Raw genomic sequence first — 57,671 nt, forward strand, 5'->3', positions numbered from 1 at the left:
ATCTTGGCGTAGATCCGCGCGACGTGGTTGCGCACGGTGTTGCCGGTGACATCGAGCGTCCGCGCGATCGTCTTGTCGTCGTAACCGCGGCAGATCAGGGCAAGCACCTCGCGTTCGCGTGCCGTCAGGTCGTCGAGACCGGGGCCGGCGAGCGCGGGTTCGGGCGCCCGCAACCGGGCCAGCTTGTCCATGATCGAGCGGCTGAACCAGCTCGTATCCTTCATCACCGCCTCGATCGCTTCGACCAGTTCGAGCTCGGTCGCCTTGCGCTGGGTGATGTCCTGAAACGCCCACAGGACGCACGCATCGTCGCCCAGCCGGATCGCCTCGGTCGAGACGATGCAGTCGATCGGGGTCCCGTCCTTGGCGAGAATGCGCGCCTCGTGGCCGCGCAAGTCGTGGCCGCCATCGATCGCTTGCTCGATCCGCTCCCGCATCGCGCCGCTTTCCCACAGCTCGACCTCGCCGAGCGGACGGCCGATAATCTCGCTTTGCCCATAGCCGGTCAGGGCGGTGAAGCTGGCGTTGATCTCGCATAGCACATGGCCGTCGCGCGCGCCGATCGCCATCGGCACCGGCGCCATCTGGAAGGTGCGGGTGAAGCGCTCCTCGCTATGGCGCAGCGCATCCTGCGCCCGCCGGCGAGGCTCGAGATCGGCGAAGGTGAACAGCATGCAGGGCTGATCGCCCATGTCGATCGGCTGGCCGGCGACGATCACGAGCTTGGTGCCACCATCGACGAGTTCGAGTTCGGCCTCCATCTGCGGGATCGTCCGCCCCTCGGACAGGCGCTCCTTGGCCAGATCGCGCCGCTCGGCCTTGCGCAGGACGTCGACGTCGTAGACGGTCTTGCACAGCACCTGGTCGCGCTGATGGCCGGTCATTTCGAGGAACCCCTGGTTGACCTTGACGAAGCGAAGGTCGCTCAGCCGACAGATCACCGCCGGGGCGGGATTGGCGTTGAACGACTGCTCGAAGCGATCCTCGGCCTCAAACCGCTCCGACACGTCCTGAATGACGAGCACCAGGCATGCCGGCTCGGCATCGTCGGCATCGTTGAGCACCAGACTGCGCACCTGATGGACCCAGCGCGGGCTGTCTTCCCCGGCGACGGTCACCTCGACCACGACTTCCGAAAAACGGTCGCCCGCGACGACGCGCTCGATCGGATAGGCATCGGCCGCGACGCGGTGATTGTTGCGATAGCGCAGCTGGAACCGGTTGCGATAGTCGTCGACCGTAGCGCCGAGCTGCGCGATCTCGGTCACGCCGTGCATCGCCAAGGCAGCGTCGTTCGCCCAAAGCAGGCTCTGGTCGGGATCGATCAGGATCACGCCCTCGTCGAGACCGACGATGATCTGGCGCAGATGCCGCAGATCCGCCGTCTCGCGGAGAGATTTGAACGCTGCCTCGGCCATGACGAACTCAGGCGCGACGTCCGTGGACGAACCACGCCAGACCATATCCGGCGAGCGCTGCGGCGATCGCCCACACGACCGGCTGATCCTGCACGGTCTGTACCGCGACCTTACCGCCGCGCTGTGCGCTGTCGGCAACCCGCTCGCCTGCGGCCTTCAGCCGATCGCGCGCTTCGTCGGCGAGCTCGGGCGCGCTATCGATCGCGTCGCCGATGATCGACTTGGCGCGACCATACGTGTGCTGCGCGCCGCCCGCGACCTGATCGACGACACCGTCGACCTTCCACGTGCGGCTGTCGGCGACGTCGCCAATCGCTTTCTCGATCTTGCCGCCAACATAGCGGGTACCGCCCTGAAATTCGTCCTTGTTCATGATCGTTTCCTTATTGCACTGGAGGGGATCCTAAACTCCGCCCGGGATGGGCAAAGCGGAAGGCAGCCGTCAGAGTGTCTGGGCGCACATCGCACAAAGGGTCATCGTCGGCTCCGTCCGACCGGCCAGGAGATAGGGCCGGTTTGGGCGCATTAACCGCCAGCCGCTGCTTCGGTTCCTAGTCTTTTTGCCGAAATCCATGGTCGGAACCTACCATGCCGACCCGAGCCGCCCGCTCAGAGTAGAGCTTCGCGAGGCGCAGATGGATCCCGCGCGGCCCGGGTTCGCTCGCCTTTGCCGAGAGGTGATGATGCGCGTCGGCACGGCGCAACAGATACTCACGTTCCCCAGGGCCAAATCGCTGGACGGGGTCGGAATGCAGAGGATTTGTCATACCGGGTCGCTATCAGTGCGACGGAGCGCGCGATATCGTGCGGAACTACCCATCGATGGGTAGATTTGTCGTGGTCCCCGGGCCGCGAGCGACATCTGTGCCGGCCAGCATGGCGCTGCGCCAGCCGGCCAAACGGCCACTCGCGAGCAATGGCCTATTTCCGGCGAGCGCGCCACACGGCGTTGAGCCCCGCCACGGCGTCGTACGGAATCGCCGCAAATTCCCGCGCCCACATCTTGGCCTGCAATCGCTTCGGGCCGCGCGCGACCATCCGGACCGGGCGGGTCCCGAAACCCATGAACCGGAACAGCATTCGCACGCGCGGCTGATGATAGGCATCGGTGCTAGTCTGCACCTTGGCGTAACCGTGTGCGCGGGCATAGGAAGCAGCGGCCTGGACCGTCTGCAGCGTATCGCCGCTGGCCTCGTCGAGAATCAGTCGCTCCGCGGAAACCGCGCCTTCCAGCATGTCTGCCATGACGCGCGCCTCCGAGGGCGGATGGGCACCGATCCCGCCGGACAGGAACAGGTCGACGCTCGGATCGCCTTGCGCGAACGCCGCCGCATAGCCGACGCGGCGCGCCAAGGCCGGACTGGCGCTTCCGTCGGGGCGTACGGCCGCACCGAATATCACGACGAGCGTGCGCCCCCTGGCTGCAGATCTGGTCATGCCGGTCGGTTAGCCATAACGGTCATCTTGGGGAAGCGCCGATGTCAGTCGCGCGCCATCGCCTCTTCGTTCGGCGAGAAACCCGAGCGCGTGGCACGGGCACCGTCGGGCACCATCGTCGTGAAATAGGCGACGCCCTTCCCGCTGACCGGATCGACCCACAGCCCGGAGCGTAGCCCATAGGCTTCGCCGGCATGCCCGATACGCGGCACCGCGTCGCCGAACGGATCGTCGCGGCAACCGGCCTGCGGTGTCGCGAGCGTCTGCATTGCCAAGCCGTACCGACACTAAACCCCTGGTCGGTGTCGCCATTGCTGCCGTCGAAGGTCCATTCGGGACGGGCGAGCAGCGCGATCGATTCCCGCGACAGCAGGCGCACACCGTCGAGGTCCCCGCCGCGGGCGATGAGCCGACCGATCGTCGCAAGATCGCGCATCGAGATCCGCAACCCGCCCTGCGGCGAGAACAGCCCGCCATTCTCGCCCGCTCGCCACGTGGCGAGATCGCATGGCGCGCCCGGATCGACGGCGACGTCGCAATCCGGCCAGCGCCCGCGCAGATCGTCACGCACCGCGACACCCTTTGCATCGCGCAGGACAACGGCATGCCCGACGGCGCGGTCGGAGCAGGTCGTCCAGTTGAAGCAGGCATCGAGCCGGAGCGGCGCCAGCACCAGACGCTGCATCAGCCGATCGAAGCGTTCGCCGGTCGCGCGCTCCATGACCGACGCGATCACCGGAAAGTTGAGGTTGGTATAGTGGAACCAGGTGCCGGGCGAATGCGCCTGATCCCACGCCCGCGGGTCGGCGAGCGTTGCCGACAGGCGGTGTCCCAGCGGCACCACATATCCCGCGTCGTCGCGCAGCGACGAGCGGTGCGACAGCAGCAGCCGCAGCGTGATCGGGGTATCCGGATAGGCCGGATTGCGAACGCGGTACCCCAGCGCAACCGACACGTCGGCGTCGCGGTCGAGCAGGTGCGCCTCGACCAGCCGCATCACCCCGATCGCGGTAACGAGCTTCGAGATCGAGGCAATTCGCACCGGATCCGATACCGTCACCCGCCGGCGGGCGGCGAGATCCGCCATACCCGTGGCGCGAGTCTGGCGAACACCGTCGCGGTCGAACGCGACGCGCACCGAGGTCGGAGCGGGCAGCGTCGAACAGGCCATGAGCGGCACCGCGGCAAGGAGCGGGATGAGCGAGCGAACCATCGCTCCCTTATGCGGCACTGCGGACGGGCTTGCCAGCCTCCGCCGCCTCGGAACGCCCACGCGCTAGTCGGATGAGGCAGGCACCAACGCAGACAGGCTGGCGGCGAGCTCCGCATTACGAAACGGCTTGGTCAGCCGCGCAATGCCGGGGTGGATGGTTTCTGTTTCGGCGTAGGCTGATACTATCAACACCGGTAGGGTGGGACGGTCGGCGCGGAGCGTGCGGGCGAGCTGCGCGCCGCTCATCCCCGGCATCAGATGGTCGGTCACGACCACGTCGGGCGCCAGTCCCTCCTCGATCAGCTGCAGCGCCGCCTCGGCGGTGCTCGCCTCGACCACCGCGTAGCCGAGATCGGTCAGCATGTCGGCGGTGCTCATCCGCACCAGGTCCTCGTCGTCGACCAGCAGCGCGACGCCGGCCGCCGAAACCGCGACCGGTGCTTCGCAAGCCGTGTCGGTGCGATCCATCGCGGCAATGCCGATCGGCAGCCACAACGCGATGGTCGTGCCGGCGCCGGGCGCGCTCTCCATGGCCAGCCCGCCGCCGAGCTGCGCGGCGAGACCATGCACCATCGACAGGCCGAGCCCGGTGCCCTTGCCGATGCCCTTGGTCGAGAAGAACGGCTCGGTCGCGCGGGCCAGCGTCGCCGCGTCCATGCCGGCGCCCGTATCGACCACGCGCAGGCAAACATAGTGCCCCGGCTTGACCCCGGCCGGATGGTCCGCGCGCACGCTCTCGGGCGTTGCCGACAGCGTCAGCGTGCCGCCGTGCGGCATCGCGTCGCGCGCGTTGACCGCGAGGTTGAGCAGCGCCATCTCGAGCTGGTTCGGATCGGCCCTGGCGGGCGGCAAGTCGGCCGAGAGATCGACGCGGAGGTCGATCATCGGGCCGAGCGTCGAACCGAGCAGCGCGACCAAGCCGTCGACCAGCCGGGTAAGATCGACCGCGGTCGGTTGCAGCGGCTGGCGACGCGCAAAGGCGAGCAGCCGCTGGACGAGCGTCTTGGCGCGCTCGGCCGATTGCAGTGCACCGTCGATCAGCCGCCGCTCGCGCTCGGTGCCGACCTGCTTGCGCAGCAGCATGTCGAGCGAGCCGATGATCGGGGTGAGCAGATTGTTGAAATCGTGCGCGACGCCGCCGGTGAGGCTGCCCATCGCCTCCATCTTCTGGCTCTGCAGCAGCGCCTCCTGCGCCATCGCCAGTTCGGCCTCGCGTGCCTTGGCGGGGCTGAGGTCGCGCCCGACGGCGATGAAGTTCACGCCGTCGGGCTCGGGCGCGACGGTCCATTCGATATGCCTCCAGCCACCGTCGCGGGTGCTGATGCGGTTTTCGAAGCGCGTCGGCAGATGCGTCTCGGCCATCCGTCCGATCGCCGCGAGCGTCGGTGCCATGTCGTCGGGATGCATGAAGGTATCATAACCGCGAGCGAGCAGGTCGCGCTCGTGCCACCCGAGCACTTGCGTCCAGGCCGGGCTGACCGCCGACATCATCCCGCTATAATCCGCGCGGGCGAGCATGTCCTGCGACAGCTTCCACAACTGGTCGCGCTCCGCCGCGCGCGCCGCGACCTGCGCCTCGAGCGTCTCGTTGAGCTCGCGCAATTGCGCCTCGCGTGCGCGGAGCGCCTGCTCGCTTCGCAGGCGCTCGGTGGTGTCGGCAAGGAAGCAGATCACCCCGGCGGGTTCGCCGTCGTCCGACAGAACGGGCGAATAATCGAGGTTCATGAACACCTGTTCGGCCCGCCCGTGCCGGTAGAGCGTCAGCTCCTGATCCTTGTACTGCAGCGTCCCGCCGGCGAGACCGACCGTCATCACATGATCGTTAAACTCGGCGACCTCGGGCCAGCCCTCGCGCACGCGCGCGCCGAGCAGCTGGGGATGCCGCAGGCCGGCGAACAGCGAATAGCCATCGTTGTAGAGCATGATGCCGTCGACGCCCCACAGCATCACGATCGGGACCGGCGAGCGCAGCAGGAGCGCGGTCGCGGTTCGCAGGCTCTGCGGCCAGCCCGCGATCGGCCCCAGGTCGGTATCGGCCCAGTCCTTCGCCGCGATCAGCCGACCGCACTCGCCACCGCCGGCCAGGAAGGACGGGATCGCGGCAGCCCCCGGATCATGATCACCATTCTGCGGCATCGTTTACGCTCATCAACCTGCAACCCGTTGCGATCCCGCCAGCCGTCCAGCCGCGTGCGCGCACCGGCGTCGGCAGCACCACTCGGTCCCGAACCGTTTCAAAAACCCCATCCCGGCAATTGGTTGCACGGCGCCCGTAGAAATGCGGGCGACAGAAACGGCGGCGTCAGACATGGCGGCGGGGGCCGAGCTCAGCTCAATAGACCCAGTTTAGCGAGAGCCAGACCTTTTTGGTGTCGGTCGCGAAACGATCGGCGCGATAGTCGGCATATTTGACGAGCGCGGTGTACCGACCCTTCCGGACGCTGACCTGCGCATCCACCTCGTCGCCGTAATGCTGGTCGACGCGATCGCTGTCGAAGCGGTGATAGACCGCGGTCAGCGCGATTGTGTCGAGCCCGGCGACCTGTTTCCAGCCATAGCCGATCGAACCATAGGCATCGCGCAGGCCGTTCGGCGGGGTCACCAGAAACTTGTCAGCCCAGCCGTTGAACTTGTGGAGCGCGGCGAGCGGCGTCTGGAAGCCGGTAGCCGCCCCGCCCCGGTCCGCACCGAGCCCTTCATAGCCCGCCGTCAGCGAAAGCGCCGACACAAGAACCCCGACTTCTCCCGCGTAATAGTCGGCATGATAGCGGTTCGGGCTACGGTGATAGTCGCTCTGCGCCGCGTAGCTCGCGAGGTAGGTGAGCGTCACGGCTTTGCTGAGCGGATAGGCCCCGACGAAGCGCGCGCCATAGGTCTGGTTCGATCCGGCGAAGACCGGCGCCCGATCCTGATCGATCAGATAGGCAAAGCCGCTCAGCGTGCCGAAGCGGGTCGTGTAGCCAAGATTGGCGAGAACAGTGTCGCCGCCGATATGGCCCAGCCGCGCCGGGCCGAAGCGATTGCCGCCGTTGATCCCCCAGATCGTGTTGATCTTGTTAACGAAGCTCACGTCGGCCTTGAGGTTCGCGACCCCCGACCATTCGACGCGGACCGCATCGTAGGTCTGCTCGTTGTTGCGCCATGCCGCCGCGCTGACGAAGCGCTGGTCGTCGAGGTTGATCACCTGGCGGCCGACCGTGACGATCGTGTCGCGCAGGCCGCGATATTGCAGCTGGAGCCGGTTGAGTTCGATCGTCTGCGGGTCGCTGACCATGGGAAAGGCGGTCTTGCCGTTGAGCCCGCTATTGTAGCTCGGATCGATCGCCAGGCTGGCTTCGGATTCGGCGATCAAGGCGAAGTCGCCGCGCTTCGCCTCGATGCCGCTGCGCAGCCGGAGCGTGACGGCATTGGCGTCCTTGGTCAGCGGCGCCTGTTCGACATGTTCGAAGCGCAGTTGCGCGTCGATCAGCGGGGTGAGGACCAGCGGATCGGCAAGCGCGGGCGTCGCCATGAGCCCCCCCAGCAAAGGAAGGGAAATCGAGATCGCGCGCATCGCTGTTTGCTCCGTTGGCGGCCGTACGGTGCCGCACCGGTGGGGGTTGGCGGCCGGGATACCGGCCGAGGCGGCACCGCTAGCCCGGCGGAAATCGAGAATCCAGACGGTGTCCTGCCGCTCGAGCGCCGCACCGCCCCGTCGCGGAATAAGTCGCCTGCCCAGCAGATATCCGATGCAGTCCGCCACGCGGGCGTGTAGGGCTGCGCGCATGATGCTCAAACGCCCCGCACAGCACACCTTCCCCCGCTCGCTTCGCAGCGCCGCACGCTGCGCCATCCTGCTCGCCTGCCTGCCCGTAGCGCCCGCCATGGCGCAGACCGCGCCTGCGATACCGACGCAGACGCTGCCCGCCCCGCCGATCCAGCCGACACCGTCGGCGCCCGTCGTGCTGCCGCAGCTGAGCAGCGCGCAGGCCAGCCTGCTCGCGGCGCTGCTGAGCAAGGACATCGTCGCGCAGGGGCTGAGCGACGTGCCGCCGCCTGCCGCCCCGGACACCGACAGCCTGGTGCGCGCGGCGCTGGATCATGCGCGCGCGGTCCATGCCGGGCGGCTGGCCGAGGCCGATTTCGAGCGCAACTGGGCGATGCGGCCGGTGGCCTACGATCCGCTGCCGTCGTTCCGCGACGCGGTCGCGCAGGATCGCTTGGCCGCGTGGATCGCATCGCTGCCGCCGCCGTATGCCGGCTACGATGCGCTGGTCGTGGGGCTCGCGAAATATCGGACCATTGCCGCGTCCGGCGGCTGGGCACCATTGGCGGCGAGCGCCGACCTCGCGGTCGGCAAGAGCGGCGCGAGCGTCGTGGCGCTGCGCGCGCGGCTGGCGCTCGAGGATTCGCAGGTGGCGACATCGGGCGAACGCTTCGATGCCGATCTGGTCGCGGCGGTGCAGCGCGCGCAGCGTCGCTACGGGCTCAACCCGGCGGGGACCGTCGGCGCGCAGACGCTCGCCGCACTCAACGTGCCGGTCGCCGCGCGGATTCGGCAGATCAAGGCGAATATGGAGCGGTGGCGCTGGCTGCCGCCCGAACTCGCGCGCGACCGCGTCCAGGTGAATATCGCCGCCGCCGTGCTCACGCTGTTCGACGGCGACGTGCCGGTGATGTCGATGAAGGCGGTGACCGGGCGCCCCGGCGACGAGACGCCGATGCTGACCTCGCAGATCCACAGCATCGTGCTCAATCCGCCGTGGAACGTGCCCTCGACGATCGCCACGCGCGAGCTGTGGCCCAAGGAAAAGGCGCATCCCGGCTATTTCGCGCGCAACGGCTTCCGCGTGATCGATACCGGGGACGGCGGCAAGCGGCTCCAGCAGGCGTCGGAGCATAGCGCGCTGGGCAAGTATAAGTTCGATTTCGCCAACCCGTTCTCGGTCTATCTGCACGACACGCCGGCGCAGGCCGGGTTCGCGCGGTTCGACCGGCTGGCGAGCCATGGCTGCGTGCGGCTCGAGAAGCCCGACGCGCTCGCCAAGCGGCTGCTCGACGCGACGCCCGAATGGCCGGCGGAGACGATCGATGCGACCGTGTCCGAAGGCAAGACGGTGCGGGCGAAGCTGGCGCAGCCGGTGGCGGTGTATCTGCTCTACTGGACGGCGTTCGGCAGTGCGAACGGGCAGATGAGCTTTCGCGAGGATCCGTATCATTGGGACGGCACGCTGGCCGACAAGATTGCGGCGCGCTCCGCGCGCCAGGCGCTCGCCGCACGCTGAGGAGACGACAGAATGACCTACAAGCCCAAGCTCGCCGGCGCCGTGGCGCTCCTGATCGCCGGTCTTGGCGGCTGCTCGCCGTCGGCCGAGGCGCCGAAGCACGACGCGACCTATACCGACACCCGGACGCAGCCGAGCGACGACGAGACGCCCGCGGCCAACGCGACCGAGCTTCCCGTCGCGGCGCCGGCGCCCGCCGCCGAGAGCAACGCGACCGCGATCGTGGTCCCCGAGCGGGCACCGCCGCCGGCCCCCGACGAACAGCTGATGGACGACGCGTCGGCGACCGGGATGACCGCGCGCACGTCGCGCGGGGCGCCAGCGGCTGAGCCGAGCTCCTCCGACGAGCCGGTCGAACAGAAATAAGGCCATCCGTCTGCGTTTGTGCGATAGCCGCCAATCGGGCGCGGCTGGGCTCCCGGCGGCCGCGATCGATTCCGGAATTGGCAAGCGATCGGCGCTGCGCTAAAGACATAGCGGAGAGCCCTTGGGGTTCTCGTTGATCGCGCCGGTGCCCCGCAAGGGGCTTGAATGGGAATGCGGTGCGGGGGTTCGCCCCCAAATCCGCGGCTGTCCCTGCAACTGTAAGCGGTGAGCGAAAGCGTCATGCTCCTGGCAACGGGAGCGGCCACTGGAATGCGGCGGTCCTCGGACCGGCGACCTGGGAAGGCGATGCTCGAGCTGCGACCCGCGAGCCAGGAGACCTGCCGGCGATAAGGTCGCTCTTGCCTTGGCCCAGGGGATGGCCGCGGCACGGTTCTCCGTCTGAGCGACGAGCCTATGCGGCTGGGGCTGCATCGGTGCGTGGCTGGGCGGCAAGCGGCGCTCGTCCTTCGTCGCGCGCCGTCCGAATTCGGCCCCTTCCGTTCGTTGCTGTCGCGCCGCGGGGAAGAGCATGTCCGATCTATCGAAGGTTCCCGTCACCATTGTCACCGGCTTCCTGGGGGCCGGCAAGACGACCCTCATCAGCCACCTGATCCGCAATGCGGGCGGGCGCCGGCTCGCGGTGGTGGTCAACGAATTCGGCACGTTGGGCGTCGATGGCGACATATTGAAGGGCTGCGCAATCCCGGATTGCCCGGCCGAAAACATCGTCGAGCTCGCCAACGGCTGCATCTGCTGCACCGTCGCGGACGATTTCATCCCGACCGTCGAGACGCTGCTGGCGATGGACCCGCGGCCCGACCATATCCTGATCGAGACCTCGGGGCTGGCGCTGCCAAAGCCGCTGCTCAAGGCGTTCGACTGGCCCGCGATCCGCTCGCGCATCACGGTCGACGGGGTGATCACGCTGGCCGATGCCGAAGCGGTCGCCGCGGGGCGGTTCGCGCCCGATCTTGCCGCGGTCGACGCGCAGCGCGCCGCCGATCCGAGCATCGACCATGAAACCCCGCTGTCCGAAGTGTTCGAGGATCAGCTCGCCTGCGCCGATCTCGTGCTGCTCACCAAATGCGACCTCGCCGGCCCCGCCGGGATCGCCGCTGCCCGCGCAGTCATCGCCGCCGAGACGCCGCGGCCGCTCCCGGTCGTCGAGCTGGTCGACGGCGTGGTCGATCCGCGCGTCGTGCTCGGGCTCGGCGCGGCGGCGGAGGACGACATCGCCGCCCGCCCCTCGCACCATGATGGCGAGGACGAGCATGAGCATGACGATTTCGACAGCATCGTCCTCGCGTGGGGCGAGATCAGCGAACCGGACGATCTCGCGCGCCGGATCGAGACGCTCGCGGCGGGCGGCGACGTGCTGCGCGTGAAGGGTTATGCCGCGGTCGCGGGCAAGCCGATGCGCTTGCTCGTCCAGGCGGTGGGGTCGCGGGTGCGCGTGCAGTACGACCGGCCATGGCACGGTGACGAAGCGCGCGGCACGCAGCTGGTCGTGATCGCCGAGCGCGACCGGCTCGACCCGCCGACGATCAGGGCGGCGCTGGCGGCCTGATCCGCCATGCACGTCGTCTTCCGCGAAAGCCACGGGCTGGAGGAAAGCGCCACGCCGCGCGATCTGGGGCAGGATGCCGCGGATCTCGTGCTGCTGTCCTTCTCCGACAGCGATCTCGGCGCGTTCGCCGCGGGGTGGCGCGCGGGCGGTACCGCGATGCCGAGCCTGCGGCTCGCCAATCTCGCCGAGCTGACGCATCCGCTGTCGGTCGATACCTATGTCGAGCGCACGCTGGGCGCGGCCAAGGGGATCCTGATCCGGCTGATCGGCGGGACGGCCTATTGGCCTTACGGCGTGCAGCAGGTCGAAGCGCTCGCCCGGCGGCAGGGGATCGCGCTGGCGATCATCCCTGCGGATGGCCGCATGGACGCGCGGCTCGATGCGGCATCGACGGTGCCGGTGTCGACGCTGCGCCGCCTGACGCAGCTGTGCGACATCGGCGGCGCAACCGCGGCGCGCGCGGCGATCGCGCAATTCGCGCTGGCGGCGGGGCTGTACGTCAAGCCCGCTCCGGCAGCGCGCGCGATCGCGGCGGTCGGCGGCTGGCAGCCGGGGGACGGCGTGGTGTGCCCGGCCGCGTTCGCGCTGACGTCGGTGCGGCCACGAATCGTGCTGGTCTTCTACCGATCCTATCTGATGGCTGCGGACCTCGACCCGGTCGCGGCGCTTCATGCGGCGTTCGTGGCGCGCGGCTATGACGTGTTCGCGCTGTTCGCGCCCTCGCTCAAGGACCCTGCGGCGAGCGGGTGGCTGGCACGCTGGGTGTCGGCGCTGGCGCCGGTCGCGATCATCAATGCGACGGCTTTTTCGGCGCGCGATGGCGCGGGGACGACTCCGCTCGACGCCGCCGGGGTCCCCGTGTTCCAGGTCGCACTGGCAACCTCGGACCGTGCCGCCTGGGCCGACGCGGCGCGCGGCCTGTCCCCCGCCGATCTCGCGATGCACGTCGTGTTGCCAGAAGTCGACGGCCGGCTCTTCGCGGGCGTGGCGAGCTTCAAGGACGCCGCCGCGCGCGACTCCGACCTGCAATTCTCCCGCCGCGAACACCGCGCCGAACCCGAGCGGATCGCGGCGATCGCGGAGCGGGTGCACGGCTGGATCGCGCTCGGCGCCAAGCCGGCGGCGGAGCGACGGCTGGCGATCGTGCTGTCGACCTATCCGGGCAAGGCACACCAGGTGGCGCATGCGGTTGGGCTCGATGCGCTGGCCTCGGTCGCGGCGATGCTCGGCGATCTGGCGGAGGCGGGCTATGCGACGGCATTGCCGAAAGCAGCAGATCTGACGGTTGCGTTGGCAGAGCAGACCATCGCCTGGTCCCTGTCCGCTTATCGGGCCGCGCTGGCGATGCTCCCCGCCACGCTGCAGGCCGATGTGACGGCTGCATGGGGCGCGCCCGAAGATGACCCAGCGGCCGTGGACGGCGCCTTCCACTTCGCTGCGGTCGCCGCGGGGGACAGTATCGTCGCGCTCCAGCCGGAACGGGGCAGCGTCGCGGTGCGGGCGGACGAGTATCACGATCTCGCGCGCTGCCCGCGGCACGGCTATGTCGCCTTCTACCTGTGGTTGCGGACGCGGGGCATCGACGCGCTGGTCCATGTCGGCGCGCATGGCACCCTCGAATGGCTGCCGGGCAAGGCGGTCGCGCTGTCCGATGCGTGCTGGCCCGAGGCGCTTACCGGCGCGATGCCGGTGATCTATCCGTTCATCGTCAACGATCCCGGCGAGGCGGCGCAGGCCAAGCGGCGGATCGGCGCGGTCACGATCGGCCATGTCCCGCCGCCGCTGGTCGCGTCGGGCAGCGGTACCGGGCTGGGGCGGCTCGAGGCGCTGCTCGACGAATTCTCCAATGCCGACGGGCTCGATCCGGCGCGCCGCGATCGCCTCCAAAGCGACATCAGCGACGAAGCGATCGCGCTTGGGCTGGGCGACGTACTCGGCCTCGACCAGGCGCGGTCGAGTGCGGAGGCGATCACCCGGATCGACACCTTCGTCTGCGACGTCAAGGACAGCCAATATGGCGACGGACTCCACGTCTTCGGGCGCGGCGCACAGGGCCCGGCGGAACGTGACGGTCTGCTCGCGGCACTCGCCGGACGGCGGGTCGCGCCCGGGCCATCGGGGTCGCCTTGGCGCGGGCGAAACGACGTGCTGCCCACCGGGCGCAACCTCTACACCACCGACCCGCGCGCGGTGCCGTCGCGGTCGGCGCACGCGCAGGGGGTGCGCCTCGCCGACGAACTGATCCGACGCCATCTGCAGGATCATGGCGACTATCCGCGCGGGCTGGTGGTCGACCTGTGGGGCTCGGCGACGATGCGCACCGCGGGCGAGGAGTTCGCCATGGCGCTGCATCTGCTTGGCGCCGAACCGGTGTGGGACCATCAGTCCGATCGCGTCACCGGGGTCGAGATCCTGCCGCTTATGCAGTTCGACCGTCCGCGGATCGACGTGACGGTGCGCGTGTCGGGGCTGTTCCGCGATGCCTTCCCGACGCTGTGCGCAATGTTCGGGCAAACGGTGCGCGCGCTGGCGGCGCGCGACGAGCCGGCGGACCGCAATCCGTTCGTCGGGTCAGCCCCCGGCGCGCGCGTGTTCGGGCCGCGGGCGGGCAGCTATGGCATCGGGCTTGGCGACAGCGCCGACACCTACACGCCCGAGGCACGCCAGGCAGCGGGCGCGGCGTGGCTCGCCGCCTCTTCTCACGCGCTCGACGATGGCAACGCGCGCGCCGACCCGGCGGGGATCGCGGCGCGCGTCGCGGCGGCCGACGCCTTCGTCCACGTCCAGGACCTGCCCGAAACCGACCTGCTGCTCGCCGCCGATTATGCCGCCCACGAGGCCGCCTTTGCTGCGGCGCAGGCGATCACCGGTGGCAGCGCCACGCTGTATCACCTCGACGCGACCGATCCGACCCGCCCACGCGCCCGCCCGCTCGGCGAAGAGATCGCGCGCGTCGTACGCGCCCGCGCCGCGCATCCGGGCTGGGTTGCGGGCATGATGCGGCACGGATTTCGCGGCGCGGCGGAGCTTGCGGCGACGCTCGATCATCTCGGCACGTTCGCGCATCTCGCCGACGTCGTGACGCCCGAGTCGATCGATCTCTATTACGACGCGACGCTCGCGCGCGACGATGTCCACGCGTTCATGGCCGACGCCAATCCGCAGGCGCTGGCGGCGCTGGAGGCGCGGTTCCGTGCGCTCCACGCAGCGGGACTGTGGCCGACGCGGCGCAATTCGATCCTCGCGCAGCTGGGGGCGAGCGCATGAGCGTGGTCCGCGGCTGGTGCCCGACGGCCCACCGTCCGATGGCGGCCGGCGACGGCCTGCTCGTTCGCGTGCGCCCGCGCCTCGCACACATGACGCGCTTGCAGGTGATCGGGCTGGCGGAAGCGGCGGCCGATCACGGCAACGGCGCGATCGACGTCACCAACCGCGCCAACCTGCAAATCCGTGGCGTCCGCGAAGACCGCTGGGCGTCGTTGATCGCGGCCTTGTGCGCGCTCGAGCTCGTCGACACCGATCCGGGGCTCGAGGCGAAGCGCACCATGCTGGTAGCGCCCGACTGGCAGGAGGGCGACGATACGCACCGCATCGCCAGCGACCTCACCGCGCGTCTGTCGGAGCTTCCCGAACTGCCCGGCAAATTCGGGTTCGCCATCGACGCAGGGGCCGCACCGCTGCTCCGGGAAGCACCCGCCGACATCCGCATCGAACGGGATTCGATCGGAGGCCTGATCCTCCGCGCAGATGGACGAACGGGCGGCATGCCGCTGTCGGATGGCGCCGAGGTCGATGCGGTGATTGCGTTGGCACATTGGTTCGTCGCGAGCGGCGGGAGCGCCGCCGGTCGCATGGCGCGCCACATCGCCCCCCTGCCCGCCTGGGCGGATCGCGAAAGTTTCCCGTCTCCGGCGGGTGTCGCGATCGCGACCGGCCCGCACCCGCTCGGCGCGGTGGTCGGCCTCCCGTTCGGGCGGATCGAGGCGGCGGGCCTCGCCCGTCTGGTGGCGGACGGTGGCGGGATCCGCGTCACCCCGTGGCGGCGGCTGATCGTCGAGGGCAGCACCGCCACCGAGCAGCCCGAACCCGCGCTTCTCCACACCGACGCCTGCGTCGGCGCCCCCGCCTGCCCGCAGGCGAGCGTCGCGACGCGCGACCTCGCGCGCTGCCTCGCGCCGCATGTCGAGGGCCAACTACACGTCTCGGGCTGCGCCAAGGGCTGCGCGCGCGCGCGGCCCGCCCACGTGGTGCTCACCGGACGCGACGGCCGCTTCGATCTCGCCATCGCCGCCCGCGCCGGTGACCCACCCGTCCTGTCCGGGCTCGACGCCGCCCAGATCCTCGCCCGTTTCGGAGCCGCCTGATGCCGCATATCTATCAAACCGACGGCGCCGCCATCTACCGCCAGTCGTTCGCGACGATCCGCGCCGAGGCCGACCTCGCACGCTTCACGCCCGAGGAGGAGCCGGTCGCGGTCCGGATGATCCACGCCGCCGGTCTCGTCGAGCTAGCCACGCACATCCGCTTTTCGCCCGACTTCGCCGTGGTCGCCCGGCGGGCGCTCGCGGCCGGCGCACCGATCCTGTGCGATGCGCGGATGGTCACCGAGGGGATCACGCTCGGTCGGCTTCCCGCGGACAATCCGGTCATCTGCACGCTCCATGCGGCGGAAACGCCCGAACTGGCGCGCGCGATGGGCAACACGCGCTCAGCTGCCGCGCTCGAACTGTGGCGGCCGCATCTGGCGGGCGCACTGGTCGCGATCGGCAATGCGCCGACCGCCTTGTTCCACCTGCTCAATATGCTCGAGGACCCCGACTGCCCGCGCCCGGCCGCGATCATCGGCTGCCCGGTCGGTTTCGTCGGCGCGGTCGAGTCCAAGGCGGCGTTGTGGGCGGAACTGCCCGTCCCATGCGTCGTCGTCGAGGGCCGCATGGGCGGCAGCGCGATCACCGTCGCCGCGATCAACGCGCTCGCAAGCCGCGCCGAATGACGTTCCCTCCCTCCCAAGGCACGATCCACGGCGTCGGCCTCGGCCCGGGCGCGCAGGACCTGATGAGCGTCCGCGCCGACCGGCTCGTTCGCGGTGCGCGTCACATCGCCTTCTTCCGCAAGGCGGGCAAGCCGGGCCAGGCGCGGCGGATCGTCGAGGGCATGCTGCGTGCCGATGCGATCGAGTTCGCGATGGAATATCCCGTCACGACCGAGATCCCGGTCGCCGACCCGCGCTACCACGACCGTCTCTGCGGCTTCTATGCTGATTGCACCGACCACCTCGCCGCGCTGTCGGCGGCCGGCGAGGATGTGGTCGTGCTGTGCGAGGGCGACCCGTTCTTCTACGGCTCGTTCATGCATCTCCACAGCCGGCTGGCGGGGATCGCGCCGGTGCGGGTCGTTCCCGGCATCACCGGCATGTCGGGCGCGTGGACCGCGAGCGGCACGCCGATCACATGGGGCGAGGACGTGCTGACCGTCCTCACCGCGACGATAGCCGAGGATGAGCTGACCCGCCGGATCCGCGACACCGATGCGCTGGTGGTGATGAAGATCGGCCGCCACTTCGCCAAGCTGCGCCGCGCAGTCGCCGCCGCCGGGCGCGACGAAGCGGCGTGGCTGGTCGAATATGCCGCGATGCCCGACCAGCGCGTGACACGGCTGTGCGAGGCGGACGGCATCGCGCCCTATTTCTCGATCCTGCTGATCCACGGCCAGGGGCGGCGGCCATGAGCGGCTGGATCGCGATTGCGGGGCTCGGGCCGGGCGATGCGGCGCTGGTGACGCCCGAAGTCACCGCCGCGCTCGACGCGGCGTCAGACGTGATCGGCTACATCCCCTATGTCGCGCGCGTCGCCCCGCGCGTGGGGCTGACGCTCCACGCCAGCGACAACCGCGTCGAACTCGATCGCGCGCGGCATGCGCTGGAGCTGGCGATGGCCGGACACCGCGTCGTCGTGGTATCGTCGGGCGATCCCGGCGTGTTCGCGATGGCGGCGGCGGTGTTCGAGGCGGTCGAGCACGGCCCGCTTGCATGGCGCGAGCTCGACATTCGCGTGCTGCCCGGCATTACCGCGATGCTGGCGGCAGCGGCCCGCGCGGGCGCACCGCTCGGCCACGATTTCTGCGCGATCAACCTGTCGGACAATCTCAAGCCGCAAACCCTGATCGAGCGTCGCATCCGCCTAGCCGCCGAGGCCGATTTCGCGATCGCCTTCTACAACCCGCGCTCCAAGAGCAGGCCCGACGGGTTCGGGCGCGCCTTGGAAATCCTCCGCGACGTCTGCGCCGATGATCGTCCCGTGCTGTTCGCCCGCGCGGTCTCGACGCCAGAGGAGACGCTGCGCGTAGTTCCGCTGCCCGATGCGCGGCCCGAGATGGCCGACATGCGGACGGTCGTCATCGTCGGGTCGAGCACCACGCGGACGATTATCCGCAGCGGCGCGCCGATCCTCTACACCCCGCGGTCGGCGGCATGATCGATCCAGCGCAGCACGTCGGGGACCGCATCCACCCGGGGGCGCTCGGCCAGGATCGGGCGGTCGATCATCAGGACCGGAATCGCCAGCTGGCGGGCGGCGATCAGCTTGGCCTGCGCACCCGTGCCGCCGGCATTCTTGCAGACGACGAGGTCGATCGCATGCTCCCGCATCAGCGCGACATCGCCGGCCACATCGAACGGACCGCGATCGACGACGAGATGGTGGTCGGGCAGTTCCGGGTGGCCGTCGGGCGCATCGACGAAGCGCAGCAGGTAGCGATGCTGCGGTTGCGCCACGAACGCCGCGACGTGCATCCGCCCGAGTGCCAGCATGACCTTGCGGCGCGGGCCCGCGAGCATGGCGACCGCCGCTTCGACACTTTCGACATGACGCCAGTCGTCGCCGGGCTCCGCGCTCCACCCCGGTCGCGTCAGGGCGATCAGCGGCGTACCGGTTGCCGCGGCGGCTTCGACCGCGTTGCCGCTCATCTGTGCCGCGAACGGATGCGTGGCGTCGACCAGATGCGTGACGCTCTCCTTGCGGAGATAGTCGGCCAGCCCCGCCGCGCCGCCGAAGCCGCCGATCCGCGTCGGCACGGGCTGCACCTTCGGATGCGCCACGCGGCCAGCGTAGCTCAGCACGGCACGGTCGCCGCGCACCGCCAGCGCCTGCGCGAGCGCGCTCGCCTCGGTCGTGCCGCCGAGGATCAGGATATTCGGCATGGCGGATGAACTCGGCAAGGCATGGCTGACGATCGTCGGGATCGGCGAGGATGGACCAGCCGGCCTGTCCACCGCAAGCCGCGATGCTCTCGCGAACGCCGAGTGGGTGACCGGGGCTGCCCGCCACCTCGCGCTGCTGCCCGATCTGGCGTGCGAGACCGCGGCGTGGCCGGTGCCATTCGAGGATGGGATCGCGCCGCTTCTGGCGCAGCGCGGACGCCGGGTCGTGATGCTGGTCTCGGGCGATCCGTTCTGGTTCGGCGCAGGCTCGGTCGTGACGCGCCAACTCGAGCCCGGCGAATGGGTCGCGCATCCGGCGCCCTCGACCTTCAGCCTCGCCGCGGCGCGGCTGGGCTGGCCGATCGACACGACCCATTGCGTCGGCCTGCACGCCGCGCCCTTCGCGCGGCTGCGCCCGATCCTCGCCACAAATGTCCGTGCGATCGTGCTGGTGCGCGATGGGGCCGCCGTCGGCACGCTGGCGCGATACCTGTTCGAGCAGGGCTTCGGGTACAGCCCGCTGTGGGTGCTCGAAGCGCTCGGCGGTTCGCGCGAGCGCGTTCGCCAGACCACCGCCGCCGCGATCGATTTCACCGATATCACGCATCCGGTCGCGGTCGGCATTGCCGTCGGAGGCGAGGGTGCGGTCCTCCCCTCAGCCGCAGGCCGCCCCGACAGCTGGTTCGAGCATGACGGGCAGATCACCAAACGCCCGGTCCGCGCGCTCACGCTGTCCGCGCTCGCGCCGAAACCGTTCGAGACCTTGTGGGACATCGGGACGGGCTCGGGATCGATCGCGATCGAGTGGCTGCTCGCGCATTCCACCACCCAGGCGCTGGCGTTCGAGGCCGATCCCACGCGTGCCGAACGCGCGCGCGCCAATGCCGGCGCGCTGGGGGTCGACCGGCTCCGCGTGATCGACGGGCGCGCACCCGACGGGCTGGCCGATCAGCCTATGCCGGAGGCGGTGTTCATCGGTGGCGGACTTTCCGAAGCGCTGCTCGGCTGGCTTTGGACGCATCTGCCGCCCGGCACGCGGATCGTCGCCAATGCGGTGACGCTCGAATCCGAAGGCCTGCTGGCGGCGTGGCATCACGCGAAGGGCGGCGACCTGCTGCGGATTGAATTGTCCGACGCCGCGCCGATCGGCACGCGCCGCGGCTGGCGGTCGCATTATCCGATCGTCCAGTGGAGCGTGGCGCTGTGATCGTCGCGGGCTTCGGCTATCGCGGTGGCACCGCGCTCTCGTCGTGCGAGGCCGCGCTGGCGCTGGCGCAGCACGGGCATCCCCCAGTTACCGCGCTGGCGGCGCCGGACGACAAGATCGCCCTGCTCGCACCGCTGGCCGAACGGCGCGGTCTGGCGCTGCTCGCCATTCCGGCCGACGCGGTGGCCGGCATCGCGACACCAACCACCTCGCCGCCCAGCCTCAAGGCGCGCGGCACCGGCAGCGTTGCCGAAGCCGCCGCGCTCGTGGCCGCCGGCAAAGGCGCCCGGCTGCTCTCGTGCCGCCACATCTCCCCCGATCGCATGGCGACCTGCGCCATCGCCCAAGGACCTTCGACATGACCGTTCACTTCATCGGCGCGGGCCCCGGCGCACCCGATCTGCTCACGCTGCGCGGCCGCGACTTGATCGCCGCGTCGCCGGTGTGCCTGTATGCCGGGTCGCTCATTCCCGCTGCGCTGCTCGACCATTGCCCGCCGGGCGCGCGGATCGTGAACACCGCGCCGCTTTCGCTCGATCAGATCATCGACGAGATCGCAACGGCGCATGCGGCGGGCCACAATATCGCGCGGCTGCATTCGGGCGACCTGTCGATCTGGTCGGCGATGGGCGAGCAGCTCCGGCGGCTCCGCGCGCTCGACATCCCGTTCACCGTCACGCCGGGCGTGCCCGCCTTCGCCGCCGCCGCGGCCACGCTCGAGGCCGAGCTCACCCTCCCCGGCCTGGCGCAATCGGTCGTCCTGACGCGCACTTCCGGCCGCGCCAGCGCGATGCCGAGCGCGGAAACGCTCCCCGCCTTTGCCGCGACCAAGGCGACGCTGGCGATCCACCTTTCGATCCACGCGCTCGACCGCGTCGTCGCCGAGCTGACCCCGGCTTATGGCGACGAATGCCCCGTAGCGATCGTGTGGCGAGCGAGCTGGCCCGACGAGCGCATCGTCCGAGCGACGCTCGCCACGATCGTCGCCGCGGCGGCGGGCGGTCCGGATCGCACCGCGCTGATCCTCGTGGGCCCTGTCCTCGCGGCGGAGGATTTCGGCGAGAGCAGCCTGTACGCCGCCGGCTACGACCGCCGCTTCCGCCCGCAGAGCGCCGCTTCCCCCTTCGCGGAGATTGGCGAATGATCGCGGGGCTGATGATCGCCGCCCCCGCCTCGGGGACCGGCAAGACCACCGTGATGCTCGGCCTGCTGCGCGCGTTCCGCGACAAAGGCCTGCGCGTCCAGCCGTTCAAGAGCGGCCCCGACTATATCGACCCCGCCTTCCACCGCGCTGCGAGCGGACGGCCGTCGTTCAACCTCGACAGCTGGGCGATGGCCGAGCCGATGCTCCACGGCCTCGTCGCGGAGGCACGCGATGCCGATCTGGTGCTGGCGGAGGGGTCGATGGGCCTCTTCGACGGCGTCGCCAAGCCGGGCGCGACCGGCAACGGCGCGAGCGCCGACGTCGCGCGGCGGATGGGCTGGCCGGTTGTGCTGGTGATCGATGTGTCGGGCCAGGCGCAATCAGCCGCCGCCACCGCGCTCGGCTTTTCGCGCTACGACCCTGAGGTGCAGGTCGCGGGCGTGATCCTCAACCGGGTCGCGAGCCCGCGGCACGAACGGCTCGCACGCAGCGGGATGGCGGCGGTGGGGATCCGCGTGTTCGGCGCGCTGCCGCGGCGCGGCGACCTCAAATTGCCCGAACGCCATCTCGGGCTGGTCCAGGCGTCCGAGCATCCCGACCTCGACGCGCGGATCGCCGAATATGCGGTCTTCCTGCGTGAGCATGTCGATCTGGCGGCGATCCGCGCGACGGCGAGCGTCGCCACCGCCGCCGCCCCAGCCGTCCACGCCTTCGCACCGCCCGCGCAGCGGATCGCGCTCGCGCAGGATGCGGCTTTCTCCTTCGCGTATCCGCACATGCTCGCCGGCTGGCGTAGCGCGGGTGCGGAGATCCTGCCTTTCTCGCCGCTCGCCGATGAAGCGCCCGACGCGAGCGCCGACCTCCTGTGGCTGCCCGGCGGCTACCCCGAACTCCATGCCGGACGCCTCGCCGCCGCCGAACGCTTCCGCGCCGCGCTCGTCGAGCATGCCAGCACCCGCCCGGTCCACGGCGAATGCGGCGGCTACATGGCGCTCGGCGAGGGCCTGATCGACGCCGACGGCACACGCCACCGGATGGCGGGGCTGCTGGGGCTCGTCACCAGCTACGAAAAGCGGCGGATGCATCTGGGGTATCGCCATGCGACGCTGCTGGCGCCGATGGCGGGCGCGGCGACCGGCACGATGCTGCGCGGCCACGAATTCCATTACTCGACGATCCTCGAGCAGCCCGACGCCCCGCTCGCTCACGTCGTCGACGCTGAGGGCACGCCCGTGGCCGAGACCGGCTCGTATCGCGGGCGGGTCTCGGGCACCTTCTTCCACCTGATCGCCCCCGCGCAATGAGCGGCCTGGTCTCCTTCGTCGGCTCGGGGCCTGGCGACCCCGAGCTGCTGACGCTCAAAGCCGTCGCACGGTTGCAGGCGGCGGATGTCGTGCTGTTCGACGATCTGTCGTCGGGCCCGATCCTGCAGCACGTCCGCGCCGGCGCCGAACTGGTCGCGGTCGGCAAGCGCGCGGGCCGCCCGTCGCCGTCGCAAGCGCATGTCTCGCAACTGCTGGTCGATCATGCCCTGACCGGAGTCCGCGTGGTTCGGCTGAAATCGGGCGACCCGGCGATCTTCGGGCGGCTCGAGGAGGAGATCGTGGCGCTGCGCACAGCCGGCATCGCGTTCGAGATCATCCCCGGCGTTACCTCGGCCAGCGCCGCGGCCGCCGCCGCGGCTATCCCGCTCACGCGGCGGCTGAGCGCGCGGCGGGTGCAGTTCGTCACCGGACATGACGTCACCGGCGGCCTGCCCGAGGGTCTCAACCTGGCCGCGCTCGCCGATCCCGCCGCGACGACCGTGGTGTTCATGCCCAAGCGGACCTTCGCCGCGCTGGTCGAGATGCTCGTCGCGCACGGTATGGCGCCGGATACGCCCGCCTTGCTCGCCGAGAATGTCAGCTATCCCGACCAGCGGCTGACGCGCTCGACGATCGGCGATCTCGCCCGCGACCTCGGGCCCTCGAACACCGCGCCAGCCCTGATCCTCTATGGCCCGCTGCTCGAGCCATGATCGACCTGCACCTCATCGGCATCGGCACGGGCAATCCCGACCACCTGACGCGTGCGGCAGAGGCGGCGATGAACGCCGCCGACCTGATCCTGCTCCCGCGCAAGCGCGACGCGGCATCGGACCTGATCGATTTGCGCAGGGGTCTCTGCGCCGCCGTGCTGCGCGGCGAAACCCGCGTGGTCGAGTTCGACCTGCCCGAACGCGCGGACAGCGACGCGTATCTCGCCGCGGTCGGCGACTGGCACGACGCGATCGCGGCGTGCTGGGCAACGCAGATCGCGACGCATCTGCCGAGCGGCGGCCGGCTCGCCTTGCTCGTCTGGGGCGACCCGTCGCTCTATGACAGCAGCCTGCGGATCGCCGACCGGCTGCGCGATGGCGGCATGGCGCTCCGCGTCCAGGTCGTGCCCGGTATCACCAGCCTCCAGGCGCTGACCGCGGCGCATGCCATTCCGCTCAACACGCTCGCCGCCCCCGTGCTTGTCACGACCGGACGGCGCCTGCGCGCCGATGGCTGGCCCGCCGTGGCCGACACGCTTGCGGTGATGCTCGACGGCGGGTGCGCGTTCACGACGCTCGACCCACGCGGTGTGACGATCTGGTGGGGTGCATATCTCGGCATGCCGCAGCAGACGCTGGTAACCGGTCCGCTTTCGGAGGTGGCCGCCGCGATCGTCGCCGAGCGGGCACGGCTGCGCGCGGCGCATGGCTGGATCATGGACACGTATCTCCTGCGCCAGTCGGAGCCCGCGACATGACCGCGCCAGACTTCGATCCGGCGTTCGGAGATCAGCTCGAGACGCTGCTGCGCTGGCGGCGCGACGTGCGGCATTTCGGGGCGCGCGCGATCTCAGAGGATGACATGCGTGCGTTGCTCGACAGCGCCGCGCTCGCGCCGTCGGTCGGCAATGCGCAGCCATGGCGCTTCGTCCGGATCCGCTCGGAGGCCTTGCGCACGCAGCTCGCCGATCATGTCGATGCCATGTCGGCGGACGCCGCCCGTGCGATCCCGGACGAAGCGCTGCGCACGCGCTACCAGGCGCTCAAGCTGCACGGCATCCGCGAGGCACCGGAGCTGCTCGCGGTCTTCTGCGACGAGGCACCGGATGCAGGACACGGCCTCGGTCGCGCGACGATGCCCGAGATGCTGCGCTATTCGACCGTCATGGCGATCCACACGCTGTGGCTGGCGGCGCGCGCGCGCAACATCGGGGTCGGCTGGGTCTCGATCCTCGACCCCGCAGTGGTGACCGAACTGCTCGACGTGCCCCCCGGTTGGACGCTGATCGCGTTGCTCAGCCTCGGCTACCCGACCGCGCCGTCCGACACCCCCGAGCTCGAACGGCGCGGCTGGCAAGCCCGCGAACCGATCGCCGACCGGATCCTCGAGCGATGACACACCCTCTCCCCCGCATATTGGAACCGAACCCATGCTGACCCCCGTCGACAGCGGCCTCGCCGTCATCGCGTGCAACACCTGTCGCCTGTCGGCCGACCAACGCGAGGATGCCGACGGCACGCGTGGCGGCGCGCTGCTCGTCGCCGCGCTCGAAGCCGCCAAGGCCAGCGATCCGCGCTATGCCGACGTCGCGATCCAGCAGATGCCGTGCCTGTTCTCCTGCACCGAACATTGCTCGATCCACCTGCGCGCGCCCGGCAAGGTCGGCTATCTGCTCGGCCGCTTCACGCCCGATGCCGAGGCCGCGCAAGCGATCCTCGATTACGCGGTCCACTATGCCGACAGCGAGCACGGCCGGGTGCCGTTCAAGCAGTGGCCGCAGGGAATCAAGGGCCATTTCATCGCGCGCACGCCACCGGAGAATTTCCTTGTCGAAAGCTGATCGCCTGCTCGCCCCAACCGTTCCCACGCTGCGCAAGCGGATCAGCCTGCTCTACGCGCTGTTGATCGGCGCGAACGTCGGCGCGTGGATCTGGGCGCTCGCGCTGTTCCACGCGCAGCCGCTGATGCTCGGCACCGCCCTGCTCGCCTGGGGGCTGGGGCTGCGCCACGCGGTCGACGCGGATCACATCGCGGCGATCGACAATGTCACGCGCAAGCTGATGCAGGACGGACAGCGGCCCATGACGGTCGGTTTCTGGTTCGCGATCGGGCACAGTACGATCATCCTGCTGGCGTCGGTCGCGATCGCCTTCACCGCCTCGGCGCTGTCCGATTTCGCGGCGCTGAAAGCGACCGGCGGGGTGGTTGCGACGATCGTGTCGGCGGCGTTCCTGTTCACGATCGCGGCGATGAACCTGGTGATCCTGCGCTCGGTCTGGCGTACCTTCCAGCATGTCCGCGCTGGCGGCAGCTATGTCGACGAGGATCTCGACATCCTGCTCGGCGGCCGCGGACTGCTGTCGCGGCTGTTCCGTCCGCTGTTCCGCCTGGTCTCGACCAGCTGGCACATGGCGCCGCTTGGCTTCCTGTTCGGACTTGGGTTCGACACCGCGACCGAGGTGGCGATCCTCGGCCTCTCGGCGGCGCAGGCGGCGCACGACTTCGCGCTGGGACCAATCCTGGTGCTCCCGGCCTTGTTCGCGGCGGGGATGGCGCTGATCGATACGACCGACGGCATCCTGATGCTCGGCGCGTATGAGTGGGCGTTCGTCAAGCCGATCCGCAAGCTCTATTACAACATCACGATCACCGCGGTGTCGGCGTTCGTCGCGATCGTGATCGGCGGGATCGAGACGCTTGCGCTGATCGCGGACAAGCTCGGCTTCACCGGTGGGGTCTGGTCGGTCGCGAGCGACCTCGGCGGACGCTTCAACCTGCTGGGGTTCGGCATCATCGGCGTGTTCGCGCTGTGCTGGATCGTGAGCTGGGCGGTCTATCGCTGGAAACGCTTCGACGAGATCGAGGTGCGCCTCGGCGCGTGAAATCTGTCTCGCTGCGCCTGCCGCGTATCGCCTGAACATGGATTTGGTGACAAATACGTCGCAGGTTAAAGCAAAGATCTAGGCGCTTAGGCGGCAAGGCTTGTAATTTGTAGTACAAGCCTTGCGCGACGTGAGATCGGCTGATACGCCTCCTCCCAATCGGACAAAAACCGAACCAATGGGAGGGAAGATCATGAGCCTGTTCACGACGACCGCGTTGGGACGCATTCTCGCCTGCGGCATCGCGGCCACCGCCAGCGCCGGCGCTTTCGCACAGGCCGTGCCGGCTCCACCGAGCGCCCCCGCCCCGACGCTTGCCGAGCAGGCCACGCCGCCCGACACCACCGGCACCGATATTATCGTCACCGCCCAGAAGCGCGCCGAGCGTGTCCAGGACGTGCCGCTCGCCGTACAGGTGCTGACCGGCGACGCACTCCAGGCGCAGGGCGTGCGGCAATTCTCCGACCTCACCAAGGCGGCGCCGTCGCTGATCATCCGACCGGCCGAGCAGCCGGTCAACGCGTCGGTCTCGATCCGCGGGATCGGCACTTTCGCCTTCTCGCCGAGCGTCGAGCCGAGCGTCGCGGTGCAGATCGACGACGTCCCCGTCCAGTTCCTCGCACGCGCCTTCGCCGATCTGTCGGACATCGAGCGGATCGAAGTGCTGCGCGGCCCGCAGAGCACGCTCTACGGCCGCTCGGCGTCGGCCGGCCTGCTCAACATCGTGACCCAAGGTCCGAGCGCGCATCTCACCGGACGCATCGGCGGGCTCATCACGACCGACCGTGAATATAGCGGCAACGCTGCCCTGTCGGGGCCGATCACCGACACGCTCGGCTTCCGCACCAGCGTCAATTACGACAATTTCGCGGGCAACGTCCGCAACCTGTTCAACGGCGAGCGCGTCAACGGCTTCCGCACGCTGTCGACGCGCGGCAAGCTCGTTTGGAACCCGACGCCGAACCTCAACCTGACCGCGCAGATCGGCTATATCGATGGTCACACCACGATCGGTCGTCCGTTCGCCCGCGTCTCGCCCAATGCGCGGCTGCGCGGGGTCGCGGCCTATACGCCGGCGGTGTTCGCGCCGGGCGTGACCTTTACAGACGACAACACCAATGTCGTCAACAACGTGACTTCGGGCACCGATTACAGCGACTTCTCGCAGTCGCTGCGCGCCTCGCTCGACCTCGGCTTCGCTTCGCTCGTGTCGATCACCGCCTGGGATCACTTCAAGCAGTTCGACATTCTCGACCAGGATGAATCGGCGATCGCCGCACTCGACAATCGCCAGTTCGGCACGTTCAACACGCACGCCTTCTCGCAGGAGCTGCGGCTGGTCTCGTCGGGCAAGACGCGGCTGCGCTACACGCTCGGCCTGTTCTACTCGAACCTCAACCTGACGCGCGATTTCACGCGGGGGCCGTTCTTCTCGGTCGCGCGCTGGTATGCGACCAACGGCAACAAGCAGTATGCCGCGTTCGGCCAAGCCGAGTATGAGATAATCGACGGCACCTCGCTGATCGGCGGCATTCGCGCCGGGCATGGCAAGATTGACTATACCTTCCTCGACTATGCCGCGAACAATGCGAAGTTCTCAGGGCAGAACACAGAGGATTATCAGACCTACAAGGTCGGCATCCAGCAGCGCCTCGGCACGGACGTGATGGCGTTCGCCACCTATGCCACCGGGCACAAGGGCCAGGCCTATGACATCGGCACCGGCTTCAACCTAACGCGGCAGAATTCGGGGCCGGTTCGTCCCGAAACCTCGCAGGATTGGCAGCTCGGCGTGAAGTCGCAGTTCCTCGATCGCAAGGTCACGCTCAACGTCACGCTGTTCAACACGACCTTCGACAATTTCCAGGCGCAGGGGATCGAGACGCTGTCCGACGGCACGATCAACTTCCGCCTCGCCAATGTCGGCAAGCTGCGCACGCGGGGCGTCGAGCTCGAGGGTGGCGTGCGCTTCAACCGCGCGTTCAACCTCAGCGGCGGCGTGACCTATGTCGACGCGAAGATCCTCTCCTTCCCGCTGGCGCAATGCTATCCCGGGCAAGTCGTACCGGTTACCTGCTTGCCGAAGGTACCGCCATCGGTTCCCGCGACCCCAACGTTCCAGAACCTGGCGGGCTATCGCCCCGCCCAGGCGCCCGAATGGAAATTGTCGGTCAGCGCCGATTACACGCCGAGCCTGACCCCGACGCTCGATGGCGTGTTCCAGGCGGCATACAACTATCAGAGTTCGTTCAACTTCGGCATCAACAACGATCCCGAAACCCGCCAGAAGGGCTACGGCATCCTCAATCTGTCGTTCGGCATCCGCGGTGCTGATCGCAAGTGGGAGCTGGTCGGCTTCGTCAACAACGTGTTCGACAAGCACTATTTCTTCAACGTCAACAATTCGTACGGTAACCAGGGCAACGCGCAGGCGACGCAGAGCAATTTGCCGCGCGACTTCAACCGCTATGCAGGGGTGCGGGCGAGCCACACCTTCTGAGGCTGTGGGACAAACGAAAGGCCGGGCGCTCCGTTGAGCCCCCGGCCTTTTGTGTTTTCAAGCGGGCCCCAGTCGTCACCCCGGGCTCGCCCCGGGGTCCACCGGGACGCGCGTCCTGCCGGTGAAGCACGCGCGGCACGGTGGGCCCCGGCACAAGGCCGGGGTGACGGTTGGAAGTGCAGCCCCGCCCCAAACCGCTCAGCGTAGCTGGCAGATATCCAGCACGTTCATGTCGTTATAATCCAGATTCTCACCCGCCATCGCCCAGATGAACCCATAAGCGCGCGTCCCGGCGCCCATATGCACCGACCAAGGCGGCGAGATCACCGCTTCCTCGTTCGCCAGCACGATGTGCCGCAGCGCATCCTCTTGCCCCATGTAATGGAACACGCGGTCGTCGGGGCCGAGGTCGAAGTAGAGATAGATTTCCGAACGCCGCTCATGAATGTGCGGCGGCATCGTGTTCCACACGCTGCCGGGCTTGAGCAGCGTCATGCCGAGGCAAAGCGACGCACTCCCGCAGGTATGCGGTAGGAGCAGCTGATAGATCGTCCGGTCATTCGATTCCGCGAGGCTACCGCGCTCGAGCGGCGTGACGTCGGCCATCGCCAGCTTGCGCAACGGGAAGGCGCGGTGCGCGGGCACGCTCAGCAGATAATAGCGCGCGCCTTCGCCGGCGAAGGTCACGTCGGCCGACCCCATCGGCACGTACAATGCCTCGCACCGGTCGAGCGCGAACGCCTGCCCGTCGACGGTCACCACGCCCGGCCCGCCGATATTGACGATCCCGAGCTCGCGCCGCTCGAGCAAGGGATGCCCCGCCGCACTCGCCGGCTCGGTCTGGTGCGGCAGCGCGAGCGTCGCCGCGCCCGGCACCGCGCCACCGATAATGAAGCGCTCGCCATGCGAATAGGTCAGCACGATCTCGCCCGTTCGAAACAGACCGCCGACGCGATAGCGATCGCGCAGCTCGTCGTTCGACGCGCACGCCATCATGTCGGGGTGCGTCGCGTAGTAGGTCTTTTCGAACACTTGGGGTAACTCCGGGGAGGATCAGCGCTTCGACGGCGCGCGGTCGAGCTCGGCGACGGCGGTTGCCGCGAGCAGGAAGGCGCCGACGCCGTAGAATTGCGTGTCGTCGGCCGCCACGCGTTCGGGGCGATCGCTGACCTGCTGGACCCATCCGAGCCGGCCGTCGGGCTGCAGGCTGCGGACCAGCGCGTCCCAGCCCTTACGCACCACCGGCGTATAGGCCGCGCGGTCGAGCAGGCCCGCCTTGACGCCCCACGCCATGCCATAGGTGTAGAAGCCGGTCCCGCTCGACTCCGGCGGCGAGTCCTCGGGCGCGAGCAGCGACGGGGCCCAATAGCCGTCGGGCTTCTGCAGCCCTTTCAGCGTCCCCGCCATTTCGACGAACAGCTTTTCCATCCGCACCCGGTCGGCATCGCGCTTCGGCAGGAGCGGGATGATCCGCGCCATCGCCGCGAACACCCAGCCATTGCCGCGGCTCCAGAACTGCTTGCGCTGGCTCTCGTCGCGCCGCTCGAAGAAGCGGCTGTCGCGGTAGAAGAGGTGCGCCGCGGGATCGAACAGGAAGTCGGTCGTCGCCCAGAACTCACGCAAGGCGTAGTCGCGATAGCGGCGGTCGCCGGTCTGCCGCGACAGCTCGATCATCGCCGGCGGCGCCATGAACAAAGCGTCGCACCAGCAATAGCGCGTCAGGCATTCGGTGCCGTCATAGCCCGACGGCGGCTGGTAGAAAGCCAGCCCGACGCGCGGCGGGTTGGCGACGATATAGTCGAAGCGTGCGCGCGTCGGGGCTATCGCCGCCGCGCCCGCGCCATGCTTTGCCGCCCACAGATAGGATTGGGTGATGACCAGATCGTCGGCATGATAGGGTCGCTTCGCCGGCGTCCAGCCGTTGGCGCGCCCCATCGCGACCACCGCCTGGCCGATCTCTGGTGGGGCACCCGCATCGGCGAGCGCGGTCATCCCCACCCAGAACACCGCTTGCTCCCAGGCGCGCGGATTGCGCGTCTCAGTGGTGATCCGCGAGACATGGCCGGTATCGGTCATGTGCGCGAGCTGCCACTCCGCAAGCTTGGTGGCGAGCGCAACCGCGTCACTCGCCTGGGACGCCGCAGCCGCCTGTGGCGCAGGCGCGGCGAGCAAAGGTGCCGACAGCAGCGCAGTGCTGGCGAGCAGGACGAGCGAGCGAGCGATCATGACGAACCTTCCGGAAGGGGCGTGCCGGCCGGGTCGACAGCGACCCGCGCGAGCGTGGGACTGAGCAAGTGGAGCGCGATCAGCGCGACGAAATAGGCGCCGCCCGCCACCGCGAAGATCGGCGCGTAGCTGCCCGACAGATCGAGCACATAGCCGACGAACTTGGCGATCAGCATCCCGCCGATCGCGCCAGCGGTGCCCCCGATCCCGACGACCGACCCGACCGCCGCGCCCGGGAAGAGATCCGACGGCAAGGTCAGCAGGTTCGCGGAGAAGGCTTGATGCCCCGCCGTCGCCAGCCCGATCAGCAGCACCGCGGTCCACAGCGAATCGATATATTGCACCGTCACGATCGGCAGCACGGCGAAGGCGCAGACGAGCATCGTCAGCTTCCGCGCGGCGTTGACACTGACCCCGGCGCGGATCATCCGCGACGATGCCCAGCCGCCCGCGATGCTCCCCACATCGGACATCACGTAGATGACGATCAACGGCGGGCCGAAGCTCTTGAGATCGAGCCCGTAGCGTTTGCCGAGGAAGTCGGGCAGCCAGAACAGGAACATCCACCAGATCGGGTCGGTGAGGAATTTCGGCACCGCATAGCCCCAGGTCGCGCGGATGCCGAACAGCCGCCGCCACGGCAGCGGCGCGCTCGGCTGCACCGGATCGCTCTGGATCAGCGCGAGTTCGGCGGGCGACAAGCGCGGATGCTCGGTCGGGCGGCGATAGATGGCGAGCCATGCGACCAGCCAGATGACGCTGAACGCGCCGGTCGCGATGAACGCCGCGCGCCAGCCATACGCGAGCGCGATCGCGGGCACGAGCAAAGGGGTGACGATCGCGCCGACATTGGCGCCGGCGTTGAAGATGCCGACCGCAAAGGCGCGCTCGCGCTGCGGAAACCATTCGGCGACGGCCTTGAGCCCCGCCGGGAAATTGCCCGATTCCCCAAGCCCCAGCGCAAAGCGCGCGATCGCGAATTGCGTAACGCCGCCGACGAAGCCGTGGGCGACATGCGCCAGCGTCCAGAAAGTAAAGGCGATCGCATAGCCGACGCGCGCGCCGGCTACGTCGATCATCCGCCCGACGGCGAGGAAGCCGATCGCGTAGGCTGCCTGGAACCAGAAGACGATGTCGGCATATTGGCTCTCGCGCCAGCCGAGATCGGCCTGCAGCAAGGGCTTGAGCACGCCGATCATCTGCCGGTCGACATAGTTGATAGCGGTGGCGGCAAACAGCAGCCCGCAGATCACCCAGCGATACGATCCGGCGCGCCGCGCGGCATCGGTGATCGTGGCTTCGCTGGCGGTCACGACGGGAGTCGCTTCATAGTGCGCGATGGTCGCTCGCCCGATCGGCATAGTCTACGCATTCAGGCCACTCACCTTCCCGGCTGCCCCGTAGTCTGACGCCGGGATCCCGCTACTTGTAGTACAACCGAAAAGCGCTCGTCAATCGCTCGCGGCGCTGTCGTCGACCTTCGGGCGCAGGCTCGTCGTCTCGCTCAACTGCGAGTGGCGGCTGAGGCTTTCCTGCATGTGATGCCGCGCCGCTTCGCGCGCCCGCGCCGAATCCATCCGCACGATCGCATCGAGGATCGCCTCATGCTCGCCCTGCACCTTCGCGGCATACGCGCGATGCGCCGCCTCCGACTGATCGCGCAGATAGAGATTGCGCGGTGGGACCAGGCGCAGGCCCAGAAATTCGATCAGCCGCTCGTAATAATGGTTCTGCGTAGCGCGCGCGATCGAGAGGTGGAAGCCGCTGTCGGCGCGCGCGGCGGCCTCGGGATCGTCGATCACCGCCTCCATCTGCGCAAGCGCATCGCGGATCGCGCCGATGTCGGCGGTGGTGCGCCGCGCCGCCGCGAGCGCCGCCATCTCGGTCTCGAGCGCGAGCCGCATCTCGAGCAATTTGATGACGTCGGTAAGCTCGCTCATCTCGTCGCGCGTCACCTGGAATGCGCGGTATTGCGCGGTTGCGGCGACGAACACGCCCGACCCCTGGCGCGACGTCGTCAGCCCCTGCGCCGACAGCCGCGCGACCGCCTCGCGCACCACTGTGCGGCTGACATTCTCGGCGGCCGAGATTTCGAGCTGGGTAGGGAAGCGCGACCCTGGCGGCATCGCACCGGTGCGGATGCGTTCCTCGAGCTTGGCGAACAACCCATCGGTCAGCGACGCGGAATTTCGGGCCATCGACATTTCCTTCTCAACGGCTCCAATACACCGGAGCGCTAGCTGCTTGTCATACGAATTTGGCAGTTGTAGCATAACTGCTAACATCGAAGAGCGCTGAGCGCTACGGTCAACGGAGAGGCGTCATCGTGCGGTCGGCATTCCCCCTTTTACTTAGCGGTTTCGCGTGTCTCGCGCCAATGGGAGCGGTAGCGCAGAGCGCACCCGTGCCGCCGATCCAGCCGCAAGTGTCGCCCGATCGGCCCGATTGGGAAAATCCCGCCGTCTTCGCCATCGGCAAGGAGCCGCCGCGCGCGACCGGCTTCCCGTTCGAGAGCCGCGAGAAGGCGATCGCCGGGCACCGCACCAAGTCCGATCGCTTCGTGCTGCTGAGCGGGCAATGGTCGTTCGCGCTCTCGCCCAACGCCGATCAGCTGCCGGCGGGGTTCGAGAAGCCCGACTACGACGTTTCGCAGTGGAAGACGATCAAGGTTCCCGCCGACTGGCAGGCCGAGGGCTTCGACCAGGCCCGCTACAACAACATCACCTACCCCTTCCCCGCCAACCGCCCGCTGATTCCGCATGCGACCAACCCGGTCGGGTCGTACCGCCGTGACGTCGTGGTGCCGGCGGGTTGGTCGGAGAGCGACGTGATCCTGCACATCGGTGCGGCTGGGTCGGCCCATTACGTCTGGGTCAACGGCGCGAAAGTCGGCTATTCCGAGGACAGCAAGCTGCCGTCGGAATACGACGTGAGCCGCTACCTCAAGCCCGGCCACAACGTGATCGCGATCCAAGTCTATCGCTGGTCCGACGGCAGCTATCTCGAGGACCAGGATTTCTGGCGCGTCTCGGGGATCGAGCGCGAAGTGTTCCTAATGGCGGCGCCGAAGACGCGGATCCGGGACTTTTTCGTCCATGCCGGGCTCGACGAGCGGTACCGTGATGGCAAGATCGTGGTCGATCTCGCGGTGACGCCCACCAAGGCGGCGACCAGCGCGCGGATCGTGCTGCTCGACGGCGACCGCGTGGTTACCGAGAAGTCGACCGCGATCGCCGCAGGCTCGGCCGAACGCACCGTCTCGATCGCGACGACGATCCCAGAGGTAAAGCGCTGGACCGCCGAGACGCCCAATCTCTACATGCTGCTGGTCGAACTGTACGACGCGAAGGGCGCGATCGTGCAGTCGACCTATAGCCGGATCGGCTTCCGCAGCGTGGCGATCCAGAACGGGCTCGTCACCGTCAACGGCCAGCCGATCACGATCCGCGGCGTCAACCGCCACGAGCATGATCCCGAGACCTTCCACGTCATCTCGCTCGAATCGATGGAGCGCGACATCCAGCTGATGAAGCGCGCCAACATCAACGCGATCCGCACTTCGCATTACCCCAACGACCCACGGCTCTACGAGCTCGCCGACCGCTATGGCCTCTATGTCATGGACGAGGCCGATATCGAGAGCCACGCCTATATGGACTTCGCCAACAAGCATCCCGAGCAGCGCGGGCAATATCAGCTCGGCTTCGATCCGGCGTGGAAGGCTGCGCACGTTACGCGCGTCACCAACATGATCGAGCGCGACAAGAACCATCCCTCGATCATCTTCTGGTCGCTCGGCAACGAGGCCGGGATCGGCCCGAACTTCGCCGCCGCCGCGGCCGCCGCCAAGCAGCGCGATCCTTCGCGGCTCGTCAGCTATCTCGGCTGGGGCACGTGGGACGGGCGGTTCGAGCACCACCCCAACGACTTCGCCGACATCTATGCGCCGATGTACGACACCGCCGCCAAGCTGGTCGACTATGCGACCAACTGGTCGTTCCGCCAGCCACTGATCATGTGCGAATATGCCCACATGATGGGCAATTCGGGCGGCGACCTGAAGGAATATTGGGATGCGATCTATGCGCATCCCGACAAGCTCCAGGGCGGCTTCATCTGGGACTGGGTGGATCAGTCGATGTATCGCACCACCAAGGACGGGCGGCGCTATTGGGGCATGGGCGGCGAATATGGTCCCAATCCCGGCGGCGAATTGGAATTTGGCGATGGCCTGATCCAGTCCGACCGCACGCCGAACCCGCAGCTGTTCGAACTGACCAAGGTCTATGCGCCGATCCAGTTCGAGAGTTTCGACCCCGCCAGCGGCGCGCTGCGCGTCGCAAACCATTATGATTTCGCCAGCCTCGCCGGGCTCGATCTCGGCTGGCAGATGCTCGAGGACGGCGTCGTCGTCGCACGCGGGACGAGGCCCGCGCTCGCCACCGCAGCGCATGGTCACGAGACCACCACGCTCGCTCTGCCCGCGATCGCGCGCAAGCCGGGTGCCGAATATCTGCTCAATGTCGTCGCCCGCGCAAAGGACGCGGGCACCCCCGCGATCGCCGCGGGTCAGGTGATTGGCTGGGAGCAGTTCCCGCTCGGCGCCGCCGTGGCGGTCGCCAAACCTGCCCCCTCGGGCAAGGTCGAGCTCTCGCAGGCAGGCGGGATGGTCACGCTGCGGGCCGCTGGCGCCGAACTGGTGCTCGATCGCAAGACCGGGCTGCTCGTCCGTTACGCGGCGAGCGGCCGCACGCTGCTGCGCGGTGGTACGCCCGATTTCTACCGCGCCTTGACCGACAACGACGTCGGCGTCGGCGTCGAGCGCACCCATGCGGTGTGGAAGACCGCATCGAGCGACCGCACCGTCGAAGCGGTCGAGCAGCACGCCACGGCCGGCGGCGCCGACGTCACGATCCGCTATCGCATCGGCAAGGACGTCGCGCGCTTCGTCACGCGCTACGCGATGGCGGGCGACGGCACGGTGGTGGTCGAGGGCAGCTTCACCCCGCTGCGCACCGACCTCCCCGATCCGCTGCGGATCGGGCTGGCCTATGCCATGCCCGCCAGCTTCGACACGCTCGAATGGTATGGCCGCGGCCCGCACGAAAGCTATTCGGATCGCAAGACCAGCGCGCCGATCGGCTTGTGGCGCGGGGCGATCGCCGAGCAGAATCACGATTACATGCGACCGCAGGAAACCGGCAACAAGGTCGACGTCCGCTGGATGGAGCTGTCGGATCACGCCACCGGCGGCCTGCGCGTCCAGGGCGACACGCCGCTGTCGATGAATGCGCTCGCCTTTCCGTACGACGATCTGTCGCACCGCGCGCCGGGCACGCGCCGCAGCTCGGATATCGTTCCCCATGATGAGGTTTCGCTGATGATCGATGCAGTCCAGTCCGGGATCGGGGGCGACACGCAATGGGACCAGACCGGGCGCCCGCTGCCGCGGTACCGGATCGCGCTCGCACCGCGCAGCTTCAGCTTCCGGCTGAGCCCGTTCAGCGGCGCCGGCACCACGCCGACGCTCGCCCGCCCCGCCTCGGCGACCGGCGTCGCGGCGGTGATTCAGTGAGCGCGCGCCTGCCCTCGCGCCTGCCCTCGTGCCTGCCCTCGTGCCTGCTCGCCGGCGCGCTGCTGCTCCTCGCCGGCGCTGCCGTCGCGCAGGAGGCCGCGACGCCGACGATGCCGCCGATCAGCACCCCGCTGCCGCCTGCGCCCGACCGCGAGCCGCACGCCGCGGTCAAGCTCGCCGACTATCGTTACGACGATCTGTTGTGGGAAAACGATCGCACCGCGCACCGGATCTACGGCCATGCGCTCGAGGCGGCCGAGCCACCGTCGGGATCGGGGATCGATTCGTGGGGCAAGAACGTCATCTGGCCGTTCACCGACCGCCAGCTGCGCAGCGGCGACCAGCATTCGTATCACGGTGAGGGGCTCGATTTCTACAATGTCGGCACCGGCCGCGGCGCCGGCGGGCTCGGCATCTGGCACGACAACAAGCTGTGGACCTCGCGCAATTACACCCGCTACCGCATCCTCAAGAACGGCCCTGACGCCGCCGATTTCGTGGTCGATTACGCGCCGTGGCCGGTCGAGGTCGACCGCCGTGTGTGGGAAACGCGCCGCTTCACGCTGCCGCTCGGCACGCAGTTCACGCGGATGGTCTCGACGCTGTCGTCGGACAAGCCGGGTCCGCTGATCGTGGGCATCGGCATCGGCCGCCACACGATCGGCTCGAGCGACGGCGCGCTGACGGTCGATCGCGCGCACGGCATCCTCTCCTTCTGGAGCACCGAGGATGGCGCGCACGGCCGCATGGCGATCGCGCTGAAGGTCGATCCGGCGATGATCGTCGATGTGAAGAACGACTTCGACAATTACCTCGTCCTGCTCAAGGTCGAGCCGGGCAAGCCGTTCGTCTATTATTCGGGTTCTGCGTGGGACAAGGGCGTCGGCGGCTTCCGCACGCGCGCCGAGTGGGACCGCTACGTCCTATCAGCGCCCGTCGATTTCCGCGTGCCGACCGACCGCCAGGGGAAGACACGATGAAGCGCCGCGATTTCATGGCGGCCGCGCTCGCGACCGGGTTCGTTGCCGACACAATCGTCGGCACCAGCGCGGAGGCTGCGCCCCGCGCGCGCGCCGGAACGTCGGACCGCGCCTATATGGTCGATCTGCTCGCGCGGATGGCGAAGCCCGTGCTCGGCCCGATGGCGGCCGGCGAGCTCCACGCGCGCTTCAAGCCCGAGCTCAGTCCGACCTGGGACGGGCGCGATCCGGGCGTCGCCTATCTCGAATGCTTCGGCCGCCTGATCGCAGGGATCGCGCCGTGGCTGTCGCTCCCCGCCGATACCACGCCCGAGGGCCGCCTGCGCGAGACGCTGCGCCAGCAGGCGGTGGCGAGCTATGCGCATTCGGTCGACCCGCGCAGCCCCGATTGCCTGTTGTGGCACGGCCAGGCACAGGCGCTGGTGGACTCGGCCTATTTCACCAACGCCTTGATGCGCGCGCCGAAACAATTGTGGGAGCCGCTCGACACGACGACCAAGCAGCGCATCGTCGGCGTGATCAAGGGCCTGCGCGACGTCTCGCCGCCCTACACCAACTGGCTGCTGTTTGCGGCGATGAACGAGGCGTTCCTGCTGTCGATCGGCGAGCAATGGGATCCGGTGCGGATCGATCTCGCAATCCGCAAGGTCAACGAATGGTATGTCGGCGATGGCTGGTATGGCGACGGGCCACACTTCCATTTCGACTTTTACGGCGCCTATGTCATCCATCCGATGCTTGTCGAAATCCTGGAAGTGCTCGTCGCGACGGGTGCGAAGTTCAACAGCCTGGCGACCAAGGATCTGCTCGAGCAAGCCTATCGCCGGATGCAGCGGTTCGGCGAGAATCTCGAGCGGATGGTCGGGCCCGACGGCAGCTATCCGCCGATCGGTCGCTCGCTTACCTACCGTACCGCGGTGTTCCAGCCGCTCGGCCTGCTTGCCTGGCGCAATCGCCTGCCCAAGTCTCTGCCGCCGGGCCAGGTGCGCGGCGCGACGTTGGCGGCACAACGCGCGATCTTCCGCTTCCCGAGCAATTTCGATGCGAACGGCTATTTGACGATCGGCTTCACCGGCCACCAGCCCGCGCTTGGGGACTGGTATTCGAACGCCGGCAGCATGTATCTTGCGGCCGAGAGCCTCGTCGCGCTGGGGCTTCCCGCCGATGCAACGTACTGGACCGACGCGGTGCAGCCCTGGACCGCCAAGCGCGCCTTTGCCGGGGAAGCTTTCGCCAAGGATTATTATTCGGACGCCTGAGGCGCCGCGTCAGCGACGTCCCTTCACGCCGAGCATCGTGAGCCCCCCTGCGAGCGTCATCACCGCGAGGCACAAGAGCAAGGGGGTGAAATTGCGCGGCGTCGACAGCCACCACGCGAGCGCCGGTCCGATCAGCATCGGCGCGGTGTTCGACAGGTTGATCAGCCCGAGGTCGCGCCCGCGCCGCCGCGGGTTGGGCAGCAATTGCATCACGAAGCCGATCTGCAGCGTCAGGAAGAGCGAGCACCCGATCGAATAGAGACCGAACCCGACCGCCGCCGCATTCCAGTCGTGCGCACCGGCCATCACCGCGAGGCCTGCCGCGTCGAGCGCCGCCGCGGCGACCAGGAAGGGCTTGCGCCGCCCGATCCGGTCCGACCAGCGACCGAGCAGAATTGCCAGCGGCAGCGGGATGACGTTGGCGAAGAAGATCAGCGTGCCGACCTGGACCGCCACCGCGCCCCGCCCGCCCGGCGCTGCGAACTGCTCCATGTAGAATAAAAGATAGGCGAACAGCATCGTGCCCGCGACCTGGACGAGCAGGCGCGACAGCCAGGCGAGCGCGAGATCGCGCGACGATGCCGCCACCGTCCGTTGTTCGATCGGCTGCACCGCCGGCCGCGCCGTCGTCGCCAGCAACGGGACGAGGCAGACGACGACGATCGCCGCGATCGCTGCCAGCCGGATGCCGAGGTCGGGGGCGGTCCATGCCACCAGCACCGGTCCGATCGCCGCGGCTGCGGGCTGGGCTCCCGCCAGCAGGCCGCTCATCACGCCCTTCTGCCGGTCGAGGCTCTCCTCTGCGAGCAAGGCGACCAGCGGGGCCAGCACCGCATTGAGCGCGACCTGAAAGACCATGATCGCCACGACGAGCAGCCACGGCGAGCCGGCGCTGGCAACGCCCGCGTAGGACAGGACGGTCGCGACCAGCCCCGCCGCGATCCAGCGGCGGCGCCCGATGCCGCGCTCGAGCGCACGATCGCTCAGCCAGCCGAAGAGCACGCCCGAGACGCTGGCCATCACCGCTCCCGTCATCATCGCCGCCGCGAGCATTCCGAATCGCGCGCCGCCGGCCAGCTCTTCGATCCGCAGCGGCAGCAGCAACGTCAGCAGCGGAAGGTAGGCGACGACGCATCCGGCATAGCCGAGCGCGCCGAGCACCGGGACCAGAATGGTCGAGGGCCCGGCCTGGCGGGCGGAGCGGAAGCGGTCTGGAGCGACGGTCATGCCGTGCCTGCTTACGGCCTCCGCCGCGCCGCGGCCACGGATTTGCGCGCTACACGCCGCGGCGCGGTCGATTGTCGTCGGTTCGGCATGTCACGCGGGGCCGCCGCACCGCCCGACACCGCGCCGCTGGATCGCGTTACCGCTTCATGCGCGGCATGCCGAGAAAATCGCGCTTGCCGAGCTTGACCCCCTGCGCGCGCAGGATCGCGTAGGCGGTGGTGGCGTGGAAATAGAAGTTCGGCTGCGAGAAAGAGAGCAGGAAGTTCGCGCCGGTGAAGGGCATGCGGGTCTCGCCGAACACGAAATGGGTGTCGTTATCCGCAAGCTGATCGAACGCGTCGCGATCGATCGCCTTCAGGCTGGCGACCGCCGCCTGGATGACGCCGTGCAGGCCGGCAAAGTCGGTCGGCCATGGCGTCATGTCGGGCGAAAAGCTGCCGGCGCGCACGCCTTCGATCCCGCCGACCGAGTGTGCCGCGCAGGATTTCACCTGATAGCCGAACGGCAGCATGTCGGGCGCGAGGCGCGCGTCGATCAGGTCGGCGTCGACCTTGCCGTGCTCGGTGCAGTAGGCCGCGGCCTTGTCGATCAGCGCATCGATCGCCCCGAGGATCTGCAGGTTGGACGGGACGACAGCATCGTAAAGCGAGAAGGTCATGAAGCAGCTCCTGTTGCGGCGGCGCTCTTATGCCGCGTCGCGGGGCAGCGGTCCACGAAACTTCGGCTGACTTTTGTTGCGCGGGAAGGAGCGCCACGCCGACCGGCCGTGCGTGTTTGTCACCGCGCGGCGGCTGGTCTAGCGTCGCGGCGCAGGGAGGTTCGAACGGTGTGCAATCGCTATCGCATGACGGCCAACCAGGTCGAGCTCGCCGCGCGCTACGGCATCGTCGCGCCCTATGGCCCCGAACCCGAGCGCATCCCGCCGCCCGAGCTCTTTCCCAAGACCGCGTCGTGGATCGTCCGGCATCGCGATGGCGCACGAACGCTCGACGCGATGGCGTGGGGGTTTCCGCATCGGGTTCCCGGCAAGCGGATCGACCCGGCGACGGGGCGGCCCGCGCTGATCAACAAGGAGGTGACCAACGTCCGCAATTACACCTCGCCCTTCTGGCGGTCGGCGCTGGTCGATCCCGATCGCCGATGCCTGGTGCCGTTCACCGCCTTCAGCGAATATGGCCAGATCCGCGGGGCGGATGGCAAGCTGCCGCTGCACTGGTTCGACGTGCCGGATCAGCCGATCGTCAGCTTCGCCGGCGTGTGGCAACCGACCGCGAGCGGACCGGTCTTCGCCTTCCTGACGACCGACCCGAACCCGCTGGTCGCGCCGATCCATCCCAAGGCGATGCCCGTCCTGCTGCTGCCCGACGACGAGGAGCGCTGGCTGACCTGCCCGTTCGAGGCTGCGGTCGCGCTGGCGCAGCCCTACCCCTCGCAGTTGATGCGGGTCGCTTGAAGCCGGCAGTTTGATCGGATCGGCCGCATGCGGTAGCCCCGACCGATGACAGGCAGCGAAACGGATATGGCGGCGATGGAACCGGGCGTGGATCGCCCGCTCGCCGGCCTCAAGGTGGTCGAGCTCGCGCGGATCCTCGCCGGGCCGTGGTGCGGGCAGATCCTCGCCGATCTGGGCGCCGAGGTGATCAAGGTCGAAGCCCCCGGCGGCGACGAGACGCGGCGCTGGGGCCCGCCCTTTATCGACAATCCCGACGGCAGCCGCGACGCCGCCTATTTCCACGCGACCAATCGCGGCAAGCAGTCGGTGGTGCTCGATTTCACCACCGAGCAGGGCCGCGCCGATACGCTCCGGCTGATCGCCGACGCCGATATCGTGATCGAGAATTTCAAGGTCGGCGGGCTCGCCAAATATGGGCTCGACTACGCCTCGCTCAGCGCGACCAATCCGGCGCTGATCTATTGCTCGATCACCGGCTTCGGGCAGGACGGGCCCTATGCCCCGCGCGCCGGCTACGATTTCGTGATCCAGGGGATGAGCGGGATCATGGACCTGACCGGCGATCCGGCAGGCGCACCACAGAAGATCGGCGTCGCCTTCGCCGACATCGCCACCGGCCTCTATGCCGCGATCGCGATCCAGGCCGCGCTGATCCAGCGTGCGAAGACCGGGCTCGGCCAGCAGATCGACATGGCCTTGCTCGACGTGATGACCGGGATGCTCGCCAACCAGGCGCTCAACTATCTCGTCTCGGGCACGGCGCCGCACCGGATCGGCAACGCGCATCCCAACATCGCGCCATACGAGGCCTTCCCGACGCGCGACGGCTGGTTCATCCTCGCGGTCGGATCGGACGACCAGTTCCGCCGCTTCTGCGCGGTCGTCGGGCTCGACGCGCTCTCACAGGATGCCGCCTTTGCCAGCAACGCGCTGCGCGTGGCCAATCGCATCGAACTGAGCGCGGCGATTGCGGCGGCGACGCAACACTTCGACCGCGACGACCTGCTCTTGCGGCTTGCGGCGGCGGTGGTACCGGCCGGTCCGATCAACAGCGTCGACCAGGCCCTGGCCGACCCGCAGCTGCAGCATCGTGCGATCGCCTGCACGATGACGCGCGCCGAGGACGCCGCGACGATCCCCGGCGTGCGCATCCCGATCCGCGCGAGCGCGATGGACCTGACGCCCGGCGCCCCCTCGCCCTTGCTCGATTCCGCCGCGCACCTCCGCAGCCCGACCGATTAGACCGCGACCAGCGCCTCGGCCCGCCCGGCTTCGCCGAAGATCCGCAGGTAGCGCGCGATCTCGCTCGGCTCGCCGGTCGCCTTGGCAGGATTATCGGACAGCTTGACCGCAGGGCGGCCGTTTACGCGCGTCACCTTGCATACAAGCGAGATCGGCTCGAGTCCGGCGGCACCATCGGGGTCGCAGCCGCGGAAATCGTTGGTGAGGTTGGTGCCCCAGCCGAAGCTCGTCCGCACTCGCCCCGCAAAATGGCGATAGGTCGCTTCGATCGTGTCGACGTCCATGCCGTCGGAGAAGATCAGCAGCTTGCTGCGCGGGTCGCGACCCTGCTTTTGCCACCAGGCGATGATCTGCTCGCCCCCCTCGATCGGCGGCGCACTGTCGGGGCGGAAGCCGGTCCAGTCGGCAAGCCAGGCCGGTGCGCCGGCGAGGAAGGCGGTGGTGCCGAACGCATCGGGCAAGGCGATCAGCAAATTGCCGCCATAATGCGCGCTCCACTCCTCCAGCACGCGATACGGCGCGGCGGCGACGGCGGCATCGTGATCAGCGAGCGCAGCGGCGACCATCGGCAGTTCGTGCGCGTTGGTACCGATCGCCTCGAGGTCGCTGTCCATCGCGAGCAGCACGTTGGACGTACCAATGAAGCGGCGTCCGAGCCCCTCCTTGAGCGCCTCGACGCACCAGCGCTGCCACAGGAAGCTGTGCCGCCGCCGCGTCCCGAAATCGGAGATGACGAGATCGGGCAGGTCGCGCAGCCGCTCGACCTTCTGCCACAGCTTGGCCTTGGCGCGGGCATAGACGACGTCGAGCGCGAAGCGCCCGCGATGCTTGAGCGCGGCGCGCGAGCGCAGTTCGTTGAGGATGGTGAGCGCCGGGATCTCCCACATCGTCGTGTGCGTCCATGGCCCGTCGAAATGCAGTTCGTATTGCCCGTCGACGACCGTCAGTTCGTACGGCGGCAGCTGGAACTCGGCGAGCCACGCGATGAAATCCGCCGAGAACATCCGCGCCTTGCCGTAGAAGGTGTTGCCGGCGAGCCAGATCAGCTCCTTCTTGGCGAAGCGCAGCGTGCGCGCATGGTCGAGCTGCGCGCGCAGCGCCGCCTCGTCGACCACTTCGGCCAGCCGCACCGCGTGCGTGCGGTTGATCACCGAAAAGGTCGCCGCGACATCGGGATGCAGGTGCCGGATCATCTGCAGCATCAGCAGCTTGTAGAAATCGGTGTCGAGCAGCGAGCGCACGATCGGATCGAGCCGCCAATTGTGATCGTAGGTGCGTGTCGCGATATCGGTAACGGCCATGGCAGTCCTTCGGGCGTTCGGACGATTGCAATAGGTCGGGCGGCGGGGACTTGCCTATAGGGCAAATCGGTTCAGGAGATTGATCATGCGCAGCATCGTCCTCGTCATCGACACCCAGGCGGATTTCCTGCTGCCCGACGGGGCGCTGGCGGTCGCCGGCGCCGAGGCGCTGGTCGCGCCGATGGCGGCGTGGCTCGGCACGCTGCGGCCCGAGACGACGGCCGGCGTGCTGTTCACCTTCGACACGCATTTTGCCGATACCTATCCGCTTTCGGCCGAGGCGAAAGAGTTTCCGATCCACTGCGTGCGCGAGACGCCGGGCTGGCGCAACCTGCTCGCGCCCGATCTGATCGACCCCGCCATCCCGGTGCACCGGCTGGAAAAGGGCGTCTTTGCGATGTGGGCCGAGCCGGGCCTGCGGATCGAGGATGCGCGCGACCCCGCGCAGCCGACGATCGAGCGCGACGGCTATTTCGCCGATCTGCGTGCGGCCGGGATCAGCGACGCGATCGTCATCGGGGTCGCGGCCGATTATTGCGTCCGCTGGGCGATCGACGGGCTGGTGGAGCGCGGCTTTGCGGTCATGGTGCCGTCCCGACTTACCCGGGGAATCGTCCGCCAGATCGACCAGGTCGTCACCGAGGATTTTGCCGGAGCGCGGGTCGCAGTGGCGGAATAGCCGCTGGGCGGTGAATTGATCTGGCCACCGTCATGCAGCTGTAACTTCACAGGTTTAGCGCCCCGCTCAAGACATCACGGGGCACACATCATGACATTCCGATCGAACGGCGCGCTCCTCGCGGGCGTCGCCGTGGCGAGCCTGCTCGCGCAGGCCCCCGCCATCGCCGCAGCGCAGACGCCACCGCCCGCACAGGCCGCCCCCGAAACCGAAGAACCAGCCGACATCGTCGTCACCGGTACCGCCGCGGGCGAACGCCGCGCGATCGAGGAAAAGCGCCGCTCGAACAATTTCGTCGAGGCGCTCTACGCCAACGACGTCGGCAAATTGCCCGACCAGAACGTCGCCGAAGCCGTCCGCCGCCTCCCCGGCGTCACGGTCGCCAACGATCAGGGCGAAGGCCGCTACGTCGTGATCCGCGGGATCAACCCCAATCTGATCAACGTCACGCTCAACGGCATGACGCTCCCCGCGCCCGAACCCGACGGCCGCCAGGTCAAGCTCGACGACATCCCCTCGGCGCTGATCAACGCGGTGGTCGTCACCAAGTCGCTCACCGCCGACCAGGACGCCAATGCGATCGGCGGCGCGGTCGATATCCGCACGCTCTCGGCGTTCGATCGCAAGGCGCCCTTCTTCCTCGATGCGCGCGCCGCGCTCGGCTGGTCGAAGTTGAACGACGGCCACCCCTATGAGGCCGATGCGCAGATCGGCGGCCGGTTCGGCCCCGAGCAGCAGTTCGGCGCGGTCTTCTCGCTCAACCATTCCGAACGGCCGATTGAATCGGAAAATTTCCAGGGCGCGACCAGCTGGCGCGTGCCGACCGCGGCGAACGGCTTCGTCGTTCCCGACGGGTACGGCCTGCGCGACTACAACCTCACGCGCAAGCGCACCGGCGCCGTGCTCAACCTCGACTGGCGGCCGAGCGACACCACCAAATTGTATCTGCGCGGCACCTATTCGACCTTCGATGACAATGAGGTGCGCGACCAGAACATCATCGACAACCAGTCGGGCTTCGCCAACCAGACCGCGACGAGCGGCACCTTCGTCGGCCGCGGCATCGTCCGCGTGCGGCTGCGCAACGAGAAGGACAATACCAAGGGCGTTACCGGCGGCGGCAGCTTCACGCTCGGCGGCGGCGCCAAGCTCGAGCTCGCGGCGGGCTATACCCGCGCCGAGAAGAGGGATCCGCTGCGCTCCGAATACACTTTCCGCACCGGCGGGTCGGCGCTGCAGGTGCGTTACGACGTGTCCGACACGCCCTATGTCTTCACCCAGACCAACAGCGTCGCGCAGACCGCCTACGGCTTCAACGCGGTCAATTACGACCGGCGCCTCGCGGTCGAGACGCTGGTCCAGGGGCGCGCCGATCTGACCGTGCCGCTGTCGTTCGGGAGCGATTCGAGCCTCAAGCTCGGCGGCAAGTTCCTCGACCGGCACAAGACCAACAATCGCGACTTCACGACCTATACGCTGACGACGGGGCGGACTTTCAACCTCGCCAGCGTCTCCTACCTCGGTGACACCAGCTTCTACGGCAACGACTACACCTTCGGGTCACGGATCAACTATGCGACCGCGCAAGCCTATGTCGCCGCCAATCCCGGCCTGCTCACGCTCAACACGGCGAGCTCGCTCAACAACAGCCTCGCCAACGATTATGACGTGAGCGAGCAGATCGCCGCGGGCTATGCGATGGCGACGCTGACGTTCGACAAGCTGACGCTCGTCCCCGGCGTCCGCGTCGAGCATACGCGCGATCGCAGCAAGGCCAAGCTGATCACCGCCGCCTCGACGCTCGACCAGGGCTACAATGCGTTCGGCGCGAAGGACTATACCGACGTGTTTCCGGGGCTCAACGCGCGCTTCGACGCGACACGCAACCTCGTCGTCCGCGCCGCCGCGACGACTGCGATCGGCCGACCCAATTATCCCGATCTCTCGCCCTACGTCTCGGTCGACCTGACCACCAGCCCGCGCCCGACGGTGACGCTCGGCAACCCCGACATCACGCCGTACAAGGCGATCAACCTCGACGCGGCGATCGAATATTATCTGCCGGGCCAGGGCGTGATCTCGTTCGGCGCCTTCTACAAGAAGATCGACAATCCGATCTATACGCAGACGCAGATCAACACGGCGGGCACCTATGCCGGCCAGACCTTCAGCGCGGTCGACGTGGTCAAACCGCTCAACATCGACGTCGCCTATGTCCGCGGGCTCGAGGCGAACATCCAGACGCGCTTCACCTTCCTGCCCGCGCCGTTCGACGGCCTGGGCGTGGCGGTGAACTATTCGCGCGTGACCGGGCATGGCAGCGGCACGGTGCTCGGCGCGACGCCGCGGACCGGCGACATCCCGCTGTTCCAGCAATCGCGCGACACCGGATCGGCGCAGGTCTTCTACGAGAAATATGGCGTCGCGGTGCGCGCGGCCTATTCGTATCGCTCGGCCTATCTCGACACGCTGGGGGCGACCGCCGCACTCGACCAATATACCGACAAGAACGGCCAGCTCGACGTCAATGTCAGCTATCAGGTCGCGCCGCAGCTGACCTTCTTCGGCAGCGCGTCGAACCTTACCGATGCGCCGTGGCGGCGCTATATCGGAATCAAGACGCATCTGGTCGAGCGCGAGCAATATGGCCCGAGCTTCCGCTGGGGCGCGCAGCTGCACTTCTAGGACTGGCCGAATGACCCGATCGATGCTGCGCGCGCTCGCCGCTTTCCTGCTCGTCAGCGCGACCGGCGCGGGCGCCGCGCCACCGACCGCGCCCGGTGCGCCGCTGCGGGTCGAGCGCGTGGTGATGCTGATGCGCCACGGCATCCGCCCACCGACCAAGGCGCCGGCGATGCCCGACGGCGTCGCTGCCGAGGCGTGGCCGCGCTGGCCGGTCGCGCCGGGCTGGCTGACGCCGCACGGCACCGCGGCGATCGCACGCGTCGCGCGGAGCGACCGCGCCGGCTTCACCGCCGCGGGCTTGCTGCCGGCGAAGGGCTGCGCGCCGACGGGCGCGATCCGCATCGTCGCCGACAGCGACCAGCGCACGATTGCGACCGCGCAGGCCTATGCCGCAGGCGTCGCGCCGGGTTGCACCGTCGCGCTGGTCCACAAGCCGCAGGACGTCGCCGACCCGCTCTTCTCGCCGATCGATGAGGGCGTAGCCACGCTCGACACCGACGCGGCGCGGGCTGCGGTGCTCGACGCCGCGGGGCCGGGCGGCATCGCCGCGCGGGAAGCGAAGCTCGCGCCGGTGCTGGCGCGGCTCGATGCGATCCTGTGCGGCAGCGCGAAGGGTGGCTGCGGGGTCGCGAAGACACCGTCGGGGCTGGCCGCGGCAAAGCCCGGCAAACGCCCCAAGCTGACCGGCGCGCTCGACCTAGGATCGACCGTCGGGCAGATCCTGCTGCTCGAATATGCCGACGGCAAGCCTAAGCGCGACGTCGGCTGGGGCCGCGCCACCGCCGCCGACGTCGCCGCCGCGTCCGAACTGCACGCGGTCGAATTCGAACTGCTCGCGCGCCCGCGCTACATCGCCGCGCGCAACATGGCCGGGCTCGGCCCGCTGCTGCGCGACGCGATCGTCGACGGCACCGCGCCGGCGCTGACGATGGTGTCGGGGCACGACACCAACATCGCCAGCCTGGCGGGCCTGCTCGACCTGCACTGGCAGGTGCCGGGGCTGGCGCGCGACGATCCCTCGCCGGGCGGCGCGATCCTGTTCGAACGCGTCGTCGATCGCTCGGGCGCGCGCTTCGTCCGCGCTTTCTATCGCTCGCAGACGCTCGAGCAGCTGCGCCGCGGTGTGGACGGCCCGATCTATCGCGCCGCGCTGACGATCGGCGGCTGCGGGACTCTGTGCCCGATTGCTCGGTTCGATGCCCTGCTCGGCGAGGCCCTGGCGCGCTGATCGCGGCGGGCCGGCCTTGCGTGGATCGCAGCGCGCGTTAGGCTCTGCGCTTTCGCCGCCAAGGATTTGTACATGCGCCCATTCGTTGTCTCGCTGCTTGCCGCCTCGATCCTGACCAGCGCGGCGCAGGCGGCGGCGCCATCCTCGGCGCAGGCAGCGGCGGACCAGGCGCTCGATCTCGCCAAGAAGGCGATCGCGTTGCGCTCGGTGAAGGGCCCGGGCAACCAGACCCCGCAGGTCGCAGCCCTCTACAAGGCGGCGCTCGTCGCAGGCGGTTTTGCCGATGGCGATGTCGAGATCGTGCCGGTCGAGGATACTGCCTATCTGCTCGGCACGTGGCGCGGCAGCGATCCGGCGCTCAAGCCGCTGGTGATTTCGGGCCATATGGACGTGGTCGAGGCCAAGCCCGCCGACTGGCAGCGCGACCCGTTCACGCCGGTGGTCGAGAATGGCTATCTCTACGGCCGCGGCGCGACCGACATGAAGCTCGACGGGACGATCGCGATCGCCGCGCTGACCGACCTGCGCCGCACCGGCTACAAGCCCAAGCGGACGATCGTCATCGAGTTCTCGGGTGACGAAGAGACGGCGATGAAGACTTCGACGCTGATCGCCGAGCGGCTGAAGAATGCCGAGCTCGTCCTCAACATCGATGGTGGCGGCGGCGTGCTCGACGAGGCAACCGGCAAGCCCAAATATTGGACGTGGAACGGCGCCGAAAAGACCTATGCCGATTTCCGCCTGACCGTCACCAACCCCGGCGGCCACTCGTCGATGCCGCGCCCGGTCAATGCGATCGTGCAGCTGTCGAAGGCGCTCGAAAAGGTCGGCGCCTATCAGTTCAAGCCCGAACTCAGCCCGCTGACGCGCGAGGCGCTCGCCAAGGCGGCACCGTTCGAGGAGCCCGCGATCGGCGCAGCGCTGAAGGCGTTCGTCGCCAACCCGAACGACGCGGCGGCGATCGCGACGCTGACTGCCAACCCCGCGACGGTCGGCAAGATCAGCACGACCTGCGTGCCGACGCTGGTGAGCGGCGGCCACGCCGAGAACGCCCTGCCGCAGCGCGCCACCGCCAACATCAACTGCCGCATCTTCCCCGGCCACAAGCCCGCCGACATCATGGCCGAACTGGGCCGCGCGATCGGCGACCCGGCAGTCAAGCTCGAGGATGTCAGCGAGGGCTCGGTCGCCAACGACGCCTCGCCGATGCGCCCCGATTTCATCGCCGCGATCGATCGCGCGATGGGCCAGGTCTATCCCGGCGTTCCGGTCTTCCCGGCGATGGCCTCGGGCGCGAGCGACAGCATGTGGTTCCGCTATCATCACGTGCCGAGCTATGGCGCGAGCCCGACCTTCATCAAGCCGTCGGAAGATTTCAGCCACGGCCTCAACGAGCGCACGCCGATCTCGACGATCGAGCCGGGGATCCGCTATTATCGGCTGCTGTTCGCCGATCTGTCGAAGTAGGTTTCGAGCTGGCGCTCGGCGAGGCGGCTTGCCTCGTCGGGCGTGAAGGCGCCGGGCGACAGGCACAGTTCGAGCCATAGACCGTCGACCAAAGCGGTGATCGCGATCGCCGCCAACCGCCGCTCGGCGGCGGGCAACTCGCACGCCGCGAGCAGGGCCTCGAGATCGTCGCGATACGCCTGGTAGAGCGCGTCGTGGCGCGCGGCGATGATCGGCTTGGCCGACAGGCTCCAGAAGGCGATCCACGTCGCGAACAGGCCGCGGTCGGCGATCGGCGGGGCGAAGCTGGCGGTGACATAGGCGGCGACGCGGTCGCGCGGATCGTCTCCCGCCGCCTCGACGGCGGCGGCGAGCGCGACATGCACCTGCTGCCCGACCGCGGCATAGGTCTCGGCGACCAGTGCATCGACCCCGGCGAAGTAATGCCCGACCAGCCCCGGCGACACCCCCGCCTCGACCGCGATCGCGCGCACCGAGGCGCCGGTCGCGCCGTCGCGCGCGAGCACGCGCGCGGTCGCGGCGATCAGCGACTGGCGGCGCGCGTCGGGCTCGGCGCGGGAAAAGGCTGGCTTGGCGGTCATCGGCCCCTGTTGCGATTGGCGCATTCTTATTATACGATCGTCCAACAAGCAATCGGAGCCGCCCATGCCCCTCAACGTCGAGCAAGCGGAGCACGATCCCGATGCCGACTGGAGCTTGCCCGGCTGGCTCTACACCGATCCCGAATATCATGCGGTCGAGATGGCGCGGGTGATCCGCCCGTCGTGGCAGATCGTGTGCCACCAGAACGACCTCGCCGAGCCCGGCGCGTTCCACACGCTAGATTATATCGGCGAGAGCATCGTCGTCGTGCGCGGCGAGGATGGCGCGGTGCGCGCTTTCGCCAACGTCTGCCGCCACCGCGCGATGCGGCTGGTCGAGGGGCCGCACGGTTGTGCGCGCAAACTGGTCTGCCCCTATCATGCCTGGACCTACGAGACCGACGGGCGGTTGACGGGCGTGCCGATGCGGCGCGACTATCCGGCGCTGGTGCTCGCCGAGAATGGCCTGGCGCGCGTCGATCTCGAAATCTGGCGCGGCTTCGTGTTTGTCCGGCTCGAGGGCGACGGTCCATCGGTCGCGACAATGATGGCGCCCTACGATGCCGAGATCGCGCCCTACCGCTTCGAGGATATGCAGACGCTCAGCCCGGTCCGGCTGCGCGACCGGGCGGTCAACTGGAAGAATGTCGGCGACAATTATTCGGACAATCTCCACATTCCGGTCGCGCATGACGGCCTGACCCGGCTGTTCGGCAAGAGCTATGCGATCGAGGCGCAGCCGTGGGTCGACAAGATGTCGGGGCGGCTCGTCGATCGCCCCTCGGATAATCCATGGGAGCGGTTCTACCAGGCGCATCTGCCGCCGGTGCCGCATCTGCCCGCCGAGAACCAGCGGCTGTGGCTCTATTTCAAGCTGTGGCCCAACATGGCGTTCGATCTGTATGCCGACCAGATCGACTTCATGCAGTGGCTGCCGACCTCGCCGACCAGTTGCGTGCTGCGCGAGATGGCGTTCGCGCTGCCGGACGCGCGGCGCGAGATGAAGCTGGTGCGCTACGCCAACTGGCGGATCAACCGCGTCGTCAATGCCGAAGATACGTGGCTGATCGACCGCGTCCAGCAGGGGATGGCGTCGCAGAGCTATACGGCCGGGCCGATCGGGACGAGCGAGGTGTGCCTGCGCAGCTTTGCGCGGAAGATACGCGAGCGGATCCCCGAGGCTCGCCACCATCGCGCGCCGGCGCTGGGATGGTCACGCGCTTAACCCTCTCCCGCCTGCGGGAGAGGCAACGGAGACTTGTTCCACATTCTTCATGTGGGCCTAGTCGCAGTCGGTGAGGGCCTTCTTCTGGGTAGCGCATCGTAGAAGAAGAAGACCCTCCCCTACCCCTCCCGCGAAAGCGGGAGGGGGTAAAAGAAAGAAGAATGAGCGAACCAAGGAGGCTGGAGACCGCATGACGAAACGCTACGACGCCCTCATCATCGGCGGTGGCCATAACGGCCTGGTCTGCGCCTTCTATCTGGCGCGCGCCGGCCTCAAGGTCCGCGTGCTCGAGCGGCGTCACGTCGTCGGCGGCGCGGCGGTGACCGAGGAGTTCCACCCCGGCTTCCGCAACTCCACCGCGAGCTACACCGTCAGCCTGCTGCGCCCCAAGGTGATCGCCGACATGAAGCTGCACGATCGTGGCTATCGCATCATCGAGCGGACGATCAGCAACTTCTTCCCCTTTCCCGACACTTATCTCACGCTCGGCGGCGGCACCGCGCGGACGCGAGAGCAGTTCGCGCGCTTTAGCCAGAAGGATGCCGACGCCTATCCCGCCTACGACGCCGCGCTCGAAAAGGTCGCGCAAGTGCTGCGCGATCTCGCGCTGAAGACGCCGCCCAATGCCGGTGGCGGCCTGCAGGCGTTGCTCGCGGGCGCAACGCAGGGCTGGCCGATCGCGAAGATGGACATCGCCGCGCAGCGCGACCTGCTCGACGTCTTCACCAAATCGGCACGCGACTTTCTCGATGGCTGGTTCGAGGACGATCATGTCAAATCGGCTTTCGCGTTCGACGCGGTGGTCGGCAACTACGCCGGCGTGTCGACCCCGGGCAGTGCCTACGTCCTGCTCCACCACGTGTTCGGCGAGGTGAACGGCAAATATGGCGCGTGGGGGCATTCGGTCGGCGGGATGGGCGCGATCACGCAGGCGATGGCGCGCGCGTGCGAGGATGCCGGGGTCGAGATCAGCCTCGAAGCGCCCGTCGCCAAAGTGCTGACCGAAGGCGGCAAGGTCGCCGGCGTGCGGCTGGAAACGGGCGAGGAAATCGCCGCGACCACCGTCGCAGCCAATGTCGGCCCGGCTTTGCTGTACCGCCAGATGGTCGACGCCGCCGACATGCCCGCCGACTTCAAGCGCCGGATCGATGGCTTCAAGACCGGCAGCGGCACCTTCCGCATGAACGTCGCTCTCTCCGAACTGCCCGATTTCAGCGTGCTCCCCGGCAAGGCCAAGGCCGAGCATCACACCGCCGGGATCATCATCGCGCCGGGAATGGACTATATGGACCGGGCCTTCATCGACGCGCAGCAGCATGGCTGGTCGAAGAAGCCGATCGTCGAGATGAAGCTGCCGACGACGGTCGACGACAGCCTCGCCCCGCCGGGGCAGCACATCGCCAGCCTGTTCTGCCAGCAATTCGACCCCAAGGTCGATTGGGACGCGCACCGCGAGGCGGTCGCCGACCTGATCATCGACACGGTCACCGAACATGCCCCCAACTTCAAGGCCTCGGTGATCGCGCGGCAGATCCATTCGCCGCTCGATCTCGAACGCAAGTTCGGGCTGGTCGGCGGCGACATCTTCCACGGGACGATGGGGCTCGACCAATTGTGGGCGGCGCGCCCGATGCTCGGCCACGGCGATTATCGCGGGCCGATCAAGGGGCTCTATATGTGCGGATCGGGCACGCATCCCGGTGGCGGAGTGACCGGTGCGCCGGGGCACAATGCAGCGCACGAGATCCTGCGCGACCGGAGTTTCGTGGGGCGGCTGTTCGGCTGAGAAAGGCTCAACCCCAGCCCCGTTCGTTTCGAGCGAAGTCGAGAAACAGGCAACACGCGGTCCGCAGGGTTTCTCGACTTCGCTCGAAACGAACGGCGGCGAGGGCCTACGATCGAACGGTGCGTCCCCCGAACCGCAGCCAATAGAGCGGCAGCGCGGTCAGCATCAGCCCGACGCTCGCGCCTGCCGCCTCGGCGCCTGCCCCCCACATCGCCCAGCCCGCAAACGCCAGCCCGGCGACCGCGGCGATCGGCGCGATGCGCAGCAGCAGCGCGGTCAGGCACGCCCCGGCGTAGAGCCAGATCGACGCCGCCGCGGTCAGCCGCAGCATGAAGTCGAGCAGCCCGCCGAGCGAGCGGGTCGCGTTCGACAGCACCAGCACGCTCGCGAGCGTCGTTGCGAGCAGCAATACCGGGATCGGCACGTCGCGCGCGCTGGTCCGCCCGATCCAGCGCGGCAGCAGGCCGGAGCGCGCCATGCCGAGCGGCACCTCGCCCTGTAGCAGCGTCCAGCCATTCAGCGCACCAATCGCCGCGATCGCCGCGAAGGCGGCGGTGGCGAGCCCCGCCTGATGTCCCCAGAAGCGCTCGACGAACAGTGCGAACGGCGCCTGCGCGGCGGCGACCTCGGCGCCTGGCAGGGCGAAGATGATCCCGCTGCACACGATGACGTAGAGCACGCCCGTCAACGCCAGCCCGAACAGCGTCGCGCGCACGACATTGCGCGCGGGATCGCGCACCCGCTCCGCCGCGACGCTCGCCGCCTCGAACCCGACGATCGCGAAGAAGGCGAGCGTCAGCGCCGGGGTCAGCTCTCCCCAGGCGAAGGGCGGATGCGGCTCCGCGCGGAAGGCGGCACCGCCGCCGAACGCGAGCGCGGCGAGGATCAGCACGATCGCAGCGAGCGGCAGCAGCTTGAGCGCGGTCGTCGCGACCTGGAACGCCCCGGCCAACCGCGCGCCGCCCAGATTGAGGAGCGTCAGCAGCCAGAGCAGCACCGTCGCCGACAGCGCGAGCGACAGCGACGTCGCCGCGAGCGCGGGCACGAACTGCGCGAGATAGCGGATCGCGGTGAGCGCGATCACTGCGTTGGCTGACCACACGCTGACCCAATAGCTCCACCCGACCAACACGCCGGGCAAGGGGCCGAGCCCCGCCCCGCAGATCGCCACAACGCCGGTCGCCGCCGGCATCGCCGCGGTCAGCTTGGTCAGCACCCAGGCGATCAACAGCGCACCGCCGACCCCGGCACCCCATGCCGCCACGCTCGTCCAGCCATAAGGCGCGAGTTGCGCCGGAAGAACGAAGATGCCCGATCCGACCATCCCGCCGACCACCAGCGCGGTCGCGGTCCAGAAGCCGAACGGGCGTTGCGGTGGCGACTCCATGCTGGTCCCCCGGGACCGGATCGATCCCCTCGCCTATGCAGCACGCGCCGCGGCGCAACGCCATAGTTCCTTTTGCGCGGCACTGCGCTACCACCGCGCGATGATGCAGACGACGAGCAGCGAAGCGAGCGGCGAAACCGGCTGGATGGCGGCGAGCGGGCGCTATCCGGCGCGACTGGTCGAGGCGGCGCTGGCGCTGCACGACAATCGCCTCGGCGCGGCCGAGCCGCTGCTCAAGGCGCACCTCAAGGACGATCCGTTCGACGTCGCCGCGATCCGCATGCTTGCCGAGCTTGCCGGGCGGATCGGACGCTATCGTGATGCCGAGACGCTGCTGCGCCGCGCGGTCGAGCTGTCGCCCGCCTTCACCGCGGCGCGCGCCAATCTCGCGCTGGTGCTGTACCGCCTCAACCGCCCGGCCGAGGCGATCGCCGAACTCGACATCGTCGCCGCGGAGGATCCCGACAACCCCGGCCACGCCAACCTCCAGGCCGCCGCGTTCGGGCGGATCGGCCAGTTCGACGACGCGATCGCGCTGTACGAGCGCGTTCTCGCCGATGCCCCGGCGCAGCCGCGCGTGTGGATGAGCTTTGGCCATATGCTCAAGACGGTGGGGCGGCAGGCCGACGGCGTCGCCGCCTATCGCCGCGCGATCACGCTGCTGCCGACGCTGGGCGAAGCGTGGTGGAGCCTGGCCAACCTCAAGACGGTGCGCTTCACCGCCGACGACATCGCCGCGATGGAGGCCGCGGTCGCGCAGTCGGATATTGCGGACGAAGACAGCTTCCACCTCGATTTCGCGCTGGGCAAGGCATTCGAGGATCTGCGCCAGGCCGAAGCCGCCTTCGCGCATTATGCCGCGGGCAACGCGCGCCGCCGCAGGCACATCCGCTACAGCGCCGACGAAACCACGGGTTTGGTCGATCGCAGCATAGCGCTGGGCACGCCGGATTTCTTCGCCACGCGCGCACAGCAGGGCTGCCCGGCGCCCGACCCGATCTTCATCGTCGGCATGCCGCGCGCCGGATCGACGCTGATCGAGCAGATCCTGGCGAGCCACAGCCAGGTCGAGGGGACCAGCGAGCTCCCCGACATTCCGGCGCTGGCGCGACAGGACGGCGGCTATCCCGAGAGCATGGCAGACTGGTCGCCCGACCGCCTGCGGGCGGCGGGCGAGGCGTATCTCGAGCGCACGCGGATCCAGCGGCGCACCGATCGTCCCTTCTTCATCGACAAATTGCCCAACAATTGGGCGCATGTGCCCTTCATCCACCTGATCCTGCCGAATGCGCGGATCATCGACGCGCGGCGCCATCCGCTCGGCTGCTGCTTTTCCAACTTCAAGCAGCATTTCGCGCGTGGCCAGGGCTTCAGCTACGCGCTCGACGACATGGGCCGCTACTATCGCGACTATGTCCGGCTGATGGATCATGTCGACGCCGTGCTGCCCGGGCGCGTCCACCGCGTGCTGTACGAAGAGATGGTCGACTCGACCGAGGCGACGGTGCGGGCCCTGCTCGACGCCTGCGGGCTGGCGTTCGAACCGGCCTGTCTCACCTTCCACGAAACCGCGCGCGCGGTGCGCACGGCGAGCTCCGAGCAGGTCCGCCAGCCGATCTTCCGCGACGGCACCGATGCGTGGAAACTGTTCGAGCCGTGGCTCGATCCGCTCAAGGCCGCGCTTGGCTCCACTCTCGCGGATTATCCTTACATCCCCGTCACGACGTTGTAATTTCGCCACGGTCTTGTTCGATTGTTACGCCCGCGTTGCAGCGCGCTTGACGGATGCTGCGACCGCGAACACCTTGTTGAAACATAAAGGGGGACGTGGTGATGAAGTCGGTCGGGTATCGAACTGTCGTGCTTGCGCTCTTGTCGTCCGCCGCGCTCGCCGCACCCGCGCTGGCCCAGACCGCGCCGCCCGAGCCCGTCGCCACCCCGAGCGACAATGGCGACATCATCGTCACCGCGACCAAGCGCTCCGAGACGTTGCAGAGCGTGCCGATCAGCGTCCAGGCGCTGTCGACCAAGCGGCTCGACGAACTCAACATCTCGAACTTCGCGCAATATGCGCAGCAATTGCCGTCGGTCTCGTTCCAGGCACTCGGCGGGACGCCGGGCACCAACGTGATCTACATGCGCGGCGTGGCGTCGGGCGGCGACGGCAACCATTCGGGGTCGCTTCCCTCGGTCGGCGTCTATCTCGACGAGCAGCCGGTGACGACGATCGGCGGCAATCTCGACGTCCACATCTACGACATCGCGCGGATCGAGAGCCTGTCGGGGCCGCAGGGCACGCTCTACGGCGCATCGTCGGAAGCGGGCACGATCCGCATCATCACCAACCAGCCCGACCTGACGCACACCTACGGCCGTGCCGACATCGAGGGCAACAAGGTCAGCAAGGGCGGCTATGGCGGCAAGGCGGAGGGGATGATCAACTTCCCGCTTACCCCGTTCGCCGCGTTGCGCGTCGTCGGTTTCTACCAGCGCGACGCGGGCTATATCGACAACGTGCCCGGCACGCGGCAGTTCTGCGGCGGCAGCACCTTCGATGCGGCCGGCAATTGCGTGAAGGACGGCATCACCGTCAACAACGCCGCCTTCGTCAAGAAGGACTATAACGACACCGAGATCGCCGGTGGCCGCGCCGCGCTGAAGGTCGATCTCGACAGCAACTGGACCGTCACGCCGACGGTGATGTACCAGGATACCCGCAGCCACGGCGCCTATGGCTACGACGCCAAGGTCGGCGACCTGCAGGTCCAGCATTTCTACCCCGAATATCGCCGCGACCGCTTCATCCAGGCGGGGCTGACGATCACCGGCAAGATCGGTAATTGGGACCTGACCTATGCCGGCGCCTATCTCGACCGCAAGGCCGCGCAGTCGCAGGATTACACCGACTATGCCGAAGCCTATGACAATCTGTATTCGAAGGCCGGCGGCATAGCGGGCTATTTCTACTTCAAGGACAATGCCGGCAATCCGATCGATTCCCGCCAGCGGATCGTGGCGTCGGACCATTTCAAGAAGATGAGCCAGGAATTGCGCATCGCCAGCCCGTCGGGCGATCGCTTCCGGCTCGTCGCCGGCGCCTTCTATCAGCGCCAGAGCAACGCGATCCACCAGGATTATCAGGTTCCCGGCCTCGCC

At 68.5% G+C, this 57,671-nt stretch carries 47 protein-coding genes and 1 riboswitch (2 of these 48 running past the window's edge); of the genes, 31 read left to right on the forward strand and 16 right to left on the reverse strand.

All coding sequences use genetic code 11. From position 1 onward, the window contains the following. The 6 genes from U1872_RS04510 to U1872_RS04535 all read right to left on the reverse strand — a co-directional run. A protein-coding gene (locus U1872_RS04510; protein ID WP_332791657.1) for a PAS domain S-box protein crosses the window boundary here: on the reverse strand, positions 1 to 1,418 show its 5' portion. 103 nt of this gene lie to the left of the window's left edge; the window shows 1,418 of its 1,521 coding nt (coding positions 1-1,418); the start codon lies at positions 1,416 to 1,418; its stop codon lies off the left edge, out of view. Positions 1,419 to 1,425: 7 nt separating this feature from the next. Next, positions 1,426 to 1,791 (reverse strand): CsbD family protein, encoded by a 366-nt coding sequence (locus U1872_RS04515; RefSeq protein ID WP_332791658.1) that lies wholly within the window; start codon positions 1,789 to 1,791, stop codon positions 1,426 to 1,428. A 548-nt stretch (positions 1,792 to 2,339) separates the two neighbouring features. Beyond that, the gene (locus U1872_RS04520; RefSeq protein ID WP_332791659.1) at positions 2,340 to 2,855 is read right to left on the reverse strand and encodes a YdcF family protein; all 516 of its coding nucleotides are present in this window, start codon (positions 2,853 to 2,855) and stop codon (positions 2,340 to 2,342) included. Positions 2,856 to 2,877: 22 nt separating this feature from the next. Continuing rightward, positions 2,878 to 4,068 carry a serine hydrolase domain-containing protein gene (locus U1872_RS04525; RefSeq protein ID WP_332791660.1) on the reverse strand — a complete coding sequence of 397 codons (1,191 nt, stop codon included), beginning with the start codon at positions 4,066 to 4,068 and terminating at the stop codon, positions 2,878 to 2,880. A 63-nt stretch (positions 4,069 to 4,131) separates the two neighbouring features. Next, positions 4,132 to 6,204: a response regulator gene (locus U1872_RS04530; protein WP_332791661.1), complete on the reverse strand. Its 2,073-nt coding sequence runs from the start codon at positions 6,202 to 6,204 to the stop codon at positions 4,132 to 4,134. Positions 6,205 to 6,400: 196 nt separating this feature from the next. Then, positions 6,401 to 7,579 carry an alginate export family protein gene (locus U1872_RS04535; RefSeq protein ID WP_332791662.1) on the reverse strand — a complete coding sequence of 393 codons (1,179 nt, stop codon included), beginning with the start codon at positions 7,577 to 7,579 and terminating at the stop codon, positions 6,401 to 6,403. 253 nt (positions 7,580 to 7,832) lie between these two features. On the opposite strand from U1872_RS04535, the gene U1872_RS04540 reads away from it, so the two are divergent. The 8 genes from U1872_RS04540 to cobJ all read left to right on the forward strand — a co-directional run bounded on the left by U1872_RS04540 (position 7,833) and on the right by cobJ (position 17,738). Then, on the forward strand, positions 7,833 to 9,332 hold the full coding sequence (locus U1872_RS04540) for a L,D-transpeptidase family protein (protein WP_443025319.1): 1,500 nt from the start codon (positions 7,833 to 7,835) through the stop codon (positions 9,330 to 9,332). 12 nt (positions 9,333 to 9,344) lie between these two features. After that, positions 9,345 to 9,698, forward strand: a complete 354-nt coding sequence (locus U1872_RS04545) for a hypothetical protein (protein ID WP_332791663.1) — start codon at positions 9,345 to 9,347, stop codon at positions 9,696 to 9,698. A 126-nt stretch (positions 9,699 to 9,824) separates the two neighbouring features. Next, positions 9,825 to 10,058: riboswitch (cobalamin riboswitch) on the forward strand. Positions 10,059 to 10,227: 169 nt separating this feature from the next. After that, entirely contained in the window at positions 10,228 to 11,265 is a 1,038-nt protein-coding gene (cobW, locus tag U1872_RS04550) for a cobalamin biosynthesis protein CobW (RefSeq protein WP_332791664.1), read from the forward strand. A 6-nt stretch (positions 11,266 to 11,271) separates the two neighbouring features. Continuing rightward, positions 11,272 to 14,532 (forward strand): cobaltochelatase subunit CobN, encoded by a 3,261-nt coding sequence (gene cobN / locus U1872_RS04555; RefSeq protein ID WP_332791665.1) that lies wholly within the window; start codon positions 11,272 to 11,274, stop codon positions 14,530 to 14,532. Continuing rightward, positions 14,529 to 15,629 carry a ferredoxin-like domain-containing protein gene (locus U1872_RS04560; protein ID WP_332791666.1) on the forward strand — a complete coding sequence of 367 codons (1,101 nt, stop codon included), beginning with the start codon at positions 14,529 to 14,531 and terminating at the stop codon, positions 15,627 to 15,629. Before cobN ends, U1872_RS04560 begins: the two co-directional genes overlap by 4 nt. Beyond that, on the forward strand, positions 15,629 to 16,258 hold the full coding sequence (locus tag U1872_RS04565; protein WP_332791667.1) for a precorrin-8X methylmutase: 630 nt from the start codon (positions 15,629 to 15,631) through the stop codon (positions 16,256 to 16,258). The genes U1872_RS04560 and U1872_RS04565 overlap by 1 nt, the downstream gene beginning before the upstream one ends. Then, positions 16,255 to 16,992: a precorrin-2 C(20)-methyltransferase gene (cobI, locus tag U1872_RS04570; protein ID WP_332791668.1), complete on the forward strand. Its 738-nt coding sequence runs from the start codon at positions 16,255 to 16,257 to the stop codon at positions 16,990 to 16,992. Before U1872_RS04565 ends, cobI begins: the two co-directional genes overlap by 4 nt. Beyond that, a complete protein-coding gene (cobJ, locus tag U1872_RS04575) occupies positions 16,989 to 17,738 on the forward strand; it encodes a precorrin-3B C(17)-methyltransferase (RefSeq protein WP_332791669.1) in 750 nt (249 codons plus the stop codon). Before cobI ends, cobJ begins: the two co-directional genes overlap by 4 nt. Here the strand turns inward: cobJ and U1872_RS04580 are convergent. Then, entirely contained in the window at positions 17,714 to 18,463 is a 750-nt protein-coding gene (locus U1872_RS04580) for a cobalt-precorrin-6A reductase (protein ID WP_332791670.1), read from the reverse strand. The two genes, cobJ and U1872_RS04580, sit on opposite strands and share 25 nt — an antisense overlap. On the opposite strand from U1872_RS04580, the gene cbiE reads away from it, so the two are divergent. From cbiE to U1872_RS04630, 10 genes are all read left to right on the forward strand, one after another. After that, positions 18,462 to 19,670 carry a precorrin-6y C5,15-methyltransferase (decarboxylating) subunit CbiE gene (cbiE, locus tag U1872_RS04585; RefSeq protein WP_332791671.1) on the forward strand — a complete coding sequence of 403 codons (1,209 nt, stop codon included), beginning with the start codon at positions 18,462 to 18,464 and terminating at the stop codon, positions 19,668 to 19,670. The genes U1872_RS04580 and cbiE overlap by 2 nt on opposite strands. Beyond that, positions 19,652 to 20,032: a cobalamin biosynthesis protein gene (locus tag U1872_RS04590; RefSeq protein ID WP_332791672.1), complete on the forward strand. Its 381-nt coding sequence runs from the start codon at positions 19,652 to 19,654 to the stop codon at positions 20,030 to 20,032. The genes cbiE and U1872_RS04590 overlap by 19 nt, the downstream gene beginning before the upstream one ends. Further along, positions 20,029 to 20,814 carry a precorrin-4 C(11)-methyltransferase gene (cobM, locus tag U1872_RS04595; RefSeq protein ID WP_332791673.1) on the forward strand — a complete coding sequence of 262 codons (786 nt, stop codon included), beginning with the start codon at positions 20,029 to 20,031 and terminating at the stop codon, positions 20,812 to 20,814. Before U1872_RS04590 ends, cobM begins: the two co-directional genes overlap by 4 nt. Then, on the forward strand, positions 20,811 to 22,118 hold the full coding sequence (locus U1872_RS04600) for a cobyrinic acid a,c-diamide synthase CobB (protein WP_332791674.1): 1,308 nt from the start codon (positions 20,811 to 20,813) through the stop codon (positions 22,116 to 22,118). Before cobM ends, U1872_RS04600 begins: the two co-directional genes overlap by 4 nt. Next, positions 22,115 to 22,831 carry a uroporphyrinogen-III C-methyltransferase gene (cobA, locus tag U1872_RS04605; RefSeq protein WP_332791675.1) on the forward strand — a complete coding sequence of 239 codons (717 nt, stop codon included), beginning with the start codon at positions 22,115 to 22,117 and terminating at the stop codon, positions 22,829 to 22,831. The genes U1872_RS04600 and cobA overlap by 4 nt, the downstream gene beginning before the upstream one ends. Further along, on the forward strand, positions 22,828 to 23,589 hold the full coding sequence (gene cobF / locus U1872_RS04610; RefSeq protein WP_332791676.1) for a precorrin-6A synthase (deacetylating): 762 nt from the start codon (positions 22,828 to 22,830) through the stop codon (positions 23,587 to 23,589). Before cobA ends, cobF begins: the two co-directional genes overlap by 4 nt. After that, on the forward strand, positions 23,586 to 24,227 hold the full coding sequence (gene bluB, locus U1872_RS04615) for a 5,6-dimethylbenzimidazole synthase (RefSeq protein WP_332791677.1): 642 nt from the start codon (positions 23,586 to 23,588) through the stop codon (positions 24,225 to 24,227). The genes cobF and bluB overlap by 4 nt, the downstream gene beginning before the upstream one ends. A gap of 34 nt (positions 24,228 to 24,261) precedes the next feature. Next, entirely contained in the window at positions 24,262 to 24,672 is a 411-nt protein-coding gene (locus U1872_RS04620) for a DUF1636 domain-containing protein (protein WP_332791678.1), read from the forward strand. Then, the gene (locus U1872_RS04625) at positions 24,659 to 25,714 is read left to right on the forward strand and encodes a HoxN/HupN/NixA family nickel/cobalt transporter (protein WP_443025320.1); all 1,056 of its coding nucleotides are present in this window, start codon (positions 24,659 to 24,661) and stop codon (positions 25,712 to 25,714) included. Before U1872_RS04620 ends, U1872_RS04625 begins: the two co-directional genes overlap by 14 nt. Positions 25,715 to 25,907: 193 nt before the next feature. After that, the gene (locus tag U1872_RS04630; RefSeq protein ID WP_332791679.1) at positions 25,908 to 28,214 is read left to right on the forward strand and encodes a TonB-dependent receptor; all 2,307 of its coding nucleotides are present in this window, start codon (positions 25,908 to 25,910) and stop codon (positions 28,212 to 28,214) included. A gap of 198 nt (positions 28,215 to 28,412) precedes the next feature. On the opposite strand, the gene kduI is transcribed toward U1872_RS04630, so the two are convergent. The 4 genes from kduI to U1872_RS04650 form a co-directional block, all read right to left on the reverse strand. After that, entirely contained in the window at positions 28,413 to 29,246 is an 834-nt protein-coding gene (gene kduI, locus U1872_RS04635) for a 5-dehydro-4-deoxy-D-glucuronate isomerase (RefSeq protein ID WP_332791680.1), read from the reverse strand. Between the two features lie 21 nt (positions 29,247 to 29,267). Continuing rightward, positions 29,268 to 30,440: a glycoside hydrolase family 88/105 protein gene (locus U1872_RS04640; RefSeq protein ID WP_332791681.1), complete on the reverse strand. Its 1,173-nt coding sequence runs from the start codon at positions 30,438 to 30,440 to the stop codon at positions 29,268 to 29,270. Beyond that, the gene (locus U1872_RS04645; RefSeq protein ID WP_332791682.1) at positions 30,437 to 31,801 is read right to left on the reverse strand and encodes an MFS transporter; all 1,365 of its coding nucleotides are present in this window, start codon (positions 31,799 to 31,801) and stop codon (positions 30,437 to 30,439) included. The genes U1872_RS04640 and U1872_RS04645 overlap by 4 nt, the downstream gene beginning before the upstream one ends. Before the next feature lie 90 nt (positions 31,802 to 31,891). Then, positions 31,892 to 32,638 (reverse strand): FadR/GntR family transcriptional regulator, encoded by a 747-nt coding sequence (locus U1872_RS04650; RefSeq protein ID WP_332791683.1) that lies wholly within the window; start codon positions 32,636 to 32,638, stop codon positions 31,892 to 31,894. A gap of 179 nt (positions 32,639 to 32,817) precedes the next feature. Here U1872_RS04650 and U1872_RS04655 point away from each other — a divergent pair, with 179 nt between their 5' ends. From U1872_RS04655 to U1872_RS04665, 3 genes are read left to right on the forward strand one after another with little or no spacing between them, the layout of a single operon-like run. Further along, complete coding sequence (locus U1872_RS04655; RefSeq protein ID WP_332791684.1) at positions 32,818 to 36,015, forward strand: glycoside hydrolase family 2 TIM barrel-domain containing protein; 3,198 nt, start codon at positions 32,818 to 32,820, stop codon at positions 36,013 to 36,015. Next, positions 36,012 to 36,995 carry a DUF4861 family protein gene (locus tag U1872_RS04660; protein WP_332791685.1) on the forward strand — a complete coding sequence of 328 codons (984 nt, stop codon included), beginning with the start codon at positions 36,012 to 36,014 and terminating at the stop codon, positions 36,993 to 36,995. The genes U1872_RS04655 and U1872_RS04660 overlap by 4 nt, the downstream gene beginning before the upstream one ends. Continuing rightward, entirely contained in the window at positions 36,992 to 38,254 is a 1,263-nt protein-coding gene (locus tag U1872_RS04665) for a DUF2264 domain-containing protein (RefSeq protein ID WP_332791686.1), read from the forward strand. Before U1872_RS04660 ends, U1872_RS04665 begins: the two co-directional genes overlap by 4 nt. 9 nt (positions 38,255 to 38,263) lie before the next feature. On the opposite strand, the gene U1872_RS04670 is transcribed toward U1872_RS04665, so the two are convergent. Together U1872_RS04670 and U1872_RS04675 are read right to left on the reverse strand one after the other, a co-directional pair. Beyond that, a complete protein-coding gene (locus U1872_RS04670; RefSeq protein ID WP_332791687.1) occupies positions 38,264 to 39,481 on the reverse strand; it encodes an MFS transporter in 1,218 nt (405 codons plus the stop codon). 136 nt (positions 39,482 to 39,617) lie between these two features. After that, positions 39,618 to 40,139, reverse strand: a complete 522-nt coding sequence (locus tag U1872_RS04675; protein WP_332791688.1) for a DUF1993 domain-containing protein — start codon at positions 40,137 to 40,139, stop codon at positions 39,618 to 39,620. A gap of 168 nt (positions 40,140 to 40,307) precedes the next feature. Between U1872_RS04675 and U1872_RS04680 the strand changes: the two genes are divergently transcribed. Together U1872_RS04680 and U1872_RS04685 are read left to right on the forward strand one after the other, a co-directional pair. Beyond that, complete coding sequence (locus tag U1872_RS04680; RefSeq protein WP_332791689.1) at positions 40,308 to 40,934, forward strand: SOS response-associated peptidase; 627 nt, start codon at positions 40,308 to 40,310, stop codon at positions 40,932 to 40,934. Between the two features lie 75 nt (positions 40,935 to 41,009). Continuing rightward, positions 41,010 to 42,176, forward strand: coding sequence for a CaiB/BaiF CoA transferase family protein (locus tag U1872_RS04685; protein WP_443025333.1), 1,167 nt, complete (start codon positions 41,010 to 41,012; stop codon positions 42,174 to 42,176). On the opposite strand, the gene pncB is transcribed toward U1872_RS04685, so the two are convergent. Further along, entirely contained in the window at positions 42,173 to 43,477 is a 1,305-nt protein-coding gene (gene pncB / locus U1872_RS04690; RefSeq protein WP_332791691.1) for a nicotinate phosphoribosyltransferase, read from the reverse strand. The two genes, U1872_RS04685 and pncB, sit on opposite strands and share 4 nt — an antisense overlap. An 85-nt stretch (positions 43,478 to 43,562) precedes the next feature. On the opposite strand from pncB, the gene U1872_RS04695 reads away from it, so the two are divergent. The 4 genes from U1872_RS04695 to U1872_RS04710 all read left to right on the forward strand — a co-directional run bounded on the left by U1872_RS04695 (position 43,563) and on the right by U1872_RS04710 (position 49,536). Next, positions 43,563 to 44,156, forward strand: coding sequence for a cysteine hydrolase family protein (locus U1872_RS04695; RefSeq protein WP_332791692.1), 594 nt, complete (start codon positions 43,563 to 43,565; stop codon positions 44,154 to 44,156). Positions 44,157 to 44,246: 90 nt separating this feature from the next. Continuing rightward, positions 44,247 to 46,841 carry a TonB-dependent receptor gene (locus U1872_RS04700; RefSeq protein WP_332791693.1) on the forward strand — a complete coding sequence of 865 codons (2,595 nt, stop codon included), beginning with the start codon at positions 44,247 to 44,249 and terminating at the stop codon, positions 46,839 to 46,841. Between the two features lie 10 nt (positions 46,842 to 46,851). After that, complete coding sequence (locus U1872_RS04705; RefSeq protein ID WP_332791694.1) at positions 46,852 to 48,069, forward strand: histidine-type phosphatase; 1,218 nt, start codon at positions 46,852 to 46,854, stop codon at positions 48,067 to 48,069. A gap of 72 nt (positions 48,070 to 48,141) precedes the next feature. Next, positions 48,142 to 49,536 (forward strand): M20/M25/M40 family metallo-hydrolase, encoded by a 1,395-nt coding sequence (locus tag U1872_RS04710; RefSeq protein WP_332791695.1) that lies wholly within the window; start codon positions 48,142 to 48,144, stop codon positions 49,534 to 49,536. Here the strand turns inward: U1872_RS04710 and U1872_RS04715 are convergent. After that, on the reverse strand, positions 49,503 to 50,117 hold the full coding sequence (locus U1872_RS04715) for a TetR family transcriptional regulator C-terminal domain-containing protein (protein ID WP_332791696.1): 615 nt from the start codon (positions 50,115 to 50,117) through the stop codon (positions 49,503 to 49,505). The two genes, U1872_RS04710 and U1872_RS04715, sit on opposite strands and share 34 nt — an antisense overlap. Before the next feature lie 64 nt (positions 50,118 to 50,181). On the opposite strand from U1872_RS04715, the gene U1872_RS04720 reads away from it, so the two are divergent. Further along, positions 50,182 to 51,342: an aromatic ring-hydroxylating oxygenase subunit alpha gene (locus U1872_RS04720; RefSeq protein WP_332791697.1), complete on the forward strand. Its 1,161-nt coding sequence runs from the start codon at positions 50,182 to 50,184 to the stop codon at positions 51,340 to 51,342. Positions 51,343 to 51,532: 190 nt separating this feature from the next. Beyond that, positions 51,533 to 53,128 (forward strand): phytoene desaturase family protein, encoded by a 1,596-nt coding sequence (locus U1872_RS04725; protein ID WP_332791698.1) that lies wholly within the window; start codon positions 51,533 to 51,535, stop codon positions 53,126 to 53,128. A 106-nt stretch (positions 53,129 to 53,234) separates the two neighbouring features. Here the strand turns inward: U1872_RS04725 and U1872_RS04730 are convergent, their stop codons facing one another. After that, positions 53,235 to 54,515, reverse strand: coding sequence for an APC family permease (locus tag U1872_RS04730; RefSeq protein WP_332791699.1), 1,281 nt, complete (start codon positions 54,513 to 54,515; stop codon positions 53,235 to 53,237). A gap of 145 nt (positions 54,516 to 54,660) precedes the next feature. Here U1872_RS04730 and U1872_RS04735 point away from each other — a divergent pair, with 145 nt between their 5' ends. Continuing rightward, a complete protein-coding gene (locus tag U1872_RS04735; protein ID WP_332791831.1) occupies positions 54,661 to 56,247 on the forward strand; it encodes a tetratricopeptide repeat-containing sulfotransferase family protein in 1,587 nt (528 codons plus the stop codon). A 101-nt stretch (positions 56,248 to 56,348) separates the two neighbouring features. After that, positions 56,349 to 57,671, forward strand: the 5' portion of a protein-coding gene (locus U1872_RS04740) for a TonB-dependent receptor (RefSeq protein WP_332791832.1). Its footprint extends 1,245 nt past the window's final position; 1,323 of the gene's 2,568 nt are visible here — the first part of the coding sequence; it begins with the start codon at positions 56,349 to 56,351; the stop codon falls past the right edge of the window.

Origin of the sequence: Parasphingomonas frigoris, from assembly GCF_036663815.1 — a bacterium.
Taxonomy (GTDB): domain Bacteria; phylum Pseudomonadota; class Alphaproteobacteria; order Sphingomonadales; family Sphingomonadaceae; genus Sphingomonas.

Bases quoted from the DNA above. Each gene is read 5' to 3' on its own strand.
- cobA (WP_332791675.1), top strand. From the start codon at position 22,115: ATGAGCGGCCTGGTCTCCTTCGTCGGCTCGGGGCCTGGCGACCCCGAG.
- U1872_RS04600 (WP_332791674.1), top strand. From the start codon at position 20,811: ATGATCGCGGGGCTGATGATCGCCGCCCCCGCCTCGGGGACCGGCAAG.
- U1872_RS04545 (WP_332791663.1), top strand. From the start codon at position 9,345: ATGACCTACAAGCCCAAGCTCGCCGGCGCCGTGGCGCTCCTGATCGCC.
- cobM (WP_332791673.1), top strand. From the start codon at position 20,029: ATGACCGTTCACTTCATCGGCGCGGGCCCCGGCGCACCCGATCTGCTC.
- U1872_RS04695 (WP_332791692.1), top strand. From the start codon at position 43,563: ATGCGCAGCATCGTCCTCGTCATCGACACCCAGGCGGATTTCCTGCTG.
- U1872_RS04730 (WP_332791699.1), bottom strand. From the start codon at position 54,515: ATGGAGTCGCCACCGCAACGCCCGTTCGGCTTCTGGACCGCGACCGCG.
- U1872_RS04700 (WP_332791693.1), top strand. From the start codon at position 44,247: ATGACATTCCGATCGAACGGCGCGCTCCTCGCGGGCGTCGCCGTGGCG.
- U1872_RS04540 (WP_443025319.1), top strand. From the start codon at position 7,833: ATGATGCTCAAACGCCCCGCACAGCACACCTTCCCCCGCTCGCTTCGC.
- U1872_RS04735 (WP_332791831.1), top strand. From the start codon at position 54,661: ATGGCGGCGAGCGGGCGCTATCCGGCGCGACTGGTCGAGGCGGCGCTG.
- U1872_RS04645 (WP_332791682.1), bottom strand. From the start codon at position 31,801: ATGCCGATCGGGCGAGCGACCATCGCGCACTATGAAGCGACTCCCGTC.
- U1872_RS04650 (WP_332791683.1), bottom strand. From the start codon at position 32,638: ATGGCCCGAAATTCCGCGTCGCTGACCGATGGGTTGTTCGCCAAGCTC.
- U1872_RS04565 (WP_332791667.1), top strand. From the start codon at position 15,629: ATGCCGCATATCTATCAAACCGACGGCGCCGCCATCTACCGCCAGTCG.
- U1872_RS04720 (WP_332791697.1), top strand. From the start codon at position 50,182: ATGCCCCTCAACGTCGAGCAAGCGGAGCACGATCCCGATGCCGACTGG.
- cobI (WP_332791668.1), top strand. From the start codon at position 16,255: ATGACGTTCCCTCCCTCCCAAGGCACGATCCACGGCGTCGGCCTCGGC.
- cobN (WP_332791665.1), top strand. From the start codon at position 11,272: ATGCACGTCGTCTTCCGCGAAAGCCACGGGCTGGAGGAAAGCGCCACG.
- U1872_RS04520 (WP_332791659.1), bottom strand. From the start codon at position 2,855: ATGACCAGATCTGCAGCCAGGGGGCGCACGCTCGTCGTGATATTCGGT.
- U1872_RS04710 (WP_332791695.1), top strand. From the start codon at position 48,142: ATGCGCCCATTCGTTGTCTCGCTGCTTGCCGCCTCGATCCTGACCAGC.
- U1872_RS04580 (WP_332791670.1), bottom strand. From the start codon at position 18,463: ATGCCGAATATCCTGATCCTCGGCGGCACGACCGAGGCGAGCGCGCTC.
- U1872_RS04725 (WP_332791698.1), top strand. From the start codon at position 51,533: ATGACGAAACGCTACGACGCCCTCATCATCGGCGGTGGCCATAACGGC.
- cbiE (WP_332791671.1), top strand. From the start codon at position 18,462: ATGGCGGATGAACTCGGCAAGGCATGGCTGACGATCGTCGGGATCGGC.
- U1872_RS04515 (WP_332791658.1), bottom strand. From the start codon at position 1,791: ATGAACAAGGACGAATTTCAGGGCGGTACCCGCTATGTTGGCGGCAAG.
- U1872_RS04715 (WP_332791696.1), bottom strand. From the start codon at position 50,117: ATGACCGCCAAGCCAGCCTTTTCCCGCGCCGAGCCCGACGCGCGCCGC.
- cobJ (WP_332791669.1), top strand. From the start codon at position 16,989: ATGAGCGGCTGGATCGCGATTGCGGGGCTCGGGCCGGGCGATGCGGCG.
- cobF (WP_332791676.1), top strand. From the start codon at position 22,828: ATGATCGACCTGCACCTCATCGGCATCGGCACGGGCAATCCCGACCAC.
- U1872_RS04705 (WP_332791694.1), top strand. From the start codon at position 46,852: ATGACCCGATCGATGCTGCGCGCGCTCGCCGCTTTCCTGCTCGTCAGC.
- bluB (WP_332791677.1), top strand. From the start codon at position 23,586: ATGACCGCGCCAGACTTCGATCCGGCGTTCGGAGATCAGCTCGAGACG.
- U1872_RS04640 (WP_332791681.1), bottom strand. From the start codon at position 30,440: ATGATCGCTCGCTCGCTCGTCCTGCTCGCCAGCACTGCGCTGCTGTCG.
- U1872_RS04530 (WP_332791661.1), bottom strand. From the start codon at position 6,204: ATGCCGCAGAATGGTGATCATGATCCGGGGGCTGCCGCGATCCCGTCC.
- U1872_RS04560 (WP_332791666.1), top strand. From the start codon at position 14,529: ATGAGCGTGGTCCGCGGCTGGTGCCCGACGGCCCACCGTCCGATGGCG.
- U1872_RS04685 (WP_443025333.1), top strand. From the start codon at position 41,010: ATGGAACCGGGCGTGGATCGCCCGCTCGCCGGCCTCAAGGTGGTCGAG.
- U1872_RS04675 (WP_332791688.1), bottom strand. From the start codon at position 40,139: ATGACCTTCTCGCTTTACGATGCTGTCGTCCCGTCCAACCTGCAGATC.
- U1872_RS04670 (WP_332791687.1), bottom strand. From the start codon at position 39,481: ATGACCGTCGCTCCAGACCGCTTCCGCTCCGCCCGCCAGGCCGGGCCC.
- U1872_RS04630 (WP_332791679.1), top strand. From the start codon at position 25,908: ATGAGCCTGTTCACGACGACCGCGTTGGGACGCATTCTCGCCTGCGGC.
- U1872_RS04620 (WP_332791678.1), top strand. From the start codon at position 24,262: ATGCTGACCCCCGTCGACAGCGGCCTCGCCGTCATCGCGTGCAACACC.
- pncB (WP_332791691.1), bottom strand. From the start codon at position 43,477: ATGGCCGTTACCGATATCGCGACACGCACCTACGATCACAATTGGCGG.
- cobW (WP_332791664.1), top strand. From the start codon at position 10,228: ATGTCCGATCTATCGAAGGTTCCCGTCACCATTGTCACCGGCTTCCTG.
- U1872_RS04665 (WP_332791686.1), top strand. From the start codon at position 36,992: ATGAAGCGCCGCGATTTCATGGCGGCCGCGCTCGCGACCGGGTTCGTT.
- U1872_RS04655 (WP_332791684.1), top strand. From the start codon at position 32,818: ATGGGAGCGGTAGCGCAGAGCGCACCCGTGCCGCCGATCCAGCCGCAA.
- U1872_RS04535 (WP_332791662.1), bottom strand. From the start codon at position 7,579: ATGGCGACGCCCGCGCTTGCCGATCCGCTGGTCCTCACCCCGCTGATC.
- U1872_RS04525 (WP_332791660.1), bottom strand. From the start codon at position 4,068: ATGGTTCGCTCGCTCATCCCGCTCCTTGCCGCGGTGCCGCTCATGGCC.